Source organism: Halomonas sp. PBN3, from assembly GCF_000475415.1.
In the GTDB taxonomy this organism is placed as follows: Bacteria; Pseudomonadota; Gammaproteobacteria; order Pseudomonadales; family Halomonadaceae; genus Halomonas; species Halomonas shengliensis.
The window spans coordinates 1-40,628 of sequence record NZ_AXCA01000101.1 but is presented as its reverse complement, the minus strand read 5'-3'; the positions used below and the strand labels follow the sequence as shown (position 1 = coordinate 40,628).

At 66.3% G+C, this 40,628-nt stretch carries 42 protein-coding genes and 2 tRNA genes; 19 read left to right on the top strand and 25 right to left on the bottom strand.

Features of this window, described 5'->3' with window-relative positions:
* Nucleotides 1–59: 59 nt before the first annotated feature.
* From Q673_RS23885 to gltX, 3 genes are all read right to left on the bottom strand, one after another.
* Nucleotides 60–135, bottom strand: a tRNA-Glu gene (locus tag Q673_RS23885).
* Nucleotides 136–158: 23 nt separating this feature from the next.
* Nucleotides 159–234 (bottom strand) — tRNA-Ala (locus Q673_RS23880).
* 58 nt (nt 235–292) lie between these two features.
* Complete coding sequence (gene gltX / locus Q673_RS23875) at nt 293–1,771, bottom strand: glutamate--tRNA ligase (protein WP_023005181.1); 1,479 nt, start codon at nt 1,769–1,771, stop codon at nt 293–295.
* 135 nt (nt 1,772–1,906) lie between these two features.
* Here gltX and Q673_RS36820 point away from each other — a divergent pair, with 135 nt between their 5' ends.
* Entirely contained in the window at nt 1,907–2,080 is a 174-nt protein-coding gene (locus tag Q673_RS36820) for a hypothetical protein (protein ID WP_023005180.1), read from the top strand.
* Nucleotides 2,081–2,185: 105 nt separating this feature from the next.
* Complete coding sequence (locus Q673_RS23870; protein ID WP_023005179.1) at nt 2,186–2,776, top strand: helix-turn-helix domain-containing protein; 591 nt, start codon at nt 2,186–2,188, stop codon at nt 2,774–2,776.
* Nucleotides 2,777–2,795: 19 nt separating this feature from the next.
* Here the strand turns inward: Q673_RS23870 and Q673_RS23865 are convergent, their stop codons facing one another.
* Together Q673_RS23865 and Q673_RS23860 are read right to left on the bottom strand one after the other, a co-directional pair.
* Nucleotides 2,796–3,377: a hypothetical protein gene (locus tag Q673_RS23865; protein WP_031217766.1), complete on the bottom strand. Its 582-nt coding sequence runs from the start codon at nt 3,375–3,377 to the stop codon at nt 2,796–2,798.
* Nucleotides 3,378–3,433: 56 nt separating this feature from the next.
* Nucleotides 3,434–3,757, bottom strand: a complete 324-nt coding sequence (locus tag Q673_RS23860) for a TraR/DksA family transcriptional regulator (protein WP_023005177.1) — start codon at nt 3,755–3,757, stop codon at nt 3,434–3,436.
* A 145-nt stretch (nt 3,758–3,902) separates the two neighbouring features.
* On the opposite strand from Q673_RS23860, the gene dusA reads away from it, so the two are divergent.
* On the top strand, nt 3,903–4,931 hold the full coding sequence (gene dusA, locus Q673_RS23855) for a tRNA dihydrouridine(20/20a) synthase DusA (protein ID WP_023005176.1): 1,029 nt from the start codon (nt 3,903–3,905) through the stop codon (nt 4,929–4,931).
* A gap of 17 nt (nt 4,932–4,948) precedes the next feature.
* Here dusA and Q673_RS23850 read toward each other — a convergent pair whose 3' ends face one another.
* Nucleotides 4,949–5,980, bottom strand: coding sequence for a succinylglutamate desuccinylase/aspartoacylase family protein (locus Q673_RS23850; RefSeq protein WP_023005175.1), 1,032 nt, complete (start codon nt 5,978–5,980; stop codon nt 4,949–4,951).
* 242 nt (nt 5,981–6,222) lie between these two features.
* Between Q673_RS23850 and Q673_RS23845 the strand changes: the two genes are divergently transcribed.
* On the top strand, nt 6,223–6,837 hold the full coding sequence (locus Q673_RS23845) for a TetR family transcriptional regulator (RefSeq protein WP_023005174.1): 615 nt from the start codon (nt 6,223–6,225) through the stop codon (nt 6,835–6,837).
* A gap of 13 nt (nt 6,838–6,850) precedes the next feature.
* Here Q673_RS23845 and Q673_RS23840 read toward each other — a convergent pair whose 3' ends face one another.
* From Q673_RS23840 to Q673_RS23825, 4 genes are all read right to left on the bottom strand, one after another.
* On the bottom strand, nt 6,851–7,519 hold the full coding sequence (locus tag Q673_RS23840; RefSeq protein ID WP_023005173.1) for a hypothetical protein: 669 nt from the start codon (nt 7,517–7,519) through the stop codon (nt 6,851–6,853).
* Between the two features lie 185 nt (nt 7,520–7,704).
* Nucleotides 7,705–10,881 carry an efflux RND transporter permease subunit gene (locus tag Q673_RS23835; RefSeq protein ID WP_023005172.1) on the bottom strand — a complete coding sequence of 1,059 codons (3,177 nt, stop codon included), beginning with the start codon at nt 10,879–10,881 and terminating at the stop codon, nt 7,705–7,707.
* The gene (locus tag Q673_RS23830; RefSeq protein ID WP_023005171.1) at nt 10,878–12,137 is read right to left on the bottom strand and encodes an efflux RND transporter periplasmic adaptor subunit; all 1,260 of its coding nucleotides are present in this window, start codon (nt 12,135–12,137) and stop codon (nt 10,878–10,880) included. Before Q673_RS23830 ends, Q673_RS23835 begins: the two co-directional genes overlap by 4 nt.
* 117 nt (nt 12,138–12,254) lie before the next feature.
* Nucleotides 12,255–13,706, bottom strand: a complete 1,452-nt coding sequence (locus tag Q673_RS23825; protein ID WP_023005170.1) for a TolC family outer membrane protein — start codon at nt 13,704–13,706, stop codon at nt 12,255–12,257.
* A 124-nt stretch (nt 13,707–13,830) separates the two neighbouring features.
* On the opposite strand from Q673_RS23825, the gene Q673_RS23820 reads away from it, so the two are divergent.
* Entirely contained in the window at nt 13,831–14,688 is an 858-nt protein-coding gene (locus Q673_RS23820) for an alpha/beta fold hydrolase (protein WP_023005169.1), read from the top strand.
* Here the strand turns inward: Q673_RS23820 and Q673_RS23815 are convergent.
* Nucleotides 14,683–16,320, bottom strand: coding sequence for a phospholipase D family protein (locus Q673_RS23815; RefSeq protein WP_235048485.1), 1,638 nt, complete (start codon nt 16,318–16,320; stop codon nt 14,683–14,685). The two genes, Q673_RS23820 and Q673_RS23815, sit on opposite strands and share 6 nt — an antisense overlap.
* Nucleotides 16,321–16,427: 107 nt before the next feature.
* On the opposite strand from Q673_RS23815, the gene Q673_RS23810 reads away from it, so the two are divergent.
* The 4 genes from Q673_RS23810 to Q673_RS35520 are packed head-to-tail and all read left to right on the top strand — an operon-like array spanning nt 16,428 to nt 19,949.
* Nucleotides 16,428–17,552: an ABC transporter permease gene (locus tag Q673_RS23810; protein WP_023005167.1), complete on the top strand. Its 1,125-nt coding sequence runs from the start codon at nt 16,428–16,430 to the stop codon at nt 17,550–17,552.
* Nucleotides 17,553–17,557: 5 nt separating this feature from the next.
* Nucleotides 17,558–18,340 (top strand): ABC transporter ATP-binding protein, encoded by a 783-nt coding sequence (locus Q673_RS23805; protein WP_031217758.1) that lies wholly within the window; start codon nt 17,558–17,560, stop codon nt 18,338–18,340.
* Between the two features lie 2 nt (nt 18,341–18,342).
* Nucleotides 18,343–19,281, top strand: coding sequence for an MlaD family protein (locus Q673_RS23800; protein ID WP_023005165.1), 939 nt, complete (start codon nt 18,343–18,345; stop codon nt 19,279–19,281).
* Nucleotides 19,282–19,337: 56 nt separating this feature from the next.
* The gene (locus Q673_RS35520) at nt 19,338–19,949 is read left to right on the top strand and encodes an ABC-type transport auxiliary lipoprotein family protein (protein WP_023005164.1); all 612 of its coding nucleotides are present in this window, start codon (nt 19,338–19,340) and stop codon (nt 19,947–19,949) included.
* A 32-nt stretch (nt 19,950–19,981) separates the two neighbouring features.
* Here the strand turns inward: Q673_RS35520 and Q673_RS37210 are convergent, their stop codons facing one another.
* Nucleotides 19,982–20,272 carry a hypothetical protein gene (locus Q673_RS37210; protein ID WP_235048488.1) on the bottom strand — a complete coding sequence of 97 codons (291 nt, stop codon included), beginning with the start codon at nt 20,270–20,272 and terminating at the stop codon, nt 19,982–19,984.
* 12 nt (nt 20,273–20,284) lie between these two features.
* On the opposite strand from Q673_RS37210, the gene Q673_RS23790 reads away from it, so the two are divergent.
* The 3 genes from Q673_RS23790 to Q673_RS23780 are packed head-to-tail and all read left to right on the top strand — an operon-like array spanning nt 20,285 to nt 24,964.
* Nucleotides 20,285–21,121: an HlyD family secretion protein gene (locus Q673_RS23790; protein WP_442778050.1), complete on the top strand. Its 837-nt coding sequence runs from the start codon at nt 20,285–20,287 to the stop codon at nt 21,119–21,121.
* Nucleotides 21,118–23,847, top strand: coding sequence for a ribosome-associated ATPase/putative transporter RbbA (rbbA, locus tag Q673_RS23785; RefSeq protein ID WP_023005162.1), 2,730 nt, complete (start codon nt 21,118–21,120; stop codon nt 23,845–23,847). The genes Q673_RS23790 and rbbA overlap by 4 nt, the downstream gene beginning before the upstream one ends.
* A gap of 1 nt (nt 23,848) precedes the next feature.
* Complete coding sequence (locus Q673_RS23780) at nt 23,849–24,964, top strand: ABC transporter permease (RefSeq protein ID WP_023005161.1); 1,116 nt, start codon at nt 23,849–23,851, stop codon at nt 24,962–24,964.
* A 3-nt stretch (nt 24,965–24,967) separates the two neighbouring features.
* On the opposite strand, the gene Q673_RS23775 is transcribed toward Q673_RS23780, so the two are convergent.
* The 3 genes from Q673_RS23775 to Q673_RS23765 all read right to left on the bottom strand — a co-directional run bounded on the left by Q673_RS23775 (nt 24,968) and on the right by Q673_RS23765 (nt 27,693).
* On the bottom strand, nt 24,968–25,810 hold the full coding sequence (locus tag Q673_RS23775; protein WP_023005160.1) for a fructosamine kinase family protein: 843 nt from the start codon (nt 25,808–25,810) through the stop codon (nt 24,968–24,970).
* A 162-nt stretch (nt 25,811–25,972) separates the two neighbouring features.
* A complete protein-coding gene (locus Q673_RS23770; protein WP_023005159.1) occupies nt 25,973–26,986 on the bottom strand; it encodes a lipid A deacylase LpxR family protein in 1,014 nt (337 codons plus the stop codon).
* A 200-nt stretch (nt 26,987–27,186) separates the two neighbouring features.
* Nucleotides 27,187–27,693: a fasciclin domain-containing protein gene (locus tag Q673_RS23765; RefSeq protein ID WP_023005158.1), complete on the bottom strand. Its 507-nt coding sequence runs from the start codon at nt 27,691–27,693 to the stop codon at nt 27,187–27,189.
* Between the two features lie 227 nt (nt 27,694–27,920).
* Here Q673_RS23765 and Q673_RS23760 point away from each other — a divergent pair, with 227 nt between their 5' ends.
* Nucleotides 27,921–28,235, top strand: a complete 315-nt coding sequence (locus Q673_RS23760) for a Nif3-like dinuclear metal center hexameric protein (protein ID WP_023005157.1) — start codon at nt 27,921–27,923, stop codon at nt 28,233–28,235.
* A gap of 29 nt (nt 28,236–28,264) precedes the next feature.
* Here Q673_RS23760 and Q673_RS23755 read toward each other — a convergent pair whose 3' ends face one another.
* Nucleotides 28,265–28,822 carry an NUDIX hydrolase gene (locus tag Q673_RS23755; RefSeq protein WP_023005156.1) on the bottom strand — a complete coding sequence of 186 codons (558 nt, stop codon included), beginning with the start codon at nt 28,820–28,822 and terminating at the stop codon, nt 28,265–28,267.
* Between the two features lie 78 nt (nt 28,823–28,900).
* Between Q673_RS23755 and Q673_RS23750 the strand changes: the two genes are divergently transcribed.
* The 4 genes from Q673_RS23750 to Q673_RS23735 are packed head-to-tail and all read left to right on the top strand — an operon-like array spanning nt 28,901 to nt 32,415.
* Entirely contained in the window at nt 28,901–29,536 is a 636-nt protein-coding gene (locus Q673_RS23750) for a CoA pyrophosphatase (RefSeq protein ID WP_023005155.1), read from the top strand.
* Nucleotides 29,537–29,555: 19 nt separating this feature from the next.
* Nucleotides 29,556–30,224 carry a 2OG-Fe(II) oxygenase gene (locus Q673_RS23745; protein WP_023005154.1) on the top strand — a complete coding sequence of 223 codons (669 nt, stop codon included), beginning with the start codon at nt 29,556–29,558 and terminating at the stop codon, nt 30,222–30,224.
* Complete coding sequence (locus Q673_RS23740; protein ID WP_023005153.1) at nt 30,224–31,771, top strand: PAS domain S-box protein; 1,548 nt, start codon at nt 30,224–30,226, stop codon at nt 31,769–31,771. The genes Q673_RS23745 and Q673_RS23740 overlap by 1 nt, the downstream gene beginning before the upstream one ends.
* Nucleotides 31,768–32,415: a response regulator transcription factor gene (locus Q673_RS23735; RefSeq protein WP_023005152.1), complete on the top strand. Its 648-nt coding sequence runs from the start codon at nt 31,768–31,770 to the stop codon at nt 32,413–32,415. The genes Q673_RS23740 and Q673_RS23735 overlap by 4 nt, the downstream gene beginning before the upstream one ends.
* 57 nt (nt 32,416–32,472) lie before the next feature.
* On the opposite strand, the gene Q673_RS23730 is transcribed toward Q673_RS23735, so the two are convergent.
* Nucleotides 32,473–33,246, bottom strand: a complete 774-nt coding sequence (locus Q673_RS23730; protein ID WP_023005151.1) for a glutaredoxin — start codon at nt 33,244–33,246, stop codon at nt 32,473–32,475.
* A gap of 256 nt (nt 33,247–33,502) precedes the next feature.
* Between Q673_RS23730 and Q673_RS23725 the strand changes: the two genes are divergently transcribed.
* The gene (locus Q673_RS23725; RefSeq protein WP_023005150.1) at nt 33,503–33,712 is read left to right on the top strand and encodes a hypothetical protein; all 210 of its coding nucleotides are present in this window, start codon (nt 33,503–33,505) and stop codon (nt 33,710–33,712) included.
* A 148-nt stretch (nt 33,713–33,860) separates the two neighbouring features.
* A complete protein-coding gene (locus Q673_RS23720; protein WP_023005149.1) occupies nt 33,861–34,301 on the top strand; it encodes a DUF411 domain-containing protein in 441 nt (146 codons plus the stop codon).
* Between the two features lie 81 nt (nt 34,302–34,382).
* On the opposite strand, the gene Q673_RS23715 is transcribed toward Q673_RS23720, so the two are convergent.
* The 8 genes from Q673_RS23715 to Q673_RS35915 all read right to left on the bottom strand — a co-directional run bounded on the left by Q673_RS23715 (nt 34,383) and on the right by Q673_RS35915 (nt 40,483).
* Nucleotides 34,383–35,357 carry an alpha/beta hydrolase gene (locus Q673_RS23715; RefSeq protein WP_023005148.1) on the bottom strand — a complete coding sequence of 325 codons (975 nt, stop codon included), beginning with the start codon at nt 35,355–35,357 and terminating at the stop codon, nt 34,383–34,385.
* An 85-nt stretch (nt 35,358–35,442) separates the two neighbouring features.
* The gene (locus Q673_RS23710; RefSeq protein WP_023005147.1) at nt 35,443–35,817 is read right to left on the bottom strand and encodes a DUF488 domain-containing protein; all 375 of its coding nucleotides are present in this window, start codon (nt 35,815–35,817) and stop codon (nt 35,443–35,445) included.
* Nucleotides 35,818–35,864: 47 nt separating this feature from the next.
* Complete coding sequence (locus tag Q673_RS23705; protein ID WP_023005146.1) at nt 35,865–36,305, bottom strand: YtoQ family protein; 441 nt, start codon at nt 36,303–36,305, stop codon at nt 35,865–35,867.
* Between the two features lie 92 nt (nt 36,306–36,397).
* Nucleotides 36,398–37,246: an MOSC domain-containing protein gene (locus Q673_RS23700; protein ID WP_023005145.1), complete on the bottom strand. Its 849-nt coding sequence runs from the start codon at nt 37,244–37,246 to the stop codon at nt 36,398–36,400.
* A gap of 51 nt (nt 37,247–37,297) precedes the next feature.
* Complete coding sequence (locus Q673_RS23695; RefSeq protein WP_023005144.1) at nt 37,298–37,642, bottom strand: hypothetical protein; 345 nt, start codon at nt 37,640–37,642, stop codon at nt 37,298–37,300.
* A 203-nt stretch (nt 37,643–37,845) separates the two neighbouring features.
* On the bottom strand, nt 37,846–38,565 hold the full coding sequence (locus Q673_RS35920) for an FRG domain-containing protein (RefSeq protein ID WP_081711984.1): 720 nt from the start codon (nt 38,563–38,565) through the stop codon (nt 37,846–37,848).
* 72 nt (nt 38,566–38,637) lie between these two features.
* On the bottom strand, nt 38,638–39,444 hold the full coding sequence (locus Q673_RS36460; protein ID WP_152527080.1) for a hypothetical protein: 807 nt from the start codon (nt 39,442–39,444) through the stop codon (nt 38,638–38,640).
* A 40-nt stretch (nt 39,445–39,484) separates the two neighbouring features.
* Nucleotides 39,485–40,483 carry a hypothetical protein gene (locus Q673_RS35915; RefSeq protein WP_081711983.1) on the bottom strand — a complete coding sequence of 333 codons (999 nt, stop codon included), beginning with the start codon at nt 40,481–40,483 and terminating at the stop codon, nt 39,485–39,487.
* Nucleotides 40,484–40,628: the final 145 nt, after the last annotated feature.

Here is a 40,628-nt window from a genome sequence, read left to right as displayed (position 1 = left end):
CATGCCTGGCGCACAAGCAAGAAGGGCACCCATCAGGGTGCCCTTCTCGTGGAATAGGGTGGCGTCCCATAGGGGGTTCGAACCCCTGTTCCCGCCGTGAAAGGGCGGTGTCCTAGGCCACTAGACGAATGGGACGTATCCTTCACAGGCGGCACGATTGGTGGAGCCTAGCGGGATCGAACCGCTGACCTCGACACTGCCAGTGTCGCGCTCTCCCAGCTGAGCTAAGGCCCCACGTGCCGTGAAGACGAGGCGTATAGTACTGATTCCCCTCGCCTTCGTCAACCATTTTTCAGAGCTCCCGGTACTCCTTCTCGAGGCGCTTGGCCTGCTTCTTGGAGACGCCGCCGAGCACCTCGATGGCGTGGCGCAGGCGCGCCCGGGTCATGTCGGAGCCCAGGATCGCCATGGCGTCCATCACCGAGGTGCTGGAGGGGGAGCCGGTCACGGCGATGAACACCGGGGCCAGGAACTCCTTCATCTTGAGCCCGAAGTGGGCGGCGAGCGCCTTGACCTCGGCCAGCAGCGCCTCCTTGTGCCAGGCGGGCAGCGTCTCGAAGCGCCACACCAGGAACTGCAGCAGCTTGAGCAGGTCCTCGCGCCCCAGCTTGACGCCGTCGAAGCTCTCCTCGCTGATCCGCGGCAGGCCGGAGAAGAAGTGGCCCGCCAGCGGCACCACCTCGGAGAGGGTCTCCACCCGCGGCCGCACCTGGGGCAGGATCTCCTTCACGTAGCGCTCGTTGAAGGCCCACTCCATCAGCGCCCTGAGGAAGCCCTCATCGTCGAGCTCCTCGCGGATATAGAGGCCGTTGAGCCAGGTGAGCTTCTCCAGGTCGAACACCGGGCCGCCCAGCGAGACCCGCTGGATGTCGAAGTGCGCCATCATCTCGTCGAGGCTGAACTTCTCGCGCTCGTCCGGCATCGACCAGCCCATGCGGCCTAGGTAGTTGGTCACCGCCTGGGGTAGGTAGCCCATGCGCCGGTAGTAGTTGATCGACGTCGGGTTCTTGCGCTTGGAGAGCTTGGACTTGTCGGGGTTGCGCAGCAGCGGCAGGTGGCACAGCTCGGGCATCTGCCAGCCGAAGTACTCGTAGAGCAGCTGGTGCTTGGGCGCCGAGTTGATCCACTCCTCGCCGCGCAGCACATGGGTGATGCCCATCAGGTGGTCGTCCACCACGTTGGCCAGGTGGTAGGTGGGCATGCCGTCGGACTTGAGCAGGATCTGGGCATCCACCTGGGCCCAGTCCACCTCGATGCTGCCGCGCAGCATGTCCTGCACCACGCAGGTACCGCTGGCCGGCACCTGCATGCGCACCACATAGGGCCAGCCCTCACGCTCGCGGCGGGCCTGCTCCTCCGCGGGCAGGGCCAGGTCGGCGGGCTTGAGCGCCAGGTGCATGCCGGCGGCCTTGCGCGCCTCGCGCAGCTCGTCGAGCTCCTCGCTGGTGCGGTAGCAGCGGAAGGCGTGCCCCGACGCGATCAGCTGGCGGGCATACTCGGCATAGATGTCACCCCGCTCGCTCTGGCGATAGGGGCCGTGGGGCCCGCCCACGTCGGGACCCTCGTCCCACTCGAGGCCCAACCAGCGCAGGGAGTCGAGGATCATCTGCTCCGACTCAGGCGTCGAGCGTACGCGGTCGGTATCCTCGATGCGCAGGATGAACTGGCCGCCGTGCTGGCGGGCGAAGCAAAGGTTGAACAGGGCGATGTAGGCCGTGCCGACGTGGGGATCGCCGGTGGGTGACGGTGCAATACGCGTGCGTACGGTCATGTCGTTGCGGTGTCCCGGATCCGAGGGTGGATGGATGGCGGCATTATACGCACCCGCCGGTCGCGGGGCAGCCGTGGCAGGGAATCATCCGGCCTGACCGGGGTCAATGTCTGGTCACCTGCCAAGGAGAGCGCGATGCTGACGCAACTGCCCGACGGTTTCACCGCCGTGGTCACCGGCGCCATCGGCGCCATCGGCGGTGCCGTGATCGACGCCTTGCTGGTGCGCCCCGGGCGGGTGATCGGCGTCGGGCGATACGCCGAGAGTGACAGCTTCTATGACTGGGCCGGCGAGCCGGTCGCCTGGTAGCCTTCGCAGTTGCAGCGTTGGCCGCACGCTATTGCACAGGCCCAGGTGATCGCAGATCATCTCGGGTCATCACAACAACCTCACGAAAGTCGACAGGATGGAGACATGCACCAACTAGGCCCGCGGATCAAGGCGTTGCGCGAGGAAGCCAAGCTCAACAAGGCCGCGCTGGCGCGCCGGGTCGGCGTCTCGGACGTCACCATCTCCTACTGGGAGTCCGGTGCCATCAAGCAGATCGGCCATGAGCGCCTGGTCGCCCTGGCCCAGGCCCTGGAGTGTCCCCTCTCCCGCCTGCTCGAGGGCGACGGCAGCGGCCGGGCCGCACCGCTCTATCTGCGCCGCCATCCACCGGCCCCCTGGCAGGATCGCCATGCCGGGCGCATCGACCTGCCCTTCGAGCTGGTGCCCGACCTGGAGTGGGACGGCGACTGCTTCCTGGTGACCCCGGCCCCGGATGAGCCCTTCGACTACCTCGCTCCCGGTGACCTGGTCGCCATGGCACCCACCGAGACCTTCCGCCGCCCCGGGCTCTACCTGATCCAGCAGGAGGGCGAACACCGCGTGCGCCATGTCTCCCAGGCCGCGGATGGCGCCCTGCGCTTCGTCGCCTCCGGGACCGACACCCCGACCGGCTATACGCCGGATACCCTGCTGCTGGGCAAGCTGCTGGCGCGCTGGCAGCCGGGCACCCTCTGAGTGGCACCACCGAGACGCCTTACTCGACCCGCAGCACCTCGACCTGCTCGCTGGCGCGGCGCGGCTCGCTGCCCACCAGGAAGCGTCGCGAGGCACGCACCACCTGTCCCAGCCCATGGGGCGAGGCCGCGACCAGGGGCCCGCTCAGGTGCTCGCCCTCGGCACCGATGCGCGCCTGCACCTCGCGGGGCTGGACGCTGGCCGCCTGCAGCTCCGCGGTGACCCGATAGCCGCCGTCCGGCAGGCCGCTGCCGGGGCCGAAGGGCCCCGCCTCGAAGCGTCCCGCCGCCAGGCTGACCCGCTCGCGCCAGCGCACGCCGCTCAGTTCGCGCTCCACGATCACCTGCAGCCGCGCCCCCTCGGGCAGGTTGCTGTTGCCACTCACCCGCAGGCGGCGATCCCCGCCCAGGCTGGCGGCGAGGTCGATGGCCGCCGCCTCGGCCATGGGATCGACCTCGAGAGGCGGCGGCGACGGCGGCTCCGGCTCGCGCAGCGCCACCTGCTGGGGCGGATCCTGCGGGGCATCCTCCGCCTCGCCACCACACCCAGCCACCAGGGCCAGCAGCATCCCCGCCACCCACGCTCGGTACCACGCTCTCATTCCCGCCTCCCGGTGAATCGATGCCAGGCGGCCAGCCTATCACCCTCGAGCGCCACTCAGTGCGCCTCGGCGCAGTCGCGGCAGAGCGTGGTGTAGGGCAGTGCCGAGAGCCGCCGCGGGTCGATGGCCTCGCCGCAGCGCTCGCAGGCGTCGCCCTCGCCGGCGTCGAGGCGCGCCAGCGCATGCAGCACCTGACGCAGCTCGGCCTCCGCCTCCCGGTGCAGCGCCTCGACCACCTCGTCGTTCTCCACCTCGATGGACTGATCCTCCATGTCCTTGTCGAGCGGGCCGTCCCGCTGCTCCTGATGGGCCTGGTAGCGCTCCAGCCGCTCGACCAGCTCGTCGCGCAGCGTCTCCAGCGTCTGCTTGCGGTCGCTCATGGCGGGCTCCTTTACTGGGTGAGAGGTGACAGTATGGACGACGAGGCGGGCCAGGACAGCGGGGCGAGATCACGCCACGGCGACGCGGCATCAACGCGCGGGTGGCGCTCCCCCCATTGGCCACCCATCGCGCGGTGCTGGTAGAATGCAGCGCCCTGCCCTCCGCGACACCGTGATGCCGATGCCCCTGGACCGCACCTTCTCCGTGGCCCCCATGATGGACTGGACGACCCGCGACTACCGCGTCTTCGCCCGGACCCTGACCCGCCGCGCCCTGCTCTACACCGAGATGGTCACCACCGGCGCCATCCTCCACGGCAGCCCCCGCGAGCGCTTCCTGGGCCATGACGACGTCGAGCATCCGCTGGCGCTGCAGCTCGGCGGCAGCGACGCCGGCGAGCTCGCCGAGTGCGCCGCCATCGCCGAGGCGTGGGGCTATGACGAGGTCAACCTCAACGTCGGCTGCCCCAGCGACCGGGTGCAGAACAACCTGATCGGCGCCTGCCTGATGGGCCACCCGCACAAGGTGGCCGAGGCGGTGCGCGCCATGCGCGACGCGGTGTCGATCCCGGTCACCGTCAAGTGCCGCATCGGCATCGACGACCAGGACGAGGACGCGGACCTGACGCGCTTCATCGACATCGTCGCCAACGCCGGCTGCAACACCTTCATCGTCCACGCCCGCAAGGCATGGCTCGAGGGGCTCTCCCCCAAGGAGAACCGCGACATCCCGCCCCTCAACTACCCGCGGGTGCATCGCCTCAAGGCGAGCCGCCCCGACCTGCATATCGGCATCAACGGCGGCCTGAAGTCCCTCGACGCCTGCCGCGAGCAGCTCGAGCGGGTCGACAGCGTGATGGTGGGGCGCGAGGCCTACCAGAACCCCTGGCTGCTGGCCGGCGTCGATGCGGCCCTCTACGGAGAGCCCGGCCCGGCGGCGAGCCGCCATGCCGCGGCGCGTGCCCTGCGCCCCTACATCGCCCGCCGCCTCGCGGAGGGCGCGCGGCTCAACCATGTCACCCGCCACCTGCTGGGCCTCTTTCAGGGCCAGCCCGGCGGTCGCAAGTTCCGCCGCCACCTCTCCGAGAACGCCCACCGCGACGGCGCGGGCCTGGCGGTGTTCGACGACGCCCTGGGCCTGGTGCCCGAGCGCGAGGCGGCCTCCGCCGCCTGACGCCCTTCCCCGCTGGCTCAGTAGAGCGGGTCGGGTGGCGGCTCCAGGCTGGAGTGGAAGTCCTCGATGGCGCTCTCCGCCTCCTCGATGGCATCGAAGCGCGCGATATGGAACAGCGCCTCGCCCTCGTTGGCCAGCGGCAAGCGGCTCATGCCGATGACGATACCGTCGGCCATGGCATGCACCTCCCCCTCCGCGTTGCCGAAGGGATCCGCCACCCGGCCCAGCACATCGCCCTTGGCCACCCGGGCACCCAGGCGCACCCTGGGGCGCAGGATGCCGTCGATGGGTGCCCGTGCCCAGCTCGAGCCATTGGCCACCTCGGCGGCCGGCGGATCGCGACGACGCCGCTCACCGGCCAGCATGCCCAGACGACGCATCACTCGCAGAACCCCGCGCACGCCGGGGGTGATCGCCCACTCGTCGAAGCGCAACGCCTCGCCGGCCTCGTAGGTGAGCACCGGGATGCCGCGGTTCTGGGCATAGTGGCGCAGGCTCCCCTCGCGCAACTCGGCGTTGAGGATCACCGGCGCACCGAAGGCGTTGGCCATGCGCTCGGTCTCGCTGCCGGGCACCAGCTGGGCGCGGATCTGGGGCAAGTTGGTGCGATGGATCGCCCCGGTGTGCAGGTCGATGATATGGGTGGCCTGATCGACGATCGCCTCGCGGAAAAGCGACGCCATGCGCCCGCCCAGGGAGCCCGACTCGCTGCCCGGGAAGCAGCGGTTGAGATCGCGCCGGTCGGGCAGGTAGCGACTGTGCTGCACGAAACCGAAGACGTTCACGATGGGGGCGGCGACCAAGGTGCCGCGCAGCCCCTGCAGCTGCTTCGAACGCAACAGACGCCGTACGATCTCCACGCTGTTGATCTCGTCACCGTGGATGCCCCCGCACACCAGCAGCGTCGGCCCTGCCTGGCGGCCGTGAACCACCTCCACCGGGATCGAGAGTGGCGCATGGGTATAAAGGCGTGCGGCGGGCACATCGATCTGGGTGCGGCTGCCGGCGGCAATTCTGACACCGGCGAGGTCGAAGGGGGCTCTGGCCATCGGGCACTCCTGAGGCAATCGTTCACCTGATTCTTATACGCCTCGCACAGGATATTGGCGAGCCCATGGAACTACCGTAGCCTCCACGCCCCTCGACGGCCCGGCACACCGGGAGCCGTCGCCGGAACAGCCTCGGGTGGCCACGGCCCGCTTTGACGGCCACCTCAAGCATACATTCGTGCATGTAAAATGCCCGGGGATCGGGTAGAATGGAAGCCTGTTATCCGCATGAGATTCTGCCCATGGCCAGACGCACCAAGGCCGAGGCCGCCGCCACCCGCGAGGCCCTGCTCGACGCCGCCGAGGAGGTTTTCCTGGAGAAGGGGGTCGCCCGGACCTCCCTGGAGCAGATCGCCCGCCACGCCGGCGTGACCCGCGGCGCCGTCTACTGGCACTTCCGCAACAAGGCCGACCTCTTCCAGGCGATGCTCGGCCGGGTGCGCATGCCATTCCAGGAACTGGTTGCGGAGATCGGTGATCCAAGTCTGGTGGAGCGCCCCCTGGAGGCCATTCGGCTGGCCATCCTCAAGGGCTTCGAGCGTCTGGAACAGCCCCAGTATCGGCGGGTCCACGTCATCCTGATCCACCACTGCGAGGTGTTCGGCGACATCGATCCGCTGGCCATGCAGAACGAGATGGCAGATGAGGCCTGCGGTGCCCTGGCCGACTACTTCGCCTGCGCCGCCCGCCTGGGCCATCTGCGCGACGACCTCTCGCCGGTCATCGCCGCCGAGCTGATGCAGGCGATGCTCGGCGGCCTCTTCCACGACTGGCTGCGCAACCACGAGCGCTTCTCGCTGGTGGCCAAGGGCCGCGAGCTGGTGGATACCCAGCTCGCCCTGATGCGTCGCGCCTAACCACTCAGTCCCATCAAACGGTGGCCGAGCGGCCTCCACCAAGGCGCAGGCGGTGGAGGTGTGAGCGCGCCTCTCGAAACTCCGTGGCGTCGACGCTGCGATAGGCGCCCTCCTCGGCCACGTATTTCACCAGCACCCGATGCTCGCCGACGTGAGGCATGCTGTCTGCCTTGCCGTGCAGGCGCACCTCATGCTGCGGATCATCGACCAGGGTTGCACGCGTCCACCCCTCGCCATCCGGTTCGGCCAGCACCTCGACATGCTCGCCCAGCAGGCAGCGCTGGTGGCCGAGCAGGTGGCGGTGAAACCAGCGCCGCATCGAACCGCAGAGAGCCGCGGCCAGCGGCGAGGCGATGGCGAAGGCGCCCCACAGCACCACCACGCCCAGCGGCACCCGGAAGAAGCCCAGGTCAAGCCAGCGCAGGCCAAGCAGCTCCACCGCCAGGGTGATGGCCGCGGCCAGCAACAGCAGCACCGACAGCGAGAAGGAGGCCGGCACGCCGGCGAAGCCCAACGCCACCAGGGAGCTGGCGAGGTAGTCCCCCTTCAGGCTGTCGTGCTCAAAGAGTTCCAGCGGGACCAGGCGTAGCGCCACCAGCACCCAGTAGAGCAGTACCAGCGGCATCAGCACGCTGAATACCACCACCGGAAAACTCAGCGCAATTTCCATCACGAACTGCATGGCCACCTCCTCGCGGTGATGCTTAGCCGACGAATCAACTCCTGCCCCTCACTATAGTCGATCCATCGCGCCCCGTGGTTCGTGGGCCCATGACCTGGATCATGGGCCCACGAACCAGCCCCGACACGGCAAGGGGCGCCTCGCTGAGGCGCCCCTTGATGGCCGGATCGGCGATGCGGTGATCGCTAGCCGCTTTCGCCGGAGGCCGCCTGCGGCTCGGGCTTGCCGCCCAGCTTGCGCCGCAGCCAGTCGGAGATGCTGGCGATCATGGCGTAGAAGCTGGGGATGAAGAAGCTGCCCAGCACCGCCACCGAGGCCATGCCTACCGCCACCGTGGTGCCGATGTGGTGGCTGCTCACGTCGCTGGCCCCGCTGGCCAGGGCCAGCGGCAGGGTACCCAAGATGAAGGCCAGGGAGGTCATCACGATGGGCCGGAAGCGCAGCTCCGCGGCGCTGATGGCCGCCTCGCGGATCGTCTTGCCGAGCTCCTTGCGCTGCAGCTCGGCGAACTCGACGATCAGGATGGCGTTCTTGGCCGCCAGGCCCACCACCACCAGCATGCCGATCTCCACGTAGACGCTGGTGTCCAGCCCGCGCAGTACGATGCCGCCGATGCCGCCCAGGAAGGCGAAGGGCGTCGCGGTCAGTACCGCCAGCGGCAGCGACCAGCTCTCGTACTGCGCCGCCAGGATCAGGAACACCATCAGCAGGCCAAAAATCATAGCCAGTGTGGCAGTATTGCCCACCTGGGTCTCCTGATAGGCGGTACCGGTCCAGCCCATGCCCCAGTTGCTGCCGAGCTCCTCCTCGACGATCTGCTCCATGGCGGCGATCGCCTCGCCGGAGCTGTAGCCCGGTGCCGGGCTGCCCTGGAACTGGGCGCCCAGATAGACCCCGAAGCGCGATACCACCGTCGGCTTGGCCTGGCGCTCGAGGGTCACGAACTCCGAGAGCGGGATCCGCTCGCCGTTGCCGCCGCGCACATAGACGTTGTTGATGTCGTCCGGGGTCCGGCGAAACTCGTCCTCGTTCTGCAGGTAGACCTGGAAGTTGCGGTTCTGGTAGCTGAAGTAGTTGACGAAGCCGTTGCCGAAGGTATTCGACAGGGTAGCGTTGAGGTCTTCCAGCGCCACACCGTAGCTGAGCGCTTTCTGCTGGTCGATCTCGGCCCGGTAGCCCGGCACGTTGACGTTGAAGGTGGTGAACACCCGCTGCAGGGCCGGATGCTCGTCCGCGGCCTGCATCACTTTCATCGAAGCCTGGAACAACTCCTCGGAGCTGGCCCCCTCGAAGGACTGCAGGTAGCCGGTGAAACCGCCGGTGGTGGAGAGCCCTATGATCGGCGGCACGTTGAAGGCCATGACCGAGCCGCCGGGAATCTGGGCGCCGAGCTGCATGATACGGCCGACCAGCTCATCCGCGGTCAGCTCGCGCTCATCCCAGGGCACCATGTTGATGAACATCACGCCCCGGGCGGTATTCACCGCGCTGGAGAGGATGTCATAGCCCGCCACGGCGGAACTGTACTCGACTCCCTCGATCGCCTCGATGCGGCTGCTCAGCTCGGCCATGTAGGCCTGGGTACGGGCCAACGAGGCCGAATCCGGCAGCTGCACGCTGGCCAGCACGATGCCCTGGTCGGTCTCCGGCACCAGGGTCGTGGGGGTGATCTGGTAGAGCCACCAGGAGCCGCCGATCACCAGGCCAGTCAGCAGCAGTGCCAGCCCCCAGAAGCGCACCAGTACGCTGACCACCCACATGTAGGCGGCGGTGGTGCCGGCGAACAGGCTGTCGAACAGACGCAGCGGCGTGTTGATCGCACGCATCAGCTTCGATTCGCCTATCTGCGACTTGCGCTTGATGAGCACCGCCGACAGCGCCGGAGTGAAGGTCAGCGCCATCAGCGCCGAGAAGGTCACCGAGATCGCCACCGTCAGGGCGAACTGCTGGTAGATCTGGCCGGTGAAGCCGCCCAGGAAGGCCACCGGCACGAACACCGCCGCCATGATCAGCGAGGTGGCGATGATCGGGCCGCCGACCTCCTTCATGGCGCGGATGGTGGCCTGGGTGACCGTGATCTCCTCGTCCTCGCTGAGCACCCGCTCGACGTTCTCCACCACCAGGATGGCATCATCCACCACGATGCCGATGGAGAGCACCAGGGCGAACAGCGTCAGCAGGTTGATGGAGAAGTCGAACAGGTAGAAGCCGGCGAAGGTGGCCAGCACCGAGACCGGCACCACCGACATGGCGATCACCGTGAAGCGCCAGTTCTGCAGGAACACGAACAGGATCACCGCAACGATCAGGAAGGCCTCGATGAAGGTTTTTATAACCGTCTCTACCGAGGCATCGATGAACAGCGTGGTGTCATAGGGCACCACCTGCTCCAGCCCCGGCGGGAAGCGAGTCTCCAGCTCGGCCATGGTGTCGATAACGGCTTGAGCCGTCTCCAGGGCGTTGGCACCGGGCTGCTGGTTGATGATGATCGGCGTCATGGCGCCGCCATTCAGCTTGGCGTTGACCCCGTAGAATGACGCCCCCAGCTCGATGCGCGCCACGTCATTCAGGCGCAGCGCGGAGCCATCGGGGTTGGTGCGCAGGAAGATATTGCGGAAGTCATCGACGTTGTTGAGGCGACCGCCGGCGGTGATGGTGTAGGTGAAAGCGCGCGGCTCGCTCTGGGGCGTGCCGGCCAGGCTCCCCGCCGGCACCTCGGTGTTCTGGGCGCGGATCGCCGCCGCCACCTCGGTGGGCGTCAGGTCGTACTGGGCCAGCTTGTCCGGGTCCATCCAGATACGCATGGCGAACTCGCCACCCCCCAGCACCTCGGCCTCCCCCACGCCGGGCACCTGGCGCAGCTCGTCGAGGATATTGAGGGTAGCGTAGTTCTGCATGTAGACGTTGTCGTAGTCGCCTTCCGGCGAGATCAGCGCGACCAGCATCAGGATCGAGCTGGAGCGCAGCTCCACCGTAACCCCCTGAGCCTGCACCTGCTCAGGCAGCTGCGACAGCGCCCCCTGCACCCGATTGTTGACGTTGATGGTATTGATGTCGCCATCGGTCCCTATGTCGAAGGCGACCTGAAGGCTCATGATGCCGTTATCGGCGCTGGTCGAGGTCATGTAGAGCATGTCCTCGACGCCGTTGATCGCCTCCGCCAGGGGGGCCGCCACCGTCTGGGCCACCGTCTCGGCGTCGGCCCCGGGGAACTGAGCATTCACGGAAACGGTGGGAGGCACCACGCTGGGGTATTGCTCGATGGGCAGCACCCGCATGCTGACCACCCCGATTACCGTCAGGATGATCGCCAGCACCGTGGCGAAGATCGGCCGCTTGATGAAGAAGTTGGAGAAATTCATGAGGCGTCGTCCTCGGCGTCCTCAGCGAGAGCCCCGGACTCGTCCGCCGCTTCCATCTCCTGCTGCTCGGCCTGCCGTTCCTGCTGCTCCTGCTCCTCGACGATCTCGCCGGCCTCGCCATCGAAGGGCAGCGGCTCGATGGTCACCCCCGGCTCGATGCCGGCGAGGTCGCCAACCACCACCCGCTCGCCGGGCTCCACGCCGCCGGCCAGGATCTGCCAGGGGCCGGCTACCTCGGCCAGGTCGACCGGTCGCGCACGCGCCACGTTGTCCTCGTCGAGGACGAACACCTGGGGCCCCATCAGGCCCTGACCGACGGCGATCTCGGGTACCGCCAACACGTCGTAGCGTTTGAGCCCCTCGAGACTGACGCGCACGAACTGCCCGGGCAGCACGCGATGCTCGGGATTAGCGAAGGTGGCGCTGGCCTGCACCGTGCTGGTGCTCTCCTCCACGCGGGAGCCGAGGAAGTCCAGACGACCCACAAGAGGCTCACCCGCGCCGCCGTTCAGGCCGGGCACCTGCAACACGACGCGGATCTCGGCGATGGCATCGGGGTTGTCCAGCTGACGACGCAGCTCGAAGGCATCGTACTGGGGCAGCTGGAAGCGCACCTCCAGCGGGTCCAGCGGGGTGATGGTGGCGAGCTCGGTGCCATGGCTCACCAGGTTGCCGACGTTGACCCGTGAGAGGCTGATCATGCCCGCGACCGGTGCGGTGACCTCGGTATAATCGAGGTCGATACGCGCGCTGGCCAGCGCCGCCTCGGCCTGGGCCACCGCCGCGCGCGCCACCCCCAACTCGGCACGCGCCTGATCAACCTGCTGACGGCTCACCGAGTTCTGGCTCAGCAGGCGCTCAAAGCGCTCGGCATCACGCTGGGCCCGTACCAGCTCGGCGCGGGCACTCTGCAGGTCGGCCTGGCGCTGGTTGACCGCCGCCTGGTAGAGATCTGGCTCGATGGAGTAGAGCAGCTGGCCCTCCTTCACCATCTCACCGGGCTCGAAGTGGCGCTGTTCCAGGAAGCCGGTGACACGCGCCACCAGGGTGACCTCGTTATCGCTGCGCAACAGCGCAGGGTAGGAGCGCTCCAGGGCGATGTCCTGGGGGCTCAGTTCGGCCACCTCCACCGGGTGCGGAGGCCGCTCCTGGGCGCCGCCCTGCTGAGATGCCTCGTCCCGGCCACAGCCGGCCAGCAACAGACTGGCTGCCAGGAAGAGCAGGCCCGCCCGGCCGAATCGATATGCGATTTTCATGCGTGGGGTTCCCGTTGAAGACGTCAGGTGAACGGATTTTACATTCATCATTGTATGGATGTAAATATTAGCCGCCTAAGCAACCCTCAGGCGGCCATTGACCCAGATGGTCATTGCCTAGGGCATGGGGCGTTCGCCGATCTCCATCACCGGATCGCTTCCCGCCTCATCCGGCAACTGGAAGGCGACGCTGCCCCCGTCGAGGTAGGCATTGATCTGCTGCAGGGCCTCGACATCCAGAAGACCGCTCTGCTGGCGCAGGCTGAGACGGTTGATCACGTAGTCGTAGCGGGCACTGGCATGCTCGGCGATCGCATCGTAAAGGTTCTGCTCGGCGTTGAGCACATCGACGATATTGCGGGTGCCCACCTCATAGCCGGCGCGTGTGGCGTCCAGGGCGCTCTGGTTGGAGACCACCGCCTGGGCGCGCGCCTCTATCGTGGAGACATCGTTGGTCACCCGGGTATAGCGGGAACGCACCTCCTGAATGGTGCTGCGCCGCTGGTCCTCGAAGTCGTACTGGGAGGACTCCAGCAGGTAGGTGTTCTGACGAATGGAAGCGCTGGTGCGACCACCGGTATAGAGCGGCAGGCTGGCGCGCAGACCAAGCTGGCTGTACTCATCGTGTCCGGTGACCCCATCCTCATCGCTATCGCTGTACTGGTAGCTGGCGAAGGCGTCGAGCGTTGGCAGACGCTGGGCACGGGCGATATCCACGCTGCTGCGCGACACCTCGATGCCGGCCTGGCTGGCCAGCACCAGAGGGTTGTTCTGCATGGCCAGCTCCACCCAGTGGTCGCGGGAAGCAAACTCCGGGGGACGGATCGGCAGCCTCTGGCCCAGGGCCTCGATGTTCTCGTAGCGCTGGCCGGTCAGGCGCTCCAGCTCCTCGAAGCGCACCTGCAGGTCGCTCTCGGCGGCGATGCGCTCGGCCCGCGAGCGGTCGAAACTGGCCTGGGCCTCCTCGACCTCGGTGATCGCGATCAGCCCCACCTCGAACTGCTCCCGGGCCTGCTCCAGCTGACGCCCAATGGCTCGCTCCTGGGCCAGCCGCGCCTGGAGCACCTCGTAGGCACGCAGGATCTCGAAGTAGGCCGTGGATACGTCGATCAGCACCTGCTGCTCGGTGGCCGCCAGCCGGTAGAGCTGCTGGTCGATCTGGCGCTCGGCGCGCACCACCTCGCGGCTGTTGATGGCATCATAGAGCGCCTGGGTGGCCTCGAGAGTGAGCCTGGCCGTATTGTAACTATCGTCTCCGGCCGTCCCACTCGCGGAGATCACGCCCCCCCTGCTCTGGGTCTCGTCCTGGCGATTGTGGACCATCTCCGCCGACGTATTGACCTGGGGCAGCAAGTCACCGCGCTGGACCCGACGCTCCTCCTCGGTGCTGCGCGTGACGGCGCGCTCCGACGACAGCGCGGCGTTGTTCTGCAGGGCGTCCCGGGCGATGGTCAGCAGGTCCGCCGCCTGGGCGGGCGCCGCCAGGGCGGAAGCCACCATCATCGGCAGCAGGGCACGGCGCAGGACTCGCACAGGGCGGGCACAGCGCGACGGGCAGGGTGACATCATCGGCTCATCCTCGATCGATGGGAAATTGATATACATACATTGTCGCATGTCCGCGGATCGATTCCACCTTATCATCGAGGAACAATATGGCATATCGTGGCAACCCCGGCAGCGGAGGCGCAGCATGCAGCACCTTGAGTGGATCCGCGTAGACGCTCTCGACATGGCGGTGAGGATCTGGCACCCCGGCGCCCGCCGTACCCTGGTGGCCTGGCATGGCCTGGCCCGCCATGGTGGTGACTTCGCCGAGCTGGCCCATCGCCTCGGGCCCGAGTGGCGCGTGCTGGCGCCGGACACCCCGGGGCGCGGCCTCTCCTCGTGGTCGCCCCGCCCCGAACGCGACTACACCTACGCCCGCTATGCCGAGGTCGCCCGCGCCCTGCTCGACCACTTTGCCCTCGCGCGCGTGGCCTGGCTGGGCACCTCCATGGGTGGCCTGCTGGGGCTGCGCCTGGCCGCCGAACCCGCCACCGCCTCGCGCATCGAGCGCCTGGTGCTCAACGATATCGGCCCCGAAATGGCTCCCGATGGGCTGGCCGAACTCGGCGACTACTTCTCGCGCAGCCACCAATTCACGAGTTTCCGGGAGCTCGAGGCGGAGCTGCGCCACCACTATGCGGGATTTGGCATCGAGAACGATGACAGCTGGCGGCGCCTGGCACTGGAGAGCGCACGGCGCCTGCCCGACGGGCGCTGGAGCTTTCACTACGACCCGCAGATCAGCGCGCAGTTTGTCCACGATACGCCCAGGGATCTGTGGCGCGACTGGGCCACCCTGACGTGCCCGCTGATGGTGATCCGCGGCGCCCACTCTCCCCTGCTCGCCGCCACCACGCTGGCGCGCATGGCCGAGATACAGCCGCAACTGATCACCCTGGAGGCGGCCGGCTGCGGCCACGCCCCCTTCCTCGACCGCGACGACCAGGTCACCGCCATTGCCGACTTCCTTGCGTGCCACACTCCCCAGCGCCGAGACCTATAGCAACCACTCGATCGGCAGCAACGAGATCAGCAAGACACCCAGCCGTCTCCCCCAGCTCGAGTTGGGTTCCGTGTCGTGGCGAATCACCTCTTCGCCGCGCCGCTCGATCCAGTAGAGATCCCCCTCACGATCCAGGCGCACCTCGTAGGCGCTGGAGGGGATCCCGGTCTCGAAGGAGGCATCGATCTGCCGAGCCAGTGCCGGGCTCTCGATGATAAACCCCAGCTCGGTGTTCAGGTGGGCCGAGCGAGGATCGAAGTTGAACGACCCCACGAATGCCCGCTCGCCATCCACGGCGAAGGTCTTGGCATGCAGGCTGGCCCCGGAACTACCGAAGGGGCCGGCCCTCAGCCCGTCACCCTGGTGGTTGCTGCCACGGTGCATCTCGTAGAGCCTGACTCCCGCTTCGAGCAGGGCCTTGCGCCGCTTGGCATAACCGGCGTGCACGGCGATGACATCGGTGGCCTCCAGGGCATTGGTCAGCACCCGCACCCGAATGCCCTGGCGTGCCTGGCGAACCAGGGCTGCCGTGCCGGCCTCGGCGGGCACGAAATAGGGGGAAACCAGCGCCACAGAGGCCTCGGCATCGCTGAGCAGGCGCTCCAGCTCATGGAACAGCAGCCCCTCGTCACTCGCCTGCCCAAGCCCCTTGGCGGGATCATCGCTGAGCATGTGAACCGGGCTCCACTCCAGTTCGAGCTCTCCGGCGACCAGCTTCTGCACGAGCTCGGTCTCCGCTACGGCCTGCATGTAGCGATCCGCCTCGGGATCACGGGACTCCTCGTCGGCCGCCCTGGCGAGCCGCTCGAGTCCTTCGGGGTCGGCTCCCGACAGGATGCGCGCCACCGGATAGGCCGAGGCACTGCGCCAGTAACGATCGAAGTCCGTGGAGACCTCATCGACCACATCGCCGACGGCCAGCACATCCAGATCCGAGAAGTGCACCTCCTCGGTGGCGGCGAAGTACTCGTCGGCGATATTGCGCCCACCGATGATCGAGACCTGGTTGTCGGCGATGAAGGCCTTGTTGTGCATGCGCCGGTTGGCCCGGGAGAAATCGGTCAGGAAGCCGAGCCACTTGGGGGAGCGCACCACGAAGGGGTTGAAGAGCCGGATCTGGATATTGGGGTGGCTGGCCAGCGCCGCCAGCTCCGCATCGATCCCCGCGGTGCCGCTGTCATCGAGCAGCAGGCGCACCCTGACCCCCCGGTCGGCGGCCGCATGCAGCGCCTCCAGCAACAGCACGCCGGTGATATCGGGACGCCAAATATAGTACTGCAGATCCAGGGTGCGCTCCGCCGCCTTGGCCAAGACCATCCTGGCGGCGAAGGCATCGGTGGGACTGGCCAGGGGATGGATACCGCTCAGGCCGGGATGTTCAGCGACCCGCGGCGCCAGGGCCTGGCCGAGCCGCGTGGCGCGGCTCTGCTCCTCGTCCAGCGCCGATGATTCGAGCCGACCCTCGAGGGAGGGCAGCGAGCAGCCACCGAGCAGCGCCAGCAGGCCCAGCCACGCAAGACCCCGGGCCAGGGTGAGATGTGTCGTGATGGTAGCGCTCCTGTCCGGCGGTGGATCGTTGCGGTATGATCCATCCCTGCACGCCCGTCGGCAACCACCACTTGCTAGATCCAAGCCCACTCGCCCCGACTTCGCGAGACGACAAGGCGTGGCCAACTTACATACAAGCGTGTGCAGTGATAGTATCTGGTGACACGCCGAATGCGAGCTCCCCCTCGACCATGACCGAACCGGGCCACATCGACCAGCAGGACGACCGCCTGGCCATCAGCGGTGACTGGATTCTCCCCCACTACGCCACGCTGAAGCGTCGGGTCGAGGGCCTGGCGAAGATACGCGAGCCCTCCTCGCTGGGCATCGATCTCTCGCAAATCGCTGACCTGGATACCGCCGGTGCCACCCTGCTGATGGAGCTGGTCGGCAGCGAGCAACTCGCCGCCATCGATGACTGGGCTCCCGCGCTTCCTGCGCCCCGTCGCGCCCTGCTGCGTACCCTGGGTGAGGCCATGGTGGGACACTCGCCTCCCGCACTGCGGCCGGCACGCCCGGTGCGTGATTTCCTGGCCGAGACCGGCCAGCGGGTCGACGGCCTCTGGCAGCAGCAACGCCAGCTGCTCGGCTTCATCGGCCTGACCCTCGCCACCCTGGCCGCCACCCTCTGGCACCCGCGTCGCTGGCGGCCCACCGCGGTGGTGGCCCAGGTCCACCAGACCGGCCTCAATGCCCTGCCCATCGTCGCCCTCCTCACCTTCCTGGTGGGTGCGGTGGTGGCCTTCCTCGGCGCCACGGTGCTGCGCGACTTCGGCGCTACTATCTACACCGTCAACCTGGTCGCCTTCGCTTTCCTGCGCGAGTTCGGCGTACTGCTGGCCGCCATCCTGCTCGCCGGTCGCACCGCCAGCGCCTTCACCGCCCAGCTCGGCGCCATGAAGGCCAACGAGGAGCTCGACGCCATCCGCACCCTGGGCCTCGATCCCATGGAGCTGCTGGTACTGCCGCGGGTGCTGGCATTGATGCTGACGCTGCCGATTCTCACCTTCGTGGGCATGCTCAGCGGCATCCTCGGCGGGGCGCTGGTCTGCCTGGTGGCCCTGGACATCTCGGCGGTGCAGTTTGTCGCCATCCTCGAGCGGGATATCGCCGTGCAGCACTTCCTGGTGGGCATCGGCAAGGCCCCGCTGTTCGCCTTCGTGGTCGCGGTGATCGGCTGCCTCGAGGGCTTCAAGGTGAGCGGCAGCGCCCAGTCGGTGGGCGAGCACACCACCTCCAGCGTGGTGCAGTCCATCTTCATGGTGATACTGCTCGATGCGCTGGCGGCGCTGTTCTTCATGGAGATGGGCTGGTGAGTGAGATGCCGCCACCGCTGATTCGCGTACGCGACCTGGAGAACCGCTTCGGTCGCCATGTCGTCCACCAGGGGCTGGACCTGGACCTCTACCCGGGCGAGGTCCTCGGCGTGGTCGGTGGCTCCGGCACCGGCAAGTCGGTACTGCTGCGCAGCATCGTCGGGCTGCACCGCCCCAGCGCCGGACGCATCGAAGTGTTCGGCGAGGACTTGCAGCGTCTCTCGCCCCGGGACCGCTCCCGGGTGGAGCGCCGCTTCGGGGTGCTCTTCCAGCGCGGGGCACTGTTCACGTCGCTGACCCTGCAGGAAAACGTTGCCCTGCCGCTGATCGAGCACATCGGGCTTTCCCGCACCGATGCCGAGGGCCTGGCCCGGGTCAAGCTCGCCCTGGCCGGACTACCCGCCAAGGCGGCGATCCAGTACCCCGCCGAGCTCTCCGGAGGCATGATCAAACGCGCCGCCCTGGCCCGGGCCCTGGCGCTGGACCCCGAGGTGCTGTTCCTGGACGAACCCACCGCCGGCCTGGACCCGATCGGCGCGGCGGCCTTCGACCAGCTGCTGCTGACCCTGCGCGACGCCTTGGGCCTGAGCGTGTTCCTGGTCACCCACGACCTGGACACCCTCTACACGGCCTGCGACCGGGTGGCGGTGCTGGCTCAGGGCCGCGTGCTGGTGGCCGGTCGCCTCGAGAGCGTGGCGGCCACCGAGGACGCCTGGATTCACGACTACTTTCACGGCCCACGGGGCCGCGCGGCCGAAGGCGCCGCTCGCACCGCCAAGGAGAGTTGACCATGGAGCCTCGCGCTCACCATGTGCTGATCGGCCTGTTCACCGTGCTCGCCCTGGGTGGCGCGCTGCTGTTCGCGCTGTGGCTCGGCAAGTCCAGTGTCGACCGTGACTATGCCTGGTATGAGGTCGGCTTCAACCGTGCCGTCAGCGGACTGGCGGAGGGCAACGCCGTGAACTATAGCGGCATCGAGGTAGGCAATGTGGTCGAACTGCGCCTCGATCCCCAGGATCCTCGCCAGGTGCGGGCGCTGATCCGCGTCTACGGCGACATCCCCATCAAGGCCGACACCCGTGCCAGCCTGGCCCTGGCCAATATCACCGGCAGCATGAACATCCAGCTCTCCGGCGGAACCCCGGAGAGCGAGCGCCTGGAGGGCGACCGCGACGACCCGCCATTGATCCAGGCAGACCCCTCGCCGCTGAGCTCGCTGCTCAGCAACAGCGAACAGCTGATGATCCGCTTCAATCGCCTGCTCGATGGCGCCAGCGAGCTGCTCTCCGACGACAACGTCGCGCACCTGTCGCGGAGCCTGGCCAACCTGGAGCAGGCCACCGCCCGCCTCTCCGGCGACGAGCTCGACCTGGCGGCCCTCGGCGAGCGCGTCGAAGCCACCCTGATCCAGGCCGAGGCGACGCTTGCGACCTACGCCCGGCTTGGCGAGCGTGCCGACCGATTGCTCGACGCGGAGGGCCAGCGCACCCTGAGCCGCGCCGAACGCGCCATGGCCTCCCTGGAAGAGGGTGCCGGCCGGCTGGCCCGCCTGACCGCCGACCACGAACAGGATATCGCCCAGGGGCTGCAGGGCATCGGCGAGCTCGATCCTGCCATGCGGGAACTGCACGCCGCGCTGCGCGCCCTCAACCGCCTGGTGCGGCGCCTCGAGGAGAGCCCCGCCGACGCCCTGCTGGGCCGCGACCCGCTGCCCCAATACGACCCTTGAAAGTACGATCCTTGAAAGTACACCCCTTGAACGCACACGCCATGAGAATCCAGCCCATGAGCCCACGCCACCTTGCCCCCACGCTGCTGGCCCTGCTGCTGGTGCTTGCGGCCGGCTGCACGATCCTGCCCGAGCGCGAGCCCCAGCGGCTGTTCGCCCTGCCCGGGGGTACCGATATCGATGCCTCGGGCCCGACCACAAGCGCTACCCTGCGCATCGATTCGCTTACCGCCAGCGCGCCTCACGGCGGCAACCAGCTGCTGGTGATGCCCGCCCCGGACGAATACGAGGCCTGGGCCGGCGTGCGCTGGCGGGACGATGCCCCACGACTTCTGCAGGAGCGACTGCTCGAGACCTTTCGTCATGCGAACCGCCTGGGCGGCGTCATCGACGATAACAGCAACGCACGCAGCGATGCGGTCCTGAGCGGCCATATTGCCGCCTTTCACCTGCGCCTCGACGGTGATGCTCGCCGGGCCGAGGTGCGCCTGGACGCCCAGCTGATGGACGAATCCAGTCGCAAGCTGCTGGCCAGCCGCCGCTTCGAGACCATGGCCGAGGCCAGCGACGCCACGCCCGAGGCGGCGGTGATGGCCTTCGGTGTGGCAAGCGATGAGCTCGCCGAAGTTCTGACAGGCTGGGCGATAGAGGTTCTGGAGGACCAGTAGATCATCAGGATGCCACAGCTCCTTGATATAGCTCACGGCACCTCCGGCGGATAACGTGTATCATCAAGGGAGTTCCAGGAATGGGGAGAATCGGCATGGGCAACCGCGTTACCGGGCGCTTGCTGAAGGTGGTCCTTGTCATGGCAGCGCTTGCCTTGCTGGCAGGGGTAGCCTGGTGGGCGCTGCAGCCGGAAACCGAGCATCCGGGCCTGACATCGGGAAATGGCCGAATTGAAGCCACCGAGATCGATGTTGCCACGCGGCTTCCCGGTCGCCTTGCCGAGGTACTGGTCGATGAAGGCGAGATCGTCGAGCCCGGCCAAGCAGTTGCCCGCATGGATACCGCAACCCTGGAGGCCGAGCTCGCCCAGGCCCGGGCCCAGAGGCGCCGCGCCGAGAATGCCCTGGAAACGGCCCGGGCCATGGTGGCACTCCGCGAGAGCGAGCTGAGCGCCGCTCAGGCGGTGGTCAGCCAACGCCAGGCCGAGCTCGAGGCGGCGCGCAAACGCTACGAGCGCGCCGCCAGCCTGGTGGACCGTAATGCCATCTCTCGCCAACAGTTCGATGACACCCTGGCCGCCTGGCAGAGCCAGCAGGCGGCCCTGGCCTCGGCCAATGCCCAGGTACTCTCCGCCCGTGCCGCCATCCGCGCCACCGAATCCCAGGTCATCGAGGCCCAGTCCCAGGTCGAGGCCAGTGAAGCAACCCTGACGCGCATCCAGGCCGACCTGGATGACAGCGTGCTGACGGCGGACCGCCTGGCCCGCGTGCAGTACCGCATTACCGAACCCGGCGAGGTGCTGGGGGCCGGGGGCAAGGTGCTCAACCTGGTTGATCTCACCAATGTCTACATGACCTTCTTCCTGCCTACCCGAGAGGCGGGCCGGGTGGCCATCGGCGACGAGGCCCGCCTGGTGCTGGACGCCGCGCCGGAATACGTGATCCCCGCGCGTGTCAGCTACGTGGCCAGCGTCGCCCAGTTCACCCCCAAGAGCGTGGAGACCGAGAGCGAGCGAGAGAAGCTGATGTTCCGCGTGCGCGCCAGGATCGATCCCGAACTGTTGCGCCGTCATATCGAACAGGTCAAGACCGGGCTGCCGGGCCTGGCCTACCTGAAGCTCGACGACGCAGCCAACTGGCCCGACACCCTCGAGATCCGAGTCACGCCATGAGTCCGCAGCAGGCAGCTCAGGTCGCCAGCATCGCGGGGGTAACCCAGCGCTACGGCGAAATCCTCGCCCTGGACAATATCAGCCTGGACCTTCCGGCCGGCCAGATGGTCGGCCTGATCGGCCCCGACGGGGTGGGCAAGTCCAGCCTGCTGGCGCTGCTCGCCGGGGCTCGACGCCTGCAGCAGGGTCGAATCGTGGTACTCGGCGGTGACATGCGCGATGGCCACCACCGGCGCCTGACTTGCCCGCGCATCGCCTATATGCCCCAGGGACTGGGTCGGAACCTCTACCCCACCCTATCGGTACGCGAAAATCTCGAGTTCTTCGGCAGGCTGTTCGGTCAGGATGGCGCCGAACGGGATCGGCGTATCGCGACACTGACCCGCGCCACGGGGCTGGCTTCCTTTACTGAGCGACCGGCGGCCAAGCTCTCCGGCGGCATGAAACAGAAGCTGGGGCTGTGCTGTGCGCTGATCCACGACCCAGACCTGCTGATCCTCGACGAACCCACCACCGGCGTCGACCCGCTATCACGCAGTCAGTTCTGGGCGCTGATCGCAAGCATCCGCAGAGCGCGCCCGGAAATGAGCGTGATCGTTGCCACCGCCTATATGGATGAGGCCCAGCACTTCGATCACCTGGTCGCCATGGATGCCGGCCGGCCCCTGGCCAGCGGGTCGCCTGCAGAATTACTGGAACGCACCGGGACGCACGATCTGGAGAACGCCTTCATCGGCTTGCTGCCCGAGGCGAGGCGCCGCCAGCATCACCCCATCAGCATCCCGCAACGCACCGCCTGTGACAGCATCGCCATCGCGGCCCGCGGGCTGACCAAGCGCTTCGGCCACTTCACCGCCGTTGACAGCGTGGACTTCCGCATCGAGCGTGGTGAGATCTTTGGTTTCCTGGGCTCCAACGGCTGCGGCAAGAGCACCACCATGAAGATGCTCACCGGCCTGCTGCCGGCAAGCGAAGGCGAGGCCGAGCTGTTCGGCCAGCGGGTCGATCCCCGGGATCTGGCGACCCGACGCCGGGTGGGCTACATGTCCCAGGCATTTTCCCTGTATGGCGAGCTCAGTGTGCGCCAGAACCTCGCCCTACATGCGCGGCTCTTCCACCTGCCCCAGGCTGAACACGAGGCGCGTATCGAGGAGATGCTCGAGCGCTTCGCATTGACAGCGGTTGCCGACAGCCTGTCGGGTGGGCTGCCGCTGGGCATTCGCCAGCGGCTCTCTCTGGCCGTGGCTATACTGCACCGCCCCGAGATCCTGATCCTCGACGAGCCCACCTCCGGGGTCGACCCGGTGGCCCGGGATGCCTTCTGGCGCGAGCTGGTCAGGCTCTCGCGGGAAGAGGGCGTGACCATCTTCATCTCCACCCACTTCATGAACGAGGCCCAGCGCTGCGATCGAATCTCGCTGATGCACGCGGGGCGTGTACTGGCCTGTGACACTCCCGAGGCGCTGCGCAAGGAGCGCGGTACCGACACCCTCGAGGAGGCCTTTATCGCCTGGCTGGAGGAGGCCTCCGATGAGCCCCCCGCCGACCTGCAGGCCACGCCCCAGGCAACCGAGACGTCGGGCTCCCATCGTGACCCGCCGGTCTTCAGTCTCAAACGCCTGATGAGCTACGCCCGGCGGGAGAGCATGGAGCTGCGCCGCGACCCGCTGCGCGGCATCCTGGCCCTGTTTGGCACCGTGCTGCTGATGTTCATCATCGGCTACGGCATCAGCCTGGATGTCGAGAACCTCGACTATGCGGTCCTAGACCACGACCAGACCACCACCAGCCAGGCCTATGTCCTCAACCTGTCCGGTTCGCGCTACTTCACCGAGCGCCCGGCACTGACCAACCAGGCCGAGATGGAGTCTCGGATGCGCAGCGGCGATATCAGCCTGGCGGTGGAGATCCCGCCCGGCTTCGGCCGAGACCTCAAGCGCGGCGCGACTCCCGAGATTGCCTTCTGGATCGACGGGGCCATGCCCACCCGAGCCGATACCATCAAGGGCTACGCCCTGGGCCTGCACACTAACTACCTGCAGACCCTGGCTCGCGAGTCGGGGGCTCCCGTGGCAGTCCCGGGCGTGGAGATCGCCCTTCGCTACCGCTACAACCCCGACGTGGAGAGTCTGCCCGCCATGGTGCCGGCGGTGATTCCGCTACTGCTGATGATGATTCCGGCCATGCTCACCGCGCTCGGCGTGGTGCGCGAGAAGGAGATGGGGTCGATCACCAACTTCTATGTCACGCCGGTCACCCGTACCGAGTTCCTGCTCGGCAAACAGCTGCCCTACGTGGCCATGGGCATGGTCAACTTCGTCACCCTGGTGGCACTTTCGGTATGGGTCTTCAAGGTCCCCATCAGCGGCAGCCTGGCAACCCTTGGCCTGGCCGCCCTGCTCTATCTGCTGTGTGCCACCGGCCTGGGGTTGCTGATCTCATCGCTGCTGCGCAGCCAGATAGCTGCCATCTTCGGCACCGCGGTTCTCACCCTGATCCCAGCGGTGCAATTCTCGGGGATGCTCCACCCGGTCTCGGCCATGGAGGGCATCAGTGCCCTGGTCGGCCAGGCCTACCCCACCACGCACTTCCTGATCATCACGCGGGGAGTATTCTCCAAGGCCCTGGGCTTCACCGAGCTGTGGCCCTACTTCGTGCCGCTGCTGGTGGCGATTCCGCTACTGACGCTGGCCAGCGTGGCCGGCCTACGCGACCAGGAGAAATAAAATGCCATCACTGGGCAATATCCTGCAGCTGGGGATCAAGGAGCTGCGCAGCCTGGCCGGGGACCCGGCGATGGTACTGCTGATCCTCTATGCCTTCAGCCTGGATATCCATACCAGCGCCACGGCCGTCCCCGAGTCGCCGAATCGCGCCACCGTCGGGGTGGTGAACGAAGACGCCTCGGCCCTCTCCTGGCGGCTGATCGACGCCCTGCAAATGCCCTACTTCCTACCCCCCGAATCAATTACCCGGGAACAGATGGACACTGGCATGGATAGTGGTCGCTTTACCTTCACCCTGGACATTCCCCCCGACTTCCAGCGCGACCTGCTAGGTGGGCGCGGTGCCGAAATCCAGCTCAACGTCGACGCCACCCAGGTCTCCCAGGCCTTTACCGGCGCCGGCCATATACAGCAGATCATGAACGCCGAGGTGGCCGAGTTCCTGGCCCGCCACCGCGCCGAACCGGTCATGCCGGTGGAGGCGGTGATACGCACCGCCTACAACCCCAACCTGGATCGTGCCTGGTTCGGTGCGATCAACTCGGTGATCGACCAGATCACCATGCTGTCGATCATCCTCACCGGGGCTGCGCTGATCCGCGAACGAGAACACGGCACCATCGAGCACCTGCTGGTAATGCCGGTCACGCCACTGGAGATTATGCTGGCCAAGGTATGGTCCATGGCCGCTGTAGTGCTGGTCGCCTCGGCGCTGGCCCTGCGCCTGGTAGTCCAGGGCTGGCTGGAGGTGCCGGTGCGAGGCTCGGTGGAACTGTTCCTGCTCGGCGCCGCTCTGCACCTTTTCGCCACCACCTCCATGGGCATCCTGTTCGGCACCCTGGCCCGTTCGATGCCTCAGCTGGGCCTGCTGATCATCCTGGTGCTGATCCCATTGCAGATCCTCTCCGGTGGCATGACACCCCGCGAGAGCATGCCCGAGCTGGTGCAGCAGATCATGCTCGCTGCCCCCACCACCCACTTCATCCAACTGGCCCAGGCGGTGCTGTTCCGCGGCGCCGGGGTCGCGGTTATCTGGCCCCAACTGCTGGCCCTGGCCGCCATCGGTGCCGGCTTCTTCGTGATTGCCCTGTCACGCCTGCGTCGCTCGCTGCAGTAACATTCACGATATGCCGGCCTCCAGCCGCGCTACCGCACGTTCCACGGCTCCACGATAGCCGCCGCCGAACAGCAGCAGGTGGTTGAGCAGCGGGTAGAGCTGGAACAGCGTCTCGCAGCGCGGCCACTCCACTGGTGGCTCGCCATCCCAGTAGGCCTCGAGGAAGGCCTCGCCCGGTGCACCGAACAGGGTCAGCATCGCCAGGTCCACCTCCGGGTAGTGGCGATAGACCGCCGGGTCGATCAGCGCGGGTCCCGACGGAGTGAAGAGTACGTTGCCTGACCACAGGTCACCATGCACCAGGCTCGCCGGGGCATCAGGCAGCCATGCCTCCAGACCGTGGGCGATGGCCTCCACCCGGGCGCGCAATCGATGATCGAGTAGACCTTTCGCATGGCACGCCTCGGCCAGCGGCAGCAGCCGACGCTCGCGCTGGAAGGCACGGCCATCGGATAGCGGCGCATTGGGCTGGGGAGTCCGCCCGCAGGCGTTGTCACAAGGCCAGCCATGGGGCTCTTCGGTAGCCTCATGCAACCGTCGCAATCCCTCGCCCAGGGCCACCGGATCACGGCGACCGGGTGCCACCTCAAGCGCCTCCATCACCAGCCAGCCATCGCCTTCGGCCAGCACCTCGGGCACCACCAGCCCCGAGCCTGCCGCCGCCAGGGCACGCAGCCCATCGGCCTCACCCGCCAGGCGCTCGGCGGCGTCACGCTTGACCACCACCTCGCCATGGTCGGTGGCCAGGCGATAGACCGCGGCGATATCGCCACCCGAGAGCGGCTCGAGCTCACCTCTCGGCGTCAGCCCGGCTGCGGCCAGGCAGCTCTGCAGACTCGACTCCATCTGTCTCCTCCCGTCATGGCCAGGAGCCCCAGGCTTGCCGTCGTGGCGATGGGCGTCAAGGGGCGGCGTCTTCCTGATGATCGCCCTGTCGCGGCCGCGTCGCTCGCTGCAGTGAGGGGCTTACGCCAACACCGCCGCTTCGGACTTATCGATGGCGACCGTTCAGAACCAGCGCGACAGGGTGAGCGACCCGAAGGCGTGGTGGGCATTCTGGGAGGCAAATTCCTTGGTGCGCCAGGCGTGAGCCAGGGAAAGCTGCCAGCGATCCCAGGACAGCGCCACGCCAATCAAGGCATCCCCCACCCACTCCTCGCGATCCACCGAGTGGCTATCCTCGAAGGTATTGCCGTCGAGCAGCAGGTTGTGGGCCATGTAGCGCCCCTCCAGAGAGGCGAAGGCACTCCAGTTGAAGTCCTGGTCGGGTCGAAAGTATGACCAGCCGCCCTGGGCCGGGGCGATGGCCGGGATGCCGAAGCTGGCATCGAGGTTGGAGCCGAGACGCAACCCGAGGCCCGAGGCGGCGTAGGTGTAGAGGTTCCCCAACGCGAAGCCCAGCCGGGGACCGTACTCCAGGTCGAGCCCCGCCACTGAAGCGCGATCGATCCAGGTGTGCTTGTAGGCCAGGTTGACCACCGGCTCGTTATTCAGCTGATGATCCCAGCCACGCGGCTTGTCCGCGGCGATGACCTCGTGGAACTCGCGTTGGAGCAACTCGGCCCCCGAGGCCGGCCCCACCAGGCCAACATCTAGGTTGAGGCTTCGCGCTTCCCGCCAGCCAGCATGTGGCACGTTATCGAAGAGCGAGATACCGCCCAGCAACAGGCCCGCATAGGGGCGGTCGTCCTCGACCAGGCGGGGGATTCGGATCTCCTCGGGGGTATACATCTGGTGTGTCAGACGATACGCCCCGCCATCCAGCCCGCTGTCACGCCAGCCCGGTAGGATGGCGGCGACCCGGTGAAGCCAGTGCTGCGCCTCGGGTTCGAATGACCAGATGGCTTCGACCCCGTTGGTATAGTGCCCATCCGAATCGCTGAAGACGGAATAGCTGTCGTTCTCGGATTTAATCGTCAGCAACCCCGATGCCGGTTGCTGCGCGTGCACAGGCGGCATGATGGCGAAGAGCAGGCTCGCCGCGGCGATGGTACGCCATGGTGTGGCATGGAACTGCGGCATGGCCTCCCTCCCCCTCTATTTACATACAAACAAGAATGTATTTAACGAAACATCATAAGCGATCTAACCAGCCAGTCAACGGCCGACATCATCTTTGCCGGGTCGAGATAGCCGGCGCAAGACCAAAAAAAGCCGCCCGGGGCGGGGCGGCAAGCAGGGACAGAGCATGGACTAGCAGATCAGCGGTCTCCCGCTGGGACTCACTCAGGCATCAGCACGCTGTCGATCACGTGGATGACACCGTTGCTGGTCTCGATATCGGCTTGGATGACGGTGGCGTCGTCGATCATCACGCTGCCATCCATGGTGGTGATGGTCAGGTCCTGGCCCTGGACGGTGGTGGCGCTGTCGGCGGCCATGGCGTCCTCGGCCATGATCTTGCCGGCCACCACGTGGTAGGTGAGGATCGACTGGAGCTGGTCGCGATTCTCCTCCTCCAGCAGCGACTCCACCGTGCCCTCGGGCAGGGCGGCAAAGGCCTCGTCGGTGGGGGCGAAGACGGTGAAGGGCCCCTCGCCCTTGAGGGTCTCGACCAGGCCGGCGGCCTGCACCGCGGCCACCAGGGTCTCGAACTGGCCGGCTTCCACGGCGGTATCGACGATATCCTTCTTCATTCCGTGATGGTCGGCCTGGGCGGCGGCGGAAAGCAGCACGCCTGCGGCAGCGGCGGTCATCCAGCCAACGGTCTTCATCTTCTTGTGGATCATGGTCTCACCTCGTTCACGGTGGCCCCGGTAGAGGGCCTGGTGTGGTCAGGGGAACGACCCGGCGGCGACGGCCGCATAGCTGTACAGGTCAACTTATTTGTACATGTATTGAACAAGAAGTTCACCCCTGTCGCAGAATTTTTTTTCGACGCCAGGCGAGAGGCTGACGAGACGGCCCGGGGTATGGCACAAGGGAGGCGAATGGCAGGCATCAAGGGAGAGCGACCATGTACAAGCTGGCCTTCTTCGTCCCCGTGGAGGACGCCGAGGCGGTCAAGGAGGCGGTGTTCGCCACCGGCGCCGGGCGCATTGGCGACTACGAGGCGTGCTGCTTCCAGACCCGGGGCACCGGGCAATTTCGGCCCCTGGAGGGGGCCGACCCGCATATCGGCCGGGTGGGCAACCTCGAACGGGTGGAGGAGCTCAAGGTGGAGCTGGTGTGCGAGGACGCACTGATCCGCCAGGCGGTGGCGGCGCTGCGCCTCGCCCACCCCTACGAGGAGCCCGCCTTCGACCTGTGGCGGCTCGAGAGCCTCGACTGAGGGCGGCCCGCCGTCAGGAAGATGCCCTGTCAGGCGGAACCGAAGTAGCGCTCGCGGTCCTCGGCGGTGATGTCGCTGATATGCAGCGGGTAGCGGCCCGCCTGGCGGTCGCGGTAGAAGTGGCGCAGGGTGCGCTCGATGGTGGGGAAGGCGAGCGCGTCCCAGGGGATCTCGTGCTCCTCGAACAGCGCCACCTCGAGGCTCTCGGGCCCGGCATCGAAGCCCCCCTCCAGGTCGGCCAGGAACATCATGTAGACCTGGTTGATATGCGGCAGGTTGATCAGGGTGTAGAGCCCATGCACCCGCACCTCGGCGCAGGCCTCCTCGAGCGTCTCCCGGGCGGCCGCTTCGACGGTGGTCTCGGCGTTCTCCATGAAGCCCGCCGGCAGGGTCCAGTAGCCATGGCGCGGCGGGATCGCCCGGCGGCACAGCAGCACCCGGCTGCCGCTTACCGGCAGGGTGCCGGCGACGATGCGCGGGTTCTGGTAGTGGATGGTGCCGCAGGCGTCGCACAGGTAGCGGGGACGGTCGTCGCCCTGGGGAATCGCGAAGCGCACGGTATGGCCGCAGTGGCTGCAGAAGTTCATGGGGCTCCCTGGCAGGCTGGCGGGCTTGACGCCGCGGAAGGGGGCCGGGTAGAAGTAAGCAAACCCGACGGACACCCCATGTTAGAGAAACTTCGCGAACGCCTGCAAGCGCACCGCCCGCGCCGCCTGGGGCTGCGCCTGCCCGAGGCGGCGGTGCTGATTCCCATCGTCGACCGTCCCGAACCGACCCTGCTGTTCACCCGACGCGCCGGCCATCTCAACACCCACAGCGGCCAGGTGGCCTTTCCCGGCGGCAAGCGTGAGCCCCAGGACCCCGACCTGCTGGCCACCGCCCTGCGTGAATCCCATGAGGAGATCGCCCTGCCGCCCCAACGTGTGGAGCTGCTGGGGCGGCTCTCCGAGGTCGCCTCCCTGCATGGCCTGCGCGTCACCCCCTGGGTGGGGCTGATCCCGCCGGACCTGCCGCTTGTGCCCGACCCCACCGAGCTCGACCTGATCTTCGAGGTACCGCTGGCGCTCTTCCTGGAGGATCGCCGCCACCATACCGACGTCATCCCGGTGGACGGCCGCCCCTGGTATGTGCCCAACTACCACGTCGACGGCCAGGTGATCTGGGGGCTCTCGGCGATGATGCTGGTGGAACTGCTGGCCGAGGGCTTCGGCCAGCCGATCGACCTGCATCGCGAACCTCCGGGGCCGCTGTGCTATTTTCCCGATCGCCTGCTGCGCATCCAGCAGCACGCCACCACCTGAGCCGCGGATCCGACGCCGAATGCAGATTGCCACGCCGAATGCCCCTCCCGTGCTGTCCCCCGCGACCCTGCCCCACCTGATCGACGCCCTGGTGGAACAGGGCTGGTACCTGGGCGAAGGGGTACTCGATGCCGGAGTCTGCGCCGCCCTGCATGCCGAGCTCTGCGACCGCGCCGAGCGCGATGCCCTGGCCGCGGCCGGTATCGGCCGCGGCAGCGAGCACGCCCTGCGCCGCGACATCCGCGGTGACGCCATCCACTGGCTCGACCGCGAGAGTCAGGCCCAGCGGCGCTACCTGGCCGCCATGGGCGAGCTGCAGCATGCGCTCAACCAGGCACTGTTCCTGGGGCTCTTCGAGTACGAGGCGCACTTCGCCCACTATCCGCCCGGGGCCTTCTATCGCAAGCATCTCGACAGCTTCCGTGGCCGCGCCAACCGGGTGATCTCCACGGTGGGCTACCTCAACCCCGACTGGCCCGAGGATGGCGGCGGCGAGATGCTGATCTTCGCCCCCGACGACCCCGAGCGCGAGGTGGCTCGAGTCCGGCCGGCGGCCGGCAACTTCGCCTGCTTCCTCTCCGAGACGGTACCCCATGAGGTGCTCCCCACCCGCCTGCCCCGCGCCAGCATCGCCGGCTGGTTCCGGCGCAACGCCTCGCTGGGCGGCCTGGTGGACCCGGCGCGCTGATGGCCGGCGAGGATGAGGCCGCGAAGCTGGCCGCCCTGGCGGCGCGCTGCGCCGAGCTCGAGGCCGAGCGCGACCACTATCGCTGGCTCGCCGAGAGCAGCACCGACCTGATCTCGCGCCACGCCCGGGATGGCACCTTCCTCTATGCCTCCGGCGCCGCCCGGGACCTGCTCGGCTACGAGCCGGAGGAGCTGATCGGGGTCTCCGCCTATGACCTCTTCCACCCCGCGGACCTGGCCGACCTGCTCAACAAGTCGCCGCGGGTCTACTACCACGACGGCTTCTACCAGCAGACCTACCGCTTCCGTGCCCGGGACGGCCACTACGTCTGGTTCGAGACCACCAGCCGCACCCGGCGCGACCCGGTAAGCGGCGAGCTGCTCGACATCCTCTGCGTATCCCGCGATGTGGGTCGGCGCATCCGCGCCGAGGCCAACCGCGAGCGGCTGGCGCGGGTGGTGGAGTCCACCACCGACCCGGTGCTGTTCATGGACGCCGAGGAGCGCCTCTTCTACGTCAACGAGGCCGCCCGGCGCCTGCTGCACACCCCGCGCGAGGGCGCCACGCGGCAGCTGGCCGACGCCTACACCGAGGCATCGCTCGCCGACCTGCGCGACATCGTGCTGCCCGCGGTAGCCCGCTACGGCTCCTGGAGCGGCGAGCTGGAGATGCGCGGCTCCGACGGGCCGGTCCCGGTGCTCAGCGTGGTGATGGCGCACTCCGGCCCCGGCGCCGAGCCCGGGCATGTCTCGCTGCTCAACCGCGACATCCGCCTGCGCAAGGCGGCCGAGGCCCAGGCGCGCCGCCACCAGGACCAGATCGCCCACGCCAACCGCCTGGCCACCACCGGCGAGCTCGCCTCCAACATCGCCCACGAGCTCAACCAGCCGCTGGGCGCCATCGCCAACTACGCCAGCGGCGCCCTGCTCAAGCTCGACGCCGACCCGGCGCCGCCCGCCGAGGCGCTGCGCCTGCCGCTCGAGCGCATCCGCGAGCAGGTGGCGCGCCTCGCCGAGCGGCTGCGCCATATCCGCACCTTCGTGCGCAAGGGGCAGGTGCGAACGCGCCCGCTGGACCTCGACGAGGTCGCCGACGCCGCCTGCCGCCTCTGCGAGTGGCAGTTCCAGCAGGCCCGGGTCGAGGTCGAGCTGGCCCTGCCGGCCGGGCTGCCGCGGGTGATCGCCGACCCGGTGGCGCTGGAGCAGGTGCTGGTCAACCTGTTGCTCAATGCGCTGGAGGCGAGCCGCGAGCACCCCGGCGCCGAGCGGGTCACCCTGGCGGCCAGGCGCACCGGCCGCCGCGAAGTGACGCTGACGGTGAGCGACCAGGGCCCCGGGGTGCCGTCCGCACAGGCCGCGCGGATCTTCGCTCCCTTCCATTCGAGCCGCCCCGAGGGGCTCGGCATGGGGCTCGCCATCAGCCAGTCGCTGATGGAGGCGATGGGCGGTTCGCTGCGCCTGCTCCCCGCGGACGGTTCCGGCGGCGCCACCTTTGCCGCTACACTGCTGGCCGAATCCTCCCCCACCGAGCCCGCCACGCGCCGATGACCGAGACGCCCACGCCCTGTATCGCCATCGTCGACGACGACGACGCCCTGCGCGAGTCGCTCGCCTGGCTGCTGGAGTCGGTGGGCATCGCGAGCCGCGCCTTCGCCGACGGCGAGGCCTTCCTCGCCGCCGACCCGCAGGGCTTCGACACGGTGCTGCTGGACGTGCGCATGCCGGGCCTCTCGGGGCTGCAGGTGCAGCAGCGCCTGGCCGAGCGCGAGCAGGCCCCGCCGGTGATCATCATGACCGGCCATGGCGACGTGCCCATGGCCGTCGCCGCCCTCAAGGCGGGCGCCCGCGACTTCATCGAGAAGCCCTTCAACCACCAGCAGCTGATCGACACCGTGCAGCAGGCGCTGCTGGCCCACCAGCGGGCCCGGCAGGAAGCGGAGAGGCTTTCCACCCTGCGCCGGCGCTACGCCGCGCTGCGCCCCAAGGAGCGGGAGATCCTGGTGCACGTCGCCGGTGGGCTGACCAGCCGCGAGGTCGCCGAGCGCCTCGACATCAGCCCCAAGACGGTGGAGGTCTACCGGCTGCGCGCCATGAAGGCGCTGGGCGCCGCCAACCTGGCCGAGCTGGTGCGGCTCTGCGTGGCCCTGGGACTGGTGGAGGCGCTGCCCGCCTCCCCCAGCGCGGGCGACTGAACCGCACCCCGGACAGCCGGCCACGACGTCCTGGCCGACAGTTGCGGCGGCCCGCCTTCAGGCCACCAGCGCCTTCAACGGCATCCACAGGCCCATGCCGACCATCACCAGGTTCTCGGTCAGCGACACGAACCCCAGGGGGACATTGCTGTTGCCGCCGACGCAGGCGCACTTCAGCTCGCGCTTGTCGACATAGACGGCCTTGAAGACCGAGACCGCACCCACCGTGCCGATGAACAGGGCCAGGGGGGCAGCGAGCCAGGTCAGGGCACCCGCCAGCATCAGCACACCGGCCAGGGTCTCGGCGAAGGGGTAGAGGTAGCCGTAGGGCACGTAGCGCTGGGCGAGCAGGTCATAGTTCAGGAACATGGTGCTGAAGCTCTCGACGTCCTGCAGTTTCTGCAGACCGAGCAGCACCATGGCGGAGGCGATCGCATACTCCGGCATGCGCGCCGTGAGCACGCTGCCGCTGGCCGCCCAGCTGACCGCCAGGCCGATCAGCAGCGCGGTCGCGAAGATGGCGATGACCGGCCGGTAGGAGGTCTCCTGCTCGCCGGGCACGCTCAGGCCCAGGTGGGCGCGGACCTCCTCGTAGCCCCCCACCCGCTCATCGCCGAGATAGACCTGAGGCGTGGTCTCCACCCCGGCCTCCTCCTTGAACGCCTCGATCGCGTCCCGGGAGGTCAGGGGATGGTCCTCCACCGCGTACCCCTTGCGCCTCAGCAGGTCCAGGGTCTTGAGGCCGAACGGGCAGAGGTGATCGCTCGTCTTCATGCGATAGACACGGGCCACCTCATGCGCGGCGGCGGGTGACTTGGCGATGCTGCTCATGGATATCCTCCTCCTGTGGTCGCCGCTCAAGCCGCGGGAGGCGGGGCGGGAAGGCCCCGCAGCGGGGCGAGCGGGGGATCTTGATGCTGCCCTAGAGCCTAGAACCCTTGTGTTACCCAAGGGTCAAGTCGGCGCAGCGGACCACCGCTTGACCATGGGGTAACCCACAGGTTGTAAACTCATGCGGTACACCCGCCTCGCCTTCCTCTCCCTGGAAGGCAGACGCTCTCTCGACGGCAACAGGAGGGTAACGACCATGGGCAAGCACAAGCGGATTCTCGCCATCGCACTGGCCGCCGGCCTGGGCCTCGCCGCCAGCGGCGCGGCCTCGGCTCAGGGCGGCATGGGCCCTGGCATGATGGGCTATGGCCCGGGCATCATGGGACCCGGCATGATCCAGCAGCTCGACCCCGAGCAGCGCGAGCGGCTGCGCTGGGGGACCGGCAGCACCGACGACGCACAGTGAACCGGGCGGGCGCCATCCCCGCGCCCGCGACACTTGCCCTGGGTCATGTCGGACCGCGACGGGTCCGGGGCAGAATGAACCATCGATGACGCCGAGAGCCTCAGGTCAGTACAAAACGTCAACCTTTCGCCCTACCAGGAGCCATGCCATGACCCGTCTCGCCCCTACCCTGCTCACCTCTGCCGCGCTGCTGCTCGGCGCTGGCAGCGCCCACGCCGCCCTGCCCGACGAGGCGACCCTCTACAAGAACCCCCAGTGCGGCTGCTGCGACGAGTACGCCCGCCACCTCGAGGAGTGGGGCGTCGAGGTCACCATCGTCGACGACGTGCCGGTCGGCCAGGTCAAGCAGGACGCCGGCCTGCCCTACGGGCTGGGGGCCTGCCACACCATCGAGATGGGCGAGTATGTCATCGAGGGGCATGTCCCCTTCGCGGCGCTGGAGAAGCTCTTCGAGGAGCGTCCCGACACCGATGGCATCGGCCTGGCCGGCATGCCCATCGGCACCCCCGGCATGCCGGGACCCAAGCAGGAGGCCTGGAACGTCTACCAGTTCCGAAACGGCGAGGCCGCGCCCTTCATGACGCTGTGAGTCGCGGCACCCGGCACAGGGTGCCCCGCCAGGAACGCCGCCCCGGGCCCTCGCCCGGGGCGGCGTTGTTCGTAACAGGCCTCACTCCCTGAGGATGGTCATGCGCCGGGTCTCGTCCTCGGGGAAGACGCGGCCGCTCTCCAGGGCGGTGAAGAGGTGGCGGAACACCACGCCGGGCTCGCCGAAGGTGGTGCCGGAGCGGAAGTAGGAGTGCCCCTTGGGGAAGTCGTAGCGGGTGTTGACGTCGTCGCAGTCCACCGCGAAGACGTTGCGCCCCACCCGGCTCATGTCCTCCGGACCGGAGTGGCCCAGGCGCCGGGAGGCGATGCGGTTCTTCAGGTTGGAGGCCTTGCTGGCCCGCAGCGCCAGGTCATCGGAGGCGAAGTAGACGGTGACGTTGCGCGAGGCATGGGTGATCAGCTCGCCGCTGTGTCCCTCCTCCAGCGACTCGTTGACGATGTCCGCGGCGACCAGGAAGGTGTTGCGGAACAGCAGCGGCACCCCGCCGGGCAGCGAGTACTTGCGCCACACACGCAGGGTCTCGCGCAGCACCCGGTTGCCCATGGAGTGGGCCAGCACGTTGATGCGCTTGAGGCAGGGGGTGGGATCCTGCTCGAACTGCTCGCCCTCGCGCCAGTCGAGGAAGCGCTGCAGCACCCGGGCGAAGGAGAAGGCGCTCATGTCGGCGGACTCCTGGTCGTCCCAGTAGTCCTTGACAACGCCCAAGTCGTTGTCGCAGGGCCACACCAGCGGCACCGCCAGCACCTCGCCGGGCCGGACGGCGTCGCACAGCCCCTGGAACTCAGCCACGGCGGCGAAGACATCCTCGGGCAGGTTGGAGAAGCCGTGCAGGTAGATCAGCACCTGGCGCACGTTGGCCTGCTTCAGCCGCTGCAGGAAGGCGGTGCTGCCGATCTCGAGGTAATCGTCCAGGCCCTGGCGCTCGCAGTAGTAGACCGAGTTGCCGGCGGCGTTGTTGTTGAGGTCGAAGGTGAAGTTGCGATTGACCCGGGTGCGGATGCTCTGGGTAGGGAAACGGTTGGTGATGAACAGCATGGCGGCCACCTCGCGCAGCGGCGGCCGGGACGCCGCCTCACCCTTGAAGTTAGCAGCTGCTGCGGAAATGACCGCCTTGCACCGATCACGGCGACTCGGCGCGCAGCCGCGGCTCGAGCATGGCCAGGTACTGGGCAAGCACCACGGCGTTGTTGTGCTGCTCGTCCTTGGCGGCGAACACCAGGGTCACGCGCTCCCGGGCGGCGCGCTTGGCCAGCGGGCGCAGGGTCTCGCGATGCGCCTTGAGTTCGGCCAGGTAGCGGCGCCGAAACTCGCCCCAGTCGAGCTCGCCGGCGTGGAAGGCCTGGCGCAGGGCATCGCCGGGGGCGACCTCCTTGGGCCAGTCATCGATGCGGGCGTCGGCCTTGGCCACGCCACGCGGCCACAGCCGGTCGACCAGCACACGGTGGCCATCCTCGGCAGCAGGCGCCTGGAAGGCGCGTTTGAGGGCCAGGCTCATGGGCGTCCTCCTGTGGTGGGTGACGCCCCCAGTGTAGCCGACCGGCCTCAGGCCTTGAGCACGTAGCGCAGGATCTCGACCACCTGGTCGGTGGTGGTGCACCAGGCCTGGGCCTCGGCGTCGACCTCCTTGAGGGGGTGGACGATCTCCTCGCCGTGCAGGGTGACGTAGGGCTTGCCAAGGGCGGCGCAGTAGCCGGCATCGAAGGCGGCGTTCCACTGCTTGTACTTGTCGCCGAAGCGCACCACCACCATGTCGCTCTGCTCGATCAGGGTGCGGGTGCGGATGGCGTTGACCTTGGAGGATTGGTGATCGCGCCAGAACTGGCTTGGGGTCTCGCCGAGGTGGTCACCGGCGGCGTCGCTGGCGTCGTGGTCGGTCACCGGGGCGGTGAACACCACATCGAGGCCGGCGGCCTCGGCGCCGCGGCGGATCTCGTCGCGCCAGTCGGTATGGATCTCGCCGGAAAGATAGACGTGAAAGCTCATGCGGGGCTCCTGGGTGTCGGGACTTGATCCGCCATGATAACGCTCGAGAAAATAAATGGAATTTTTTTCCAAATAATCCTGCGACGCTGCAGCTAGGCGCGCCCCCTGGTCATCAGCTCATCACCCACCGAGAGGCTGGCCCCCTCACCCTCGAGGACGATGGCGTTCTGGCCGAAGTAGCCGCCGGGCGCCAGGCGGGTGTTCATCTCCACCAGGGTGCGCAGCGGCTCGTCGGGCACGGCGATCTCGCCGCTGTGCTGGTCCACGGTGGTGATCTTGCAGCGCTGACACGGCTTGCGCAGCCCCAGGCGCCAGGCGCCGTCGGCAGCGACCAGGGTGTCCCAGCCATCCTCGGCGAAGGGAGCGGCCTCATCGACCACCAGGCTCGGCCGGAAGCGGCTCATGGGCACCGGGTCGAGCGCCTTAGCGGCCAGCCGCCGGTTCACCTCGGCAAGCGAGCCCTCGCTCACCACCAGCAGCGGATAGCCGTCGGCGAAGCCGGTATGGGCCCGCTCGCCGGGCGCCAGGTAATGGGGCTCGACGGCGCGGCGATGCTCGGGGGCGAAGCGCACCAGGCGCAGGCCGCTGCCACGCCAGTCGCCCAGCACCGCGCCCAGCCAGTCGCGCGCCTCGGCGCCCTCGTCCAGGGCCTCGCAGCAGTCCTCCCACACGTACACCGGCAGGCGGGGAAGCGACTCCGCCGCCAGCGGCACGCGAAGCGGCGCCGCCGCGGGGTGTTCGAGCACCAGGGCATCGGCCTCGAGGCGCACGCGAATACTCGCCATGGCCGGCAGCTGACGCTGGGTCACGAAGCGCCCCACGTCGTCCACCACCATCCAGCGGCGATCCCAGGCGAGGCCTTCGGCGGTCAGCTCGGCCGTGTCCAGGGCGATGCCGCCCAGCGACTTGACCGGGTAGATGTTGAGCTGGGTGATCTTCACTGCGGGCTCCAGGCAGGGCGATGCCCTGAGCCTATCCCAGCCGCGGGAGGATTACAGCCGGGTGGTCTCGATCACGTAGCCGATGATGGGATAGCCGGCCTTGCGGGCGGCTTTCTCGGCTTCCAGCTGGGCCTCGACCTTGGAGATACTGGAAGAGATGTGCTCGAACACCGTGTCCATCTCGAGCTGCTTGGTGCGTACCGCCAGCTTCACCACGTGGCCGGTCTTCGGCGCGCCGGCGGGCTTGCTGCGCTGGGGCTTGGCGGGGGTGGCGTCGTCGGCGGGCCATTCGGGGGGCTGGGTGGCCGCCTTGCGCCGGGTCTGCTGTTCGTTGTGCATGAATGAGTTGATCTCGCGGCGCATCTGCCGCTCGAACTCGGTGAGTTCCGTTTCCATCGTGTCTCCGTCTACCTCAGGGATGGCGGGAGTGTACCAGAAGTTGCGCCGAAGCCATCACTATCGGCCGCATCCCGCATGACGCGGGGCTAGTGTCGCTGTTGGCCAACATGTCGGAGGACCGGTTTCGGCCAGAAGCGGCCGTTCAGTGAGGCTGATGTAACGCTTATGGCAGCCACGCAGCTTTATCACGCAGGCTGATTTTACTTGTTAGCAGTTTCACCGGCGAGCTCCCGCATAAATTCGTCATGATCTGACCAGTAGCGCCTGTTTTCAAGCGTCCAACACATGTGCGCAGACAAACCATCTAGATCACCCATGAGTGTCAGTCGATTTATGCCATAATGATTCAGCTCAAATAGTAGTTGGGATTTATAACCTGAGTTTATCGTATGAATTTCTAGTTTGTCTTGTTTGCTAATCCCGTCTTTCAGATCGACTTCTGGATAGGGATGAACTGTGAATAGCCCACTTTGTCGGCCAATTCGAGATGCCACCATATTAGGTTTATATTTGGCTATTTTAGTCAAGTCATCTGGACTATCTTTTTCAGGGGATATCATCCAATGTGGGAGAAGGCAAAAAATCGTTGCATCTTTTTTTGGCTCGGAAAGACATGCGAAAAACGCAGCTACAAGTGGATTGTATGACCAATCTAGTAGTCTCGTGGGCAGACCATGATGCTGTGCAATTGCCATCCAATCCCATTCGTTTTCTGGCTTGCTCTGTATATATTCAGAAGCCTTTCTTTTCCAGCTTGCCAAATAGTCTAAGTCATCTTTTTCGCAGTACGGGCTACGGCCTGACTTTGGCTTTACGAGCCAACTGAAGTCGGCCTGTCCTCGAAACATCCATCGATTATCAGGCCGATATTTTGAAAAAGCTTCGTGAAACTCAGCAAATGAACGAATCTCCATATTCATCCTTAACTTCTAACGACGTAGTAATGGGCGCCAACAGAGCACAGCGTAGTTGGCGTCTCGTTGACCACCTTGTTAAGCCTTGTTCTCTCTGGGCCGTGCATGGACTGCTGCTGCAGCGCTTTGCCCGCCAAAAAATATATTGTTGTCTTCGTCATTTGGTGCTTCAGGCCAGTAGAGATCTTCTACCCGCTTCAAATTTATTGGGATCTCGATTTCAAAATCTAACTCAGCATCTCGATACCAAGATAGGGCTGGAAGTCCTGCGTATTCAGGTTTGGTGCTACACAGATACGCTATGGGGTAGTATTTGAGCAGTTGAAACACAGCAGGTTCATTGAACGTCCCTCTGGGAACAAACATGCCGAAATCTCGGATCGCCACCGATGTAGCGTAAGGATAAACCCAATAGAAAATATGGATATCTTCCGGAAGTGCCATATTAGGGTCGAGCACATATGCTCTTGCCGCCTGATCAAAGGCGGTATCTTCTATCTCGACCTTGGCAGCAACTATATGCCCGAGCATAGCTTTCATTAACCTTTGCGGCTTAACCTTATGGGAAACCTCCTCAGGGAGCGCGACACCCGACTTTAAGTAACGCCCAACTGACTTGGCAAAATCATTAATGGTGGGATCATACTCACGGCCTAAAAGCGAGTTGCAGTCACTGCAAATAGTCCTGTACTTGACCCCATTTTGCGACTCCCTCAACTTCGGCTTCTCTCGGTCTCCGACCATGATCTCGAAGACTGTTTCCATTTCAACAGGGCCAAGATCAATTCCGCCTTTCGGTGGAACATGGTCCCACGAGAGCGCCTTTTCCTCTCTACAGAGGTTGCATATAGATTTTTTCTCGCGCTTAGATTTAGCGTAATGCACAAACTCACTCCCTGAGGCCTAACGCCGTGGTAATGGGCGGCTACGCAGCGCAGTAGGCGTCCGTTGACCACATGGTTAACTGTACGTTACTCCGCCATAACTTTTCCCACATGTAAGCACAGTAGCCACAATTGTCACCGTCGGATAGTTCCTCTGGAGGAATATTGCAGCCACACCTTGCACACTCATGAGTAGCGGACCCGCAACATGAAACGCAAATACCTTCATGGACAATGTAGGTCCCAAAACCGCACAAAGGACAGTCGACAACAGGCGTATCGCCGCCGTCTTTATGAGCGGAGTACGCCTCATCGGCGTAAAATTCGTTCACCGCATCGTTTACTATGTCGTCATAGTGAGTCTCAGTTCCACAAGCTCGACATTTGAATGTTGCCGCTGCTCCATCACCTAAATCCTCGGTTTCAAGCAAGCCGGAGCCGCACTCATCGCAATGATATTCTTGTAGTGCGTGAAGAATTGTATCGGTGTAGTAGCTGAGTTTCTCCAGAGTTAAATCGCACTCCTGCTTTTCCTTGGCGTAAACTTCGTTCACGTCCACAAGAATTTTCCAGTAGCCCTCACCGAGTAGCGATTTTGGATCACCACCCAGTTCATCTACTATAAAGTCTCGAATGATAATAAAAGAGTCGGAAATCAACTGTTTAACAGATTCACTGTTCAGGGTGCTGTAGTAGTGTTCTATATCATTCCTGTATTTGTTGATTCTCTCCAAGCGATTCCAATCAACGGATATATTCAAAGACTCAAAACGTTCTTTAATATTCTGCACATCTACAGTTTTTTTGCCCTTTCCAATCCAGTTAACTGCTCCTGTTGCATCAAGTTCTGGCAGGACCCTCTGCTTGATAAGGGCTTCATCGGAACCTTGAGGGCTTAGCTCGCAAAGCTTGTGCTTAAACAAAAGCAAGATGCCCGCAAATATATTCCGTGTTGATGAGATAATCCTTCGTTCATCAGGTGATTCAAAATCCTCTAAGCCCACAGCGATTGAATCTAGTGCATTTTTGAGGATGCTCATGACTTTTCCTTAGTACTGTCAACAGGTATTAGACTGCGTGCTCGATATTTCACTTGAACGAGCATGAGCGTTCAACAATGTTATGCTGCGTGACCGACCACGCCCTATATTATTGAAAATACTAGGTAACTATTCAGGTGGCTGC

Bases quoted from the DNA above. Each gene is read 5' to 3' on its own strand.
- Q673_RS23760 (WP_023005157.1), top strand. From the start codon at position 27,921: ATGTACAAGCTGGCCTTCTTCGTCCCCGTGGAGGACGCCGAGGCGGTC.
- Q673_RS23840 (WP_023005173.1), bottom strand. From the start codon at position 7,519: ATGCAGTTCGTGATGGAAATTGCGCTGAGTTTTCCGGTGGTGGTATTC.
- Q673_RS23710 (WP_023005147.1), bottom strand. From the start codon at position 35,817: ATGAGCCTGGCCCTCAAACGCGCCTTCCAGGCGCCTGCTGCCGAGGAT.
- Q673_RS23765 (WP_023005158.1), bottom strand. From the start codon at position 27,693: ATGATCCACAAGAAGATGAAGACCGTTGGCTGGATGACCGCCGCTGCC.
- rbbA (WP_023005162.1), top strand. From the start codon at position 21,118: ATGAGTCCGCAGCAGGCAGCTCAGGTCGCCAGCATCGCGGGGGTAACC.
- Q673_RS23770 (WP_023005159.1), bottom strand. From the start codon at position 26,986: ATGCCGCAGTTCCATGCCACACCATGGCGTACCATCGCCGCGGCGAGC.
- Q673_RS23820 (WP_023005169.1), top strand. From the start codon at position 13,831: ATGCAGCACCTTGAGTGGATCCGCGTAGACGCTCTCGACATGGCGGTG.
- gltX (WP_023005181.1), bottom strand. From the start codon at position 1,771: ATGACCGTACGCACGCGTATTGCACCGTCACCCACCGGCGATCCCCAC.
- Q673_RS23715 (WP_023005148.1), bottom strand. From the start codon at position 35,357: ATGCTGTTCATCACCAACCGTTTCCCTACCCAGAGCATCCGCACCCGG.
- Q673_RS35520 (WP_023005164.1), top strand. From the start codon at position 19,338: ATGAGCCCACGCCACCTTGCCCCCACGCTGCTGGCCCTGCTGCTGGTG.
- Q673_RS23750 (WP_023005155.1), top strand. From the start codon at position 28,901: ATGTTAGAGAAACTTCGCGAACGCCTGCAAGCGCACCGCCCGCGCCGC.
- Q673_RS23810 (WP_023005167.1), top strand. From the start codon at position 16,428: ATGACCGAACCGGGCCACATCGACCAGCAGGACGACCGCCTGGCCATC.
- Q673_RS23835 (WP_023005172.1), bottom strand. From the start codon at position 10,881: ATGAATTTCTCCAACTTCTTCATCAAGCGGCCGATCTTCGCCACGGTG.
- Q673_RS23865 (WP_031217766.1), bottom strand. From the start codon at position 3,377: ATGAGAGCGTGGTACCGAGCGTGGGTGGCGGGGATGCTGCTGGCCCTG.
- Q673_RS23780 (WP_023005161.1), top strand. From the start codon at position 23,849: ATGCCATCACTGGGCAATATCCTGCAGCTGGGGATCAAGGAGCTGCGC.
- dusA (WP_023005176.1), top strand. From the start codon at position 3,903: ATGCAGCGCCCTGCCCTCCGCGACACCGTGATGCCGATGCCCCTGGAC.
- Q673_RS23725 (WP_023005150.1), top strand. From the start codon at position 33,503: ATGGGCAAGCACAAGCGGATTCTCGCCATCGCACTGGCCGCCGGCCTG.
- Q673_RS36820 (WP_023005180.1), top strand. From the start codon at position 1,907: ATGCTGACGCAACTGCCCGACGGTTTCACCGCCGTGGTCACCGGCGCC.
- Q673_RS23735 (WP_023005152.1), top strand. From the start codon at position 31,768: ATGACCGAGACGCCCACGCCCTGTATCGCCATCGTCGACGACGACGAC.
- Q673_RS23845 (WP_023005174.1), top strand. From the start codon at position 6,223: ATGGCCAGACGCACCAAGGCCGAGGCCGCCGCCACCCGCGAGGCCCTG.
- Q673_RS23720 (WP_023005149.1), top strand. From the start codon at position 33,861: ATGACCCGTCTCGCCCCTACCCTGCTCACCTCTGCCGCGCTGCTGCTC.
- Q673_RS23860 (WP_023005177.1), bottom strand. From the start codon at position 3,757: ATGAGCGACCGCAAGCAGACGCTGGAGACGCTGCGCGACGAGCTGGTC.
- Q673_RS23805 (WP_031217758.1), top strand. From the start codon at position 17,558: ATGCCGCCACCGCTGATTCGCGTACGCGACCTGGAGAACCGCTTCGGT.
- Q673_RS23755 (WP_023005156.1), bottom strand. From the start codon at position 28,822: ATGAACTTCTGCAGCCACTGCGGCCATACCGTGCGCTTCGCGATTCCC.
- Q673_RS23790 (WP_442778050.1), top strand. From the start codon at position 20,285: ATGGATACCGCAACCCTGGAGGCCGAGCTCGCCCAGGCCCGGGCCCAG.
- Q673_RS23740 (WP_023005153.1), top strand. From the start codon at position 30,224: ATGGCCGGCGAGGATGAGGCCGCGAAGCTGGCCGCCCTGGCGGCGCGC.
- Q673_RS35920 (WP_081711984.1), bottom strand. From the start codon at position 38,565: ATGAATATGGAGATTCGTTCATTTGCTGAGTTTCACGAAGCTTTTTCA.
- Q673_RS23800 (WP_023005165.1), top strand. From the start codon at position 18,343: ATGGAGCCTCGCGCTCACCATGTGCTGATCGGCCTGTTCACCGTGCTC.
- Q673_RS23745 (WP_023005154.1), top strand. From the start codon at position 29,556: ATGCAGATTGCCACGCCGAATGCCCCTCCCGTGCTGTCCCCCGCGACC.
- Q673_RS23830 (WP_023005171.1), bottom strand. From the start codon at position 12,137: ATGAAAATCGCATATCGATTCGGCCGGGCGGGCCTGCTCTTCCTGGCA.
- Q673_RS23825 (WP_023005170.1), bottom strand. From the start codon at position 13,706: ATGATGTCACCCTGCCCGTCGCGCTGTGCCCGCCCTGTGCGAGTCCTG.
- Q673_RS23850 (WP_023005175.1), bottom strand. From the start codon at position 5,980: ATGGCCAGAGCCCCCTTCGACCTCGCCGGTGTCAGAATTGCCGCCGGC.
- Q673_RS23870 (WP_023005179.1), top strand. From the start codon at position 2,186: ATGCACCAACTAGGCCCGCGGATCAAGGCGTTGCGCGAGGAAGCCAAG.
- Q673_RS23705 (WP_023005146.1), bottom strand. From the start codon at position 36,305: ATGAGCTTTCACGTCTATCTTTCCGGCGAGATCCATACCGACTGGCGC.
- Q673_RS23730 (WP_023005151.1), bottom strand. From the start codon at position 33,246: ATGAGCAGCATCGCCAAGTCACCCGCCGCCGCGCATGAGGTGGCCCGT.
- Q673_RS23695 (WP_023005144.1), bottom strand. From the start codon at position 37,642: ATGGAAACGGAACTCACCGAGTTCGAGCGGCAGATGCGCCGCGAGATC.
- Q673_RS35915 (WP_081711983.1), bottom strand. From the start codon at position 40,483: ATGAGCATCCTCAAAAATGCACTAGATTCAATCGCTGTGGGCTTAGAG.
- Q673_RS23775 (WP_023005160.1), bottom strand. From the start codon at position 25,810: ATGGAGTCGAGTCTGCAGAGCTGCCTGGCCGCAGCCGGGCTGACGCCG.